This is a genomic window from Chryseobacterium lathyri (genome assembly GCF_019970085.1).
GTDB lineage: Bacteria > Bacteroidota > Bacteroidia > Flavobacteriales > Weeksellaceae > Chryseobacterium > Chryseobacterium lathyri.
In genome coordinates, this window is sequence record NZ_JAHXYG010000007.1 from 1 (window position 1) to 57,671 (window position 57,671).

The window sequence follows — 57,671 nt, forward strand, 5'->3', positions numbered from 1 at the left end:
CTACTGATGCAGAAGTTAAGGTAAAAGAAAGGTTTGTCTATGATAACCAGAACAGACTGCTGAAGCAATATCATCAGGTAGACACAAATACGGAGGAATTACTGGCTGAAAATACCTACAATGAAATCGGGCAGCTCATTAATAAGAAGACCGGAAATACCTCAGGGGTTCCATTGCAGTCCATAGACTATACCTACAACATCCGGGGCTGGGCTACGAAAGTTAATAATCCTGCGGATCTTAATGGAAAGCTTTTCGGATATGAGCTTAAATATGAAAGTCCTGTTGATGTTTCTGCTGCTCCCGCAAAATATAATGGCAATATCTCGGAATTTGACTGGAGAACAGCCAACGGAAACTTTCTGAGAAGATATGCCTATACATACGATAAGCTAGAAAGGCTGAAAGATGCCTCTTACCGTGAGCCTAATGCTACAGCTCCGGTGAATGACGGATATACCGAAAAGCTTACCTATGACCTGAATGGAAATATCCAAACCTTAAAAAGATACCAGGCTCTCAACAACACCCCTATATTGATAGATGATCTGAAATATGAGGTGTATGAAGGGAACAGGCTGAAAAAGGTGGTTGACAACAATAGCAATCCATCAGGCTATCCATCGGGCGGAAATAGCATTGGTTATGATGTAAATGGTAATATGACCGATCATTTGGATAAAGGTATAAACAGTATCTCATATAATTTTTTAAATTTGCCTAAGGAGGTAAACTTTGCCCAGGATAATAACAAGCTACAGTTTTTATACAGAGCGGATGGAATTAAGCTAAAGAAAGCATATACGTATTTTGCTTCCAAAAGCGGGCTAACGCTCACAAAGAACACCGAATATCTTGACGGGTTCCAGTATGAGCAGGAAGGCGGAAATATAACTCCATATCTTCAGTTTTTCCCGACAGCCGAAGGATATTATGATTTTCAGAAAAAAAGATATGTTTATAACTACGAAGATCATTTAGGAAACATCAGGCTTGCCTATTACAGAGGAAGCAACAATGTAGCGGTAATAGACCGGGAAACCAATTATTATCAGTTGGGAATGGAGTATGAAGGTTTTCAGGGGGCCAATACTCAGCTACCAAGTTATACATATGGTTTCCAGGGGCAGGAAAAGCAAACGGAAACAGGATGGAGTTCTTATAAATGGAGAAATGGGATACCGGAACTCGGAAGGTTTTTTAATGTAGATCCTTTAGCGGAAGATTATAATACATGGTCTACCTATGCATTTAGTGGGAACAGAGTTGTTGATGCGAGAGAGCTTGAAGGTTTAGAGCCTTTAGAAATAAAAAAGACAACCCAAAATTTAATTATTGTCAATCAAGGTTATGTTGGAACGCCACTTTCAGGCAATACACAAGCTCAAAACTATGCTAAATATAATAAAGACGGAGGTATAGATTATGAAGGTATAGGTATGATAAATAATTTAAACAGCTCAAAAAATCAAGTTGGAGTATTTGCCTCAGGAAAGGGAGATGTAACGAAAAATGATATATTAGCATCTGTTCAAAGCTTTAGAAAACAGAGCCCAAATGGCAAATTAATTATGGTAGGACATAGTATGGGAGCAGATAATTTAATCGAGTTGGTTAATGAGCATTCCGAAGTTAAAGTTGATTTATTATTTACATTAGATATTGCTGATGATCCCTTGTCTGGAACTGATGACGATATTATTCCTTCAAATGTTAAGACTGCTGTAAATTATTATAATAAAAATGATGGATTTATGCACAGTGGTATAGGTGGAGAGGATATAGAAGCTAAAGATCCTTCTAAAACTAAAGTATTGAATGTGCCAGTCAGCTCTGCTCACACTCAAATTGATAATAAATATCGATATAATGCATATAATGCAGTAGTAAATGAATTAAATAAAGAAGATAAAAAGAAATAAGATGAAAGATAAAAAGAAAGTAATAATTATTGTATCAATAAATTATATCTATTTTTTATTGATACTAATTTGCTCCAATTATGATTTTGGAATTTTTAGGAGTCTAAGTAGTATGATTGTACTCTTAGTAATTGGTGTTTTATTATCATTATTTAGTTCGATATTCATTAAAAAAATAAGAAAACCTTTTAATTGGATATTTTTTATAATTAATATGCTTATCATTTTGATATACCTATATGAAATATATTTTTATAGAGCTATAGATAATTCATGAATAAATTTCACCATAATTAATCAAATAAACCACTGTAAAAAAACAGTGGTTTATAGTTTAAAAATACACCTTCTATACCCTCGAAAAATAATGGGCTGCCTTCTTTGCAAAAGCAACAATGAACTTGTACTAGACAGAGAAAATTATTATCAATTGGGAGTATGAAGACTATAACAGCATCAACAGCAGCTTCCAAGTTATACTTATGGTTTTCAGGCAGGAAAAGTAAACGGAAACAGGATGGAGTTCTTATAAATGGAGAAATGGTATACCGGAACTGGGAAGAAAGATTCTTTAATGTAGATCCGTTAGCGGAAGATTATAATACATGGTCTACCTATGCATTTAGTGGGAACAGAGTTGTTGATGCGAGAGAGCTTGAAGGTTTAGAGCCCCATGTTTTATTTAATACTAGAGAGAATGCTGCTATAAACTTTGGACAACAATATAATGGTAAATCAATTAAGCAATATAGAGAATATGCCGCAATTATTTATTCTGTGAAAGAATCTGATGGAAAAACTTATTATGCATATAACAAACCGGTAAAAGGGGGTAATGCTGGAGCTACACCTAATCACAAATTACCAAAAGGTACTAGAGCCGGAGGAATTATACACTCCCATGGAGGATATGAAGCTAATTATGATAATAATAATTTTTCTGGTTTACAGGGCGATAAAGGATATGCAGAATATTATGATTTGGATATTTTTGTTTCTACACCAAATGGCTCACTAAAATATTATGATGTAAGCTCAAATACTGAAAAAACAGTTAATGCTAAATTACCAAGCGACCCTAATGACCCAACTAGAAAAAATAAAAAACCGCCAGTAGAAAACCCAAACCCTTCAACTGGTGATTATAAACCTAAACCTATTAAAATATTTCCGGACTCAGATACTTCAACTGACAAATCCAAATCCAAATTAGATGGAGGATTAAAATCAATAGAGGATAAAAAAAGAGAGCAAACACCATTAATAAATAGATCAGGAACCCCAAAAATTAATTAATTATGAGACAATTTTTTTTTATAATACTTACAACTTTACTTATTTGTTGTCAGAACGGAAAATTAAGCAAGAATGAAGATATTAACTCAGACTCGAGTGTAGCAATTTCTCTAGCAGAAGAAAAATGGATTGAGATTTATGGCAAATCGGTAAATGAGCAAAAGCCATTCATTGCAGAAAAGAAAAATGATAGTGTTTGGATTGTTCAAGGAACTTTGCCCAAAAACAGATTAGGGGGTGTTGCCTACGCAGAAGTAAATGTAAAGGCAAAGAAAGTAGTTAAATACACTCACGGAAAGTAATTATAATATTTTTAATTAATAATATTTATAAAATTAGCGTATTAAGTAAATGCGCTAATTTTTTAAAATTTGAATATGATGAAGTTCCTTATAAGTGGAGGAACAGCATCCTGAGCTAGGAAGGTTCTTTAATGTTGATCCTTTAGCGGAAGATTATAACACATGGTCTACCTATGCATTTAGTGGAAATAGGGTTGTTGATGCGAGAGAGCTTGAAGGTTTAGAACCACATGTTTTATTTAATAATAGAGATGATGCTGGAGCAAATTTTGGACAACAATATAATGGAAAGTCAATTCTCAATAAGCGAGAGTATATGGCATTTATTTATTCTAAATTTGTAGATGGAAAAAAATATTATGCTTATAATACTCCGATAAAGGGAAATGAACACGGTATTTCAAAGGATAAAATTAATACCCGGCTACCAGAAGGAGCTACTGCCAGTGCTTATATTCATTCCCACGGAAATGATGATAAAGAATATGATGATGAAAATTTCTCTGGGGAAGTAGGTGAACCAGGAGGAGATATTGGTTATGCAAATAAAATAAAGTTAGATGCATTCCTTGTTACACCTGGAGGATTATTAAAATATTTTGATCAAAGTTCAGGTACAGAAAAAAATTTAAGAAAAAATATGCCGAGTGATCCTAGCTCTTCAGAAAGACAAAATAAAATTGATCCAGTAAAAAATCCTAGTCCTTCTGAAGGTGATCATTTAATAAAACCTAAGAGTTCTCCTAACCGCTCAAAACCTAAGCTAGATGGTGCTTTAAAAGCATTAGATGACGCTAAAAAAAAGAAAACCCATTAAAAAATAAAATTAAACCAAAAAACGAATAGTTATGAAAAATTATATTTTATTATTTATTTTATTTTCTTGCTGTAAAAATGGAGTAATAAATAAAAGTGAAATTGTTGGATCTGATAAAGAAATTGCATTGATTCTTGCTGAAAGAAAATGGAATGAAATTTATGGTAAATCTACAATTAGTAAACAAAAACCATTTATTGTAAAACAGAAAAATGATAGTATTTATACTGTACGTGGGAGTTATCCAGAAGATGTAATAGGTGGTGTTGCTTATGCTGAAATAAATGTAAAAACTAAAAAAGTTATTAAATATACGCATGGAGAATAAATTGGTATATTAAACGTAATATAATTATAATATGAAAACCAAAGGAGATACATTGGCCTATAGTAAACTTTTTTACTTTTTAAAAGACTCTAATAAAGGGGATAGAACAGACACATTAATGTATTATTCAAAAATAATGACTGAGAAATTTAATAGTGAAAATGCATATTTAGATTATTTTGAAGCCCTTTGTGAAAAATATGATATTAAAGTTGATTTTAGCAAGTATTCTTCAATAGATATTTCATCACTGGATAAATCCTCAAAGATAAAAGCTGAAAGCTGGCTAAATAAATGCTAGAAAAGAGAATTATATCTAAAGAACAATTTGATTCAATTAAAAAATAACATTATGAAATTAGCGTATTAATTAATACGCTAATTTTTTTAATTCTATAATTTTTCTGTCTGAAATAGATAATGTAATCTTCAGTAAGCTTATGAATTCATGCGAAAATACTAATCATGATTATAGACAAAGTAAAGGAAGAAGCTTAACTCCTAGACAATTTAAAAAAATAAATGAAGTAATAGAATCCCAACAGCCTAAAAAATAATTTTATGAAAAATCTTATATATTATTTAATAGTATTAATGTTTTTTACTGGATGTAAAAGCAAATCAATAGAAATCAAAAGTGATTGTGGGAATATTTTAGAAGTTCAATATGACAAGAATGGGAAACATACACTTTCAGAAAAGGAAAAATCAAAAAACTATTTAACTATTTATTTTTTAGATGAATTTAATGATCACATAAAAATAAATATTAATCAGAAAGAGGTATTTAATAAAGGGGTCGTTACTGATACTACAAAGTTTGACACCTATTCTTCTGTTTTTACTTATAAATTATCCTCGGAGCAAAATAATTATGTAATAAAAGGTTATTCAGAACGCACTAAAACATGCTTTGAGGTACCAATTAATACAAAATATAGAATTATTTACCTATATTATTACAATAAAAAATGGATAGTTAGATTTTCCAATGAATTAATTGATTTTCAAAACTGATTAATAAAATAAATTAATCCATATTTTAACAAGATAAGACTAAATATGAAAAAAGTTATTTTATTTTTAATCGTATCATTTTTTTGCCAATGTCAACAAAGGCATAATTATACTTTAAGCAAAGAAAATGCAAAACCTAATTTGACAGAATTACAAAAAAAGATAGATATAAAGGGAAATTTTATCAATGTCTTTTTTGAAAATAATTTTGATAATGAAAAAGTTTCTCTGCAATGCGATTCTAAAGAAGTGTTTAATAAAAGTATAACAACAGATAATACAATTAATTTAGCAGATTATTACTTACAAAAATCAAACTGTGAAAAATTAACTGCCAATATAGGAGATCAGAAAATTCTTTTTAAAAGGAAAGATATTGCAAATTATAAATATCTCTATATTAGTAAAAAGAATGATAGTATTAGTCTAGTATTATCAAATACCCCACATATATATTATTAAGTGAAATAGAATATAGATTATTAATATTCTAGTGGAGTTATATTTTCTAATTATTAATGATTTTCAGTCGTTTCATAATTTATTGAAACGGCTGAAAATATAAAACTCTTTAATATTGATACTAGAAATAGAAGTAGAAAATATGAAAACAAACAACATAGATGATGTTTTTCACTTAGTGAGATCTAATCAATTGGAAGAGCTTAAATTAAATGTTAATGCTAGTAACGTAAATCAATTTGTGAATGAATATCAACAGAATCTTCTTCATGAAACTATATCCAGAGGTTCTTTGCAAATAACAGAATATTTAATAGAATGCAATATAGACGTAAATAAATCTGATAAAGATGGTAAGGTTCCTTTGCATTATAGCACAGCATTCAATAATTATGAAATTACGAAATTGTTACTTGAAAAGGATAATATTGAAAAAGATGTAAAGGATATTCATGGTAATAATCCATTATGGGTTGCTGTTTTCAATGCTAAAAGATTTTATGATGTTGTAAAGATTTTAAAACAACATGGGGCAGATCCAAATTCAAAAAATAACAGTAATAGATCGCCTTTGGATTTTGCGAAGCAAATTGAAGATGAAGATTTAGTAGAAATTTTGACTTCTTAAATATAATCTAGAGAATTACTTCAAATTATGAAAGCCATTATAATACTTTTTCACTTTTTCTTTTTTCTAAACTTGACAACGAGTGACATTCTATCTTGTAAGGATTTTAAAAAAGGAAAGTTTGAAATTCTCAATAAAAAAACAAAAAAAAATATATTATTGAGAGAACAGGAGCTTTTCAAATAGAGCAAATTTTTGATATTGCAACTAATGAGAAAATAACAAGAGATAAATTTTATAAAATGGTATGGATAAATGATTGTGAGTATAATTTAATTCCTGTGATTTCTAAAAGTAGCGATGAATTTGATTTATATGTAAATGCAAGAGGTGGTTACAGATGTAGTATTATAGCTTTAAAAGGAGATTGTGCAGTTATTGAGACAAACTTTGAAAATGAAAAATTCACCTCAGAAATATGTAAGGCTCGAAAATAGAGAATATGAATAGTAAAGAAATTGAAAATGTCTTGAAATTAGAACCTTTTAAAAGGTATGAATACTTTATTAAGAAAGTCGCTGATTTTGAACAGCTTTGGACAATTGTTGACGAGGATGGTGATTATGCCATCTCAGAAGTTGATGAGTTTAGTCTCATAACCTTTTGGCCCGCCGAAGAATTTGTTTCTTTAGATCTGCAAGAAGATTGGGAGGATTGTACTCCCCTTAAATTGACTTTAGATGATTTGAGAGATAATATATTTGATGTTATTAATTCTGAAAATTATTTAATAAATGTATTTCCAGTAAATGGAACATCTGGATTTGTAGTGAATCTCGAAGAATTTAGCAGAGACCTAAATGAAGAATTAAATAAGATTGAATAAATTAGTAAGGTCACAGTGGCCTTTATTATCAAATAATAAACAATGAACCATTATTAGAATGAGCATTAGAGTTAATAAAGAAAAAATAAATCAATGGCTTAGAAATACTTCAGTAATGCTAAATAAGCCTTATAAACCTGTTAATAATCCCCCATTCGCAATACTTATTACAACAGGAGTAATCTATACATTAGGATTATTTTATCTATGGGCTTTTTTTGATTTTTACAATATCCGATACTTTTTATATTTTGATTTAAAGGATTCACTTGCTGTTCTATATGAAAAACTGATGCTCATAGTTTTTATTAGTATTGTTATATCTCCATTTTTAATCATCTTACATCCCAAATTAACAGGGACTAAGAAGAGGAACTCGAAGGCTAAGAGCAAGTTTTCAAACTTGTCCATTGCTTTAGTAATGCTTATCTTTTTAGGAGTGATACTGGTTTTTTTACAAGTCTATGAATTTGCATACATATTTATAATTCTTTTTTTGGTTATGGCAGCGGGCTCTGGATATGTTTATTTATATGAATATCCCAGCTTGGGAATTTGTATGTTATTATCTGTACTATTTTTATTCGTTTTTAGTGTTGCAAAAATTGAAGCAAAACATGCAACCAAAGCAAAATTAAAAACAAACATTGTCCTAAAAAGCCATTCTGAAGTTCCTATCCTGAGAGAAAATGACAGTTGTAAATATTTAATATTCAAAACATCAAATTATTATTTCATTAAGGATGATTGTAGACATTTGATCATTACTTACAATGCCTCATCAGGTGAAATGACAAGCTTTACACCTAAATAAATCAAAACTACATCTTATTGGAAGTTTTTTTAGTTCTCCACTCTAGTGAAAGTAAAAATTTATTTTGTTCAGAAATGTTTGTTATAAGGATTGAAATAATCTTAATTAAATCTAAGTTAATCTTTGTTGTTGGGAAAATGTTGGGAAGAATTTAAAATTAAAAGCCGTAAAACTTTATTAGATAAAGCATTACGACTTTTTGTTGTGGTCCCACCTGGGCTCGAACCAGGGACCACCTGATTATGAGTCAGGTGCTCTAACCAACTGAGCTATAGGACCTCAAAACTTGGTTAAATTTTGTGATTGCAAAAATAGCAAAATTTCTTTCACTACAAAACTTTTTATTGCTTTTCTTGACAAAGTTCTACCAACACTCCGTTCGTGGATTTTGGGTGCAGGAAGACAACTAATTTGTTATCAGCACCTTCTTTAGGTTCTTCGGAGATAAACTGAAATCCTTCTTTTTTTAATCTTTCAATCTCTTCAAGGATATTTTCTACACCAAATGCCAAATGATGGATACCTTCACCTTTTTTATCAATAAACTTCGAGATCGGGCTTTCCGGATTACTGGCTTCTAACAACTCTATTTTACTTCCTCCCGCTCCGTAAAAAGAAGTGACAACCCCTTCCCTTTCTACACTTTCTTTTTTATAAGATTCTTTTCCTAACAGTTTGGTAAAAAGGTCATCAGAAATTCCTAAAGATTTTACGGCAATACCAATATGTTCTAGCTTCATAAATACTAATAAATATAATTAAATCGTAAATTTGATACCGGAGCTGAATTTCAAAGGTATCAATTCAAACAAAAGTACTAAATTTGCATAACTTATGGAAAGTAACAGACAAAGAAAAGTAGCACAGATCATCCAGGAAGACTTCGCAGAGCTTTTCCGCAAACAGGCTTCAGAAAGCAAGCAGAGCATATTGGTATCCGTTTCAGATGTAAAAGTATCGGCAGATCTGGGTATTGCCAAAATTTATTTAAGTATTTTCCCGCAGGAATTCCGTTCCGCGGTGATGAAGGAAATTGAAGAAAACAAACCTCAGTACAGAAATTTTATTGGCCAGAAAATGGCAAAACAGGTACGTATAATTCCGCAGCTTAACTTTTATCTGGACACCGCTCTTGATGATGTTGAAAAATTGGAAAGAGAATTAAGAGGCGAAGGTGACAATCCGGTTTTATAAATCTTGAAAAATATTGCATTTTACATAGCATCCAGATACCTTTTGGCTAAAAAGGGAAGCACTGCCGTGACGTTCATAACGTGGCTTTCGGTAGGGGCCATGACGGTTGCTGTGACTGCAATGTTTGTAATCATTTCAGTGTTTTCAGGCCTTGAGACCCTGAACAAAGACCTTATTTCCAATCTTCATGCTGATCTCACCCTGAAAAGTATTTCAGGAAAAACAGTGAAAGATCTGGATCAGGTCACTACAGTTTTAAAAAACAATAAGGCAATCAGTAGTTTTTCCCGCGTCATTGAGGAAAAAGTATATGTCAATTATAAAGGTAAAGGTGATATTGCCTATTTAAGAGGAGTTGATTCCGCTTATATAAAAGTCAATCCCATTGATAAAGATGTATTCTATGGCACTTATCCAAGTTTCCAGTACTCCAATGAAGTGTTAATGGAAACAAACCTGCACAACAGGCTTTCAATTCCTATAGATTCTACAAGCAATTACGCTACTATCTTTATGCCCAAGCCGGGAACCGGTATCATTAACAAAGAGGAAGACATCTATAATAAAAGAGATTTTCTGGTAACAGGAGTTTTCCCGGGAAAAGAACAGCTGGACAGTTATATCATTGCCCCAATAGAGCTTACAGAGGAATTACTCAGCCTGCCAAAAAAATCAGCGTACCAGATTGTCATCAAATTAAAAAATCCGGAAAATGCTGATGCCGTAAAACAGAGCCTTCTTACTTCATTGGGAAAAAATATTGAAATAAAAACCAAGGAAGAAGAAAATGCAGCGTTCTGGAAGATGATCAATACGGAAAAGATGTTCATCTATCTCATCTTTGCCCTGGTGATTTTCATTACGACCTTCAATCTGGCCGGAGCTATTATCATTCTTCAGCTTGATAAAAGAGAACAGTCCAGATCCCTTATTTCACTGGGCTTTCCGATCAGCCATTTAAGAATGACCTATTTCTATACCGGGCTTCTTATCGTGATTTCCGGAGTAATCTCTGGCCTGATCGCAGGAACCCTACTCTGCTATTTTCAACTTTATACGGAATTCTTCAGAGCTAATGAAATGCTCCCTTTCCCTGTAAAAATTGTTGGAAAAAATTATCTTATCGTGGCTTTCACTGCCTCCTTGTTTGGGATCATTATTTCCTGGTTTTTTTCCAAAATCAGCAAAGACTATATTACTAAAAGTTAATATATCCGATTTGAAATAAAATCAGCTTCATTTTCAATTTTTTGTACCTTTACGGCCCAATTTTTTTTAAATGAAACGAATTTTATCTTTTTTTCTGCTGAGTGCTGTATTTATTTTCGCTTCAGCTCAGGCTCCTGCCGGTTATTATGATAATGCTGCAGGCTATACAGGTGCCCCACTTAAAACGGCTCTTAAAAATATAATTAAACAAGGACATCAGGACCATGGCTACGGCGGCCTGTGGACAGCCTATGCAACTACTGACCGCGACTTTTTTTACGAAAATGACGGAACGATTTTGGATATTTATTCCGAAAACCCGAACGGACCGGATTTTTACGCATATACTTTAGGTACAAACCAATGTGGCGGCAGTGGTTATAACGGTGAAGGTGACTGCTACAACAGAGAGCACATTGTACCTCAAAGCCTATTCAGTTCAGCCAGTCCAATGGTAGCAGATATCCATTTCATCCGTGCCACCGATGGAAAAGTGAATGGTATGAGATCAAACTACCCTTTTGGTAAAGTACAGACTGCCTCTTATACATCATATAACGGATCTAAACTTGGAAATTCAATATCACCGGGATATGGGGGAACTGTATTTGAGCCTATCGATGCTTTTAAAGGTGACGTAGCCAGAATGATCTTCTATTTTGTAACGAGATATGAAGCTGAACTTCCAGGTTTCAGTACCGGAAATATGCTGGGTGGATCTACCTATCCTGGGCTTCAGACATGGGAACTGAATCAGCTTTTGGCATGGCATATAATGGATCCCGTTTCATCTGAAGAAATTGCCAGAAATAATGCATCTTATACTTATCAGGGAAACAGAAATCCATTTATAGACAATCCTTCTTATGCTGAGCAGATCTGGGGAACACCGGTTATAGACACACAGGCTCCAACTGCTGCGACCAATCTTATTACCCAGAACCCAACTTCGAATACGATTTCTTTAAGCTGGACTGCTGCTACAGATAATGTTGGTGTTACAGCTTATGATGTTTATGCTAACGGAATACTGAAAACTACAGTTGCAGGAACTACAGCTACTGTTCAGGGACTATCTCCGTCTACTACCTATACTTTCTATGTGATTGCTAAGGACGCTTCAGGAAACTCTTCTCCACAAAGTAATTCTGCAGACGGAACAACTCTCGCAGGGCAGCCTGGCGGAAATACAAGCTGTGGAACTGAAAACTTTGAGAATATTCCGGCATCAGATTCCCAATATTCAACAAGAACATGGACAAACAATAATATTTCATGGACAGCTAACTTCGCAAGAACAGACCAGACCATTAACGGAAGAGCAATTACTATTCAAGGTGGAGATTTGACAAGTTCTACAATTTCAGGAGGAGTACAGTCTATAACAATAACCACTCAACGAAAATTCACGACGGGTTCAAATGGTAATTTAAATATTGAAGTTAATGGGACTGTGATAGGAACTGTTCCATACAGCACAACAGTAACTACAACAACAGTTAACGCAAATATCAGTGGAAATGCAATTATTAAGATCACTAACCCTGGTTCAAACAGAGTTGCCATAGATGACCTTACATGGACATGTTTCGGTTCACTGGGAACTTCTGACATTAAAAAAGACAATTCTGAATTCATCATCTACCCTAACCCGGTAAAAAACAATGAATTATTTGTAAAAGGTGAAAACTTAAGCAAAATTTCAAAAGCTGAGATCTATGATCTTTCTGGAAAACTGATAGAAGTTATTGCAAATCCTTTCAAAAACTCCAATAAGATCAATATTAAAGGACTTACTAAAGGAAACTATATATTGAAAACAGACCGGTTCTCCACAAAATTCATGGTAGACTAAACCGTAAAAATATTTGATAATAAAGACCGATTTATTCGGTCTTTTTTTTATTTTTGATACATGGATTCCAATAAAAAATTAGGGCTGATAGGAAAGAATATTTCCTATTCCTTTTCCAAAAAATTCTTTGAAGACAAGTTCCAGAAGCTGATGCTGAAAGACTTTACCTACGATATTTTTGACCTCAATGAAATTGATGAAGTAGAAACCCTTCTGAATGATCCTGAACTTTTAGGATTCAATGTTACTATTCCTTACAAAGAAAGGGTCGTTGACTATCTTGACGAACTTAGCGACGAAGCAGAAAAGATTGGTGCCGTCAATTGTGTTCTGATCAGAGATGGTAAAAAAACAGGTTACAATACTGATGCTTTTGGTTTTGAAAAAACACTTCTGCTCCACAAAAAATCCCATCAGGACAAAGCATTGATTCTGGGAAACGGAGGTGCTGCAAAAGCTGTGAAATATATTATGGATAAGCATGGAATTCCATCCGTTACTATTTCCAGAAATTCCGAAATCAATTTCATGAATCTGGACAGGGAGACGGTCCGCGACCATAAGATCATCATCCAGTGTACTCCTGTAGGGACATTCCCAAATGTAGAAGACTGCCTGGAATTCCCTTTTGAAGGAATCACCCCGGAACACCTGATTATTGACTTGATCTACAACCCGAATTACACCCAGTTCATCATTAAAGCCTCCGAAAAAGGAGCCAAAACAGTGAATGGTTATTATATGCTTGAGCAGCAAGCAGAAAAAGCTTGGGAAATTTGGAATTTTCAAAAAAAATAAACTAAATTAGTACCTTAATTGGCTTTACTGCTATATACAAAAGGATATTAACGCCACTCACATAAAAGATTTGCTATGATTACAGAAAACAATCTTTCTGAAAACGAAGAAAACAAAAATTCTAACGAAGTATCTCAAGAAGAAACATCCGAAACACCTGTACCTCATGGTGAAAGCGCTCATGAAGATGACGCAGAACACCTGGAAGAGGATCATGCTGATGATATTTCCCTGGCCGATGCTTTAAAAGAAATGGAAACCATCATCAACTCGGCTAATGCAGGCGAGAATTTCAAAAGATTCAATCAGTTAAAAGAAAAAGCAGGTCATTACATTCATGATGAAGTGGAAGACAAAAAGCATGAGTATGTAGAAGGTGGGAATCCTCCTGAAAACTTCAGCTACGAGCATCCTTTACAGTCCAAATTCTCCGCTCTGGTTAATATTTTCAGAGAAAAACATGACAGCTACCAGAAATCTCAGGATGAAGAGCAGAAAAAAAACCTTGAGCACCGCCAGAATATCATAGAAAGACTTAAAAACCTTTATACCAATTCTGAACCGGGAACCAATCTCTTCAAATCCATCCGTGAAATCAAAGAAGAATGGTCAAAAGCCGGCCAGGTTGCAAAATCTGAATTCAAGATCCTTAATAATAATTACTTCCACCATCTGAACCAGTTTTATCAGATGCTGGACCTGAATAAAGAATTTCTGGAGCAGGAATTCAGCCATAATTTAGAGAAAAGACAGCATATCATTGCGCGTGCTAAAGAACTGGAAAGTGAGCCTGTAATTCAGAAAGCCCTGAACGAGCTTCAGTATCTTCACAAGCTTTGGAAAGAAGAAGCTGAGCCTGTAGCAGAAGAATTCCGTGAAAAAACATGGGAAGAGTTCAAAGAAATCTCCAACAAGATCCACGAAAGAAAATCTGAGCTCTCTGCAGCTATTGAAGGCGAACAGAATGATAATCTTGAAAAGAAAAACCAGATCATCGAAGAGATCAAAAAGTTATCTGAACCTTCCGAAACTCCTAACCACAGCTACTGGCAGAATTCTATCAAAAGAGTTGAAGACCTTCGTACTGAATTCTTAAAAACAGGAAGTGTTCCAAGAAAATTATCCAACCAGAACTGGAATGATTTCAAAACAACACTCAGAGCTTTCAATACAACAAAAAATAATTATTATAAATCTCTCAAAGGTTCCCAGCAAACCAATCTGGAAGAGAAATTAAAACTGATCCAGACTGCACAGGACAATATGAACAATGAAGAATGGGATATTGCCGTTCCTCTGTTCAAAAAGCTTCAGGAAGACTGGAAAAAAATCGGACACGTTCCAAAGAGCATGACCAATAAAATCTGGGACGAATTCCGTGATGCCTGTAATACGTTCTTCAATAATTACAGAGAGAAAAACAATGCTTCTAATGATAATTGGAAAGAGAACTATAAACAGAAAAAAGAAATTCTCGAGGACCTGAAAACCGTTTCCAATGACGAAGGCAGTATTGAAAGAATAGAAGCAATAAAAACCGCCTGGAACAACATCGGGAAAGTACCGAGAGACAAAATCTCAATCAATACCGAGTTCAACAGAACGTTAAGAGAAAAGCTGAAGCTAAATAAGATCAACGAACTTGAGCTGAAAGAAGAAGGTTTAACAGAAAACCAGCTTACAGACAAGGCAAGAAAGATCAAGAGCCAAATTTCTGACCTTGAGGGTGAGATTGTAAAACTGGAAAATAATCTAGCATTCTTTAACAAGCCGTCAAGAGAAAATCCTCTTCTTAGAGATACATTCAATACAATCGACGAGAAGAAGGCTCATCTGGAAACCTTAAAACAGAATCTTCACAATATCATTGCCGGAGATTAATCTATTAAACAATATAAAAAAGGCGAAGCAAAGAAATTTGTCTTCGCTTTTTCTTTTTACTTTATGAACAACGACGAATTATACATAAAAAGATGCATTGAACTTGCTCAAAAAGCACTGGGCAAAACCTACCCCAACCCTCTTGTAGGCAGCGTGATTGTCCATAACGGGAAAATCATCGGGGAAGGATACCATCATAAAGCCGGAGAAAACCACGCTGAGATTAACGCGATCAATTCTGTAGAAAATAAAGATCTTATACCCGAATCTACGATCTATGTTTCACTGGAGCCCTGCGCCCATTACGGTAAAACGCCACCATGTGCTTTAAAAATTAAAGAACTTGGTTTCAGGAAAGTTGTCATTGGCGCCATGGATTCTCATGACAAAGTGAACGGGAAAGGGAAAAAAATCATTCAGGATGCAGGTATTGAAGCGGTTTCAGGAATACTGGAAAAAGAATGTATCGAGCTGAATAAAAGATTTTTTACCTATCATGAAAAGAAAAGACCTTACATTATCCTGAAATGGGCCGAATCAGGAGACGGGTTTTTAGATAAGGATTTTAAACCAACAGCCATTTCAAATTCTCTGGCCAATCAATTTGTACATCAACTAAGAGCCGACGAACATGCTATTTTAGTGGGAACACAAACTGCTTTAAATGACAACCCAAGCCTGACCGTAAGAAATGCTGAAGGAATAAATCCTATAAGAATACTCATTGATTTTGATATGAAAGTACCGGAAAATTTCAAAATCTATAATGATGAAGCAACAACTTTGGTAATCAACAGCAAAAAAGAAGGAACTGAAAACAACATTAAATTTATCAAAGTAGGAAAAGAGAATTTTCTGCAGGATCTGATGGCTGCACTTTATAAGGAACAGATACAATCCATCATTATAGAAGGAGGCAGCTATACCCTATTACAATTCATCAATGAAGAACTTTGGGATGAAGCTATTGTAATTCAAAACGAAAACCTGAAACTGGAGAATGGGACTAAAGCACCTAAACTAGATTTGAGGCCTTACGAGAGTAAAACCATTAGAGATAATATCATTTTATTTTATCAGCCCAATAACTTAGATTAGCATCATATAATTTAAAATATTTTTAAGTCATTTATGTACATGATACCAACAATATCTTCAAAAGACTGATTTAACATAATAAAACTCCCGCAAAATTATATTTTCAGTTGAAATTAATTAAGTAACTTAACGGTGAATTAAATAATTAAACTCTAAATTATCATGAAAAACTTAAAGAAAATTTCAAGAACCGGTTTAAAAAATATTAGCGGTGGTGCATTTGTATTTGTAGACTGTACTTTACCTACCGGGGAATCTACCAGATGCAGAGACAAGTGTCCTCAGGATTATTGCGGGCCGACAAGCTATATGTGTCTACTTCCTTTAGATTATTGCGGATCATAGGGAGGATTCAATATCACATTAAAAGATTTAGGAAGCTGTCAAATATTGATGGCTTCTTTATTTATGATTGCGTAACTTATGTTGTATTTATACTTTTGCATTGATAAAGCCGGCTATAATGACGTTCGAATATAAAACCATAGAAAAACCCATAGAAAATACTTTATTAAAAGAAAAAGGAAGCAAATTCATTGGATTTGCCTTTCCGGTCAATAATGAAAGGGAGCTGAAAGAAGCATTGGAAAAAATCCGGACAGAACACCCTAAGGCTACCCATCACTGTTACGCTTTCAGAATGGGCCTGGAAGGTGAAAACTATCGGGCAAATGATGACGGTGAGCCATCAGGAAGTGCAGGTCTTCCTATCTACAATCAGCTTTTAGCACACGAAATCACCAACGTTCTGGTTATATCAGTCCGTTATTATGGCGGAACAAAACTCGGGGTTTCAGGGCTTGTAAAAGCCTATAAAGAATGTGCAAAGATCACATTGGAAGAGGCCAATATCATCACAAGAGAGCTTGAAACAGAAATTGAAATCCAGTTCAACTTCAATCAGCAGAATACTATTTTTACCCTGCTTTCCAAATTTGATGCTAGGGTTCTGAATTTTGATGCTAATGAAAACTGCATCCTCACTGCATCTTTAAAATTAGCCCAAAAAGAAAGCATTTCAGATAAATTATCCGAAATGCAGTATGTTTCATTTGAATTTAAAGATTAATTCCTTCTTCCACCAAGGAGTAATGAACCCCAATAAAGAAGCTGAGCCAGTGATCCAAGGGCTGCCACAACATACGTTCTTGCTGCCCATTTTAAACTGTCCTGTACTCCTACAAATTCTTCCTGGGTAACCGTTCCCGTGTCTTTAATCCACTTCATTGCTCGGTTACTGGCATCATATTCCACCGGAAGGGTTACAAAAGCAAAAAGTGTAGTCAATGCAAACATTGCCACTCCTATCGCCAGAACCGTCGTATTTCCGTTGGGATCATCAATAGATCTTGTTGCTGCCATAATCCCAATACCTGCGATAAGGACAAACTGCATCAGATTAGAACTTATATTCACAACAGGAACCAGCTTTGAACGCAGGTTCAGCATCGAATATCCTACAGCATGCTGCACTGCATGCCCACATTCATGCGCAGCCACAGCCGCAGCAGCTGCATTTCTCTGCATATAGACTCCTTCTGAAAGGTTAACTGTTTTATCTGCCGGGTTATAGTGATCCGTCAGCTGGCCGGGAACAGAAATTACCTGTACATCAGTGATTCCATTATCTCTCAGCATTTTTTCTGCTATCTCTTTCCCTGAAAGCCCATTTCTAAGATGTACATTGGAATAGTATTCAAATTTCGATTTTAATCTGGACGAAACCCACCAGCTTATCAGCATTGAAACACCGATAATAATATAATAACCCATCATTTTATATAGATTTTTTGTGTTTAATTTTAAACATAATGATGTAAAAACTGTGCCAAAGTATTACATTTTATTATCTATATTTGCTCTCTAATTATCCCTTTATCTATGTCTAAAGTTTCAGTTATTGAAGTGAAAAATCAAGACGAATTAAAAAAATTCGTAAGATTTCCAATGGATCTTTATAAAAACAATCCCTATTATGTTCCTTCCTTTATTAAAGACGAATTTAAAATTTGGGACGCAAAAGAAAATCCGGCTTTAAATTATTCAAAATCCAGGCAGTTTCTTGCCCTGAAAGACAATAAAGTAGTTGGAAGAATAGCCGTGATCATCAATCACAAGGAAGAAAAGGAATTAGGCATCAGAAAAGTACGTTTCGGATGGATTGATTTTATTGATGATAAAGAAGTTTCTCAGGCGCTGATCCAAAAAGCAATAGATTACGCCAAGGAAAATAATATTGATAAAATTGAGGGCCCAATGGGCTTTACCAATCTTGATAAAGCAGGCATGCTTACCATGGGTTTTGATAAGCTGGCCACCATGATTGGAATCTATAATTATGAATACTACCCAAAACACATGGAAGATCTTGGATTGACCAAAGAAAAAGAATGGGTGGAGTATGAAATGAATTTCCCAAAGGTTTTACCTGAAAAAGTAGAAAAATTCAGTGGTCTGATTGCTCAGAAATACAAACTTAAAGTTCTCAATTTCAAATCAAAACAGGAGATTCTTCCGTTTGTAGAACCTATGTTTAAATTGCTTGACGAAACTTATAAGCACCTTTCAACCTATACCCCTATTTCGGACGAACAGATACAGACTTACAGGGAAAAATACTTCCCTTTTATAGACAAAAACTATGTGATCTGTGTAGTGGATGAAAATAACGAACTCGTGTCATTTGCCATTACAATGCCTTCTTATTCTAAAGCTCTACAAAAATCTAAAGGAAAGCTGTTTCCTTTCGGATGGTGGCATTTTTTACAGGCAGGAAAGAAAAACGACCGTGCAAACTTTTATCTGATCGGAATTCATCCCGAATACCAGAGAAGAGGCGTTACAGCCATTATATTCAAAGAAATTTTTGTACGTTTTACCAGTATGGGAATTGATTTTGCAGAAACCAATCCTGAACTGGAAGAAAATAAAAGTGTTCAGGTGCTTTGGCAGGATTACAATCCTGTCAATCACAAAAGAAGAAGAACCTATTCACTAGCAATTAATCATCAGTGATAAATGATGAGTTATTAGTGACTTATTTTAAACCGAAAGCTGATAACTCATACTTTACACTTCAGAAAACTTCCCTTAAAAACCTGAATTCTTTCCGTAAATTTATCCTATGAAACCACATCTCATTGTTTTCGCTGTTCTGATTGCAGCATTTATCGCTTACAACTTGTTTTTTCGGATCGAAGATGACCGAATGAATACCGTAGTCAATATAACACTGGCCAGCATTCTTTTTGGATACATATCGTTCATGGCCTACTCTCTCCTCAAAAAAATGAAGAAATAAGCACTATTTTTATTGATTCTAAATTACCACTTTTCCCTATTTTAATCCCACTTTTAAGCTTATTAATTTCATGCTTTCTTGTTTATTCGCTAAATTTGCAAATTGAGATAATAATGCAAAAATGAATTTACCTGAAAGTTATATTCCAATCCTTATTCAAGCAGGTGTAGCTATCGCATTCGTAGCCGTTTCTTTGCTTGGAGCCCATTTTCTGGGACCAAAACAGAAAAAAGGAAATTCTGTAAAAAACCAAAGCTGGGAATGTGGAGTTCCTGTAGAAGGAAATGCGAGAACACCGTTTTCCATCAAATATTTCCTGACAGCAGTATTATTCGTGCTATTCGATATTGAAATCGTATTTTTTTATCCATATGCTGTAAACTTCAGAGAATTCGGAATGGAAGGATTCCTTGCTGTCCTAACCTTCGTCGCAATTTTCTTCATGGCGTTTTTCTATGTATGGAAGCGTGGCGCATTAGATTGGGATAAATAAAGAATAGAAATTTTAAATGACAATTTTAGATCAGAAAATTAGAGTTAAGTTAACATTAACACCAATTTAGAATCTAAATTTAAATCTTAAATCAATCAAATGTCAGATAACAAACCAGTAATAAGAACAGATGCACCTGCTCCCGAAGGATTTGAAGGAGAAGGGTTTTTCGCAACGAAACTGAGCAGTGTAATCGGGATGGCCAGAAAATTCTCTCTTTGGCCTTTACCATTTGCAACCTCTTGTTGTGGTATCGAGTTTATGGCTACCCTGAACCCTACGTATGACGCTTCAAGATTTGGTATGGAAAGAAACTCTTTCTCACCAAGACAGGCGGATATGCTAATGGTTTGCGGGACTATATCTAAAAAATTAGGACCTGTCCTAAAAGAAGTGTACACTCAGATGGCCGAGCCAAAATGGGTGGTTGCTGTTGGAGCTTGTGCTTCCAGCGGTGGTATTTTTGACACCTACTCTGTTTTACAGGGAATTGATAAAATTATTCCGGTTGACGTTTATGTTCCGGGATGCCCTCCAAGACCGGAGCAGATTATTGAAGGCGTAATGCAGGTTCAGGCTTTGGCAGAAAGCGAAAGCATCAGAAGAAGAGATATGCCTGAATACCAAAAATTGTTAGATTCTTACAACATTAGCAACTAAAACGGAAATGACGAACGAATTTGTATTAGAAGCAATCACAAGAGAATTTCCGGAGTCTGTAATCTCTAGTTCAGAGCCTTATGGAATGTTAACTATTGAAGTAAAAAAAGATGATATCAAAAAGATTATTCATTATCTGAAAGATTCATCGTTGGAATTTAACTTTCTTACCGATATCTGCGGTATCCATTACCCTGAATTTCCGGACAAGGAAATCGGTGTCGTGTATCACCTGCACAATATGATGGCTAATGTCAGATTACGCCTGAAGATCTTTATGTCCAGAGAAAATATCGAAGTGGATTCTCTTGTAGATTTATTTGCCGGAGCCAACTGGATGGAAAGAGAAACGTTTGATTTCTACGGAATTAAATTTAAAGGACATCCTGACCTGAGACCTATCCTGAATATGGAAGATCTCGGATACCACCCTATGCTGAAGGAATACCGTCTTGAAGATGGAACCAGAACAGATAAGGACGATAACATGTTCGGAAGATAAAAAAATATAAATGATTAATGATGGTTGGTTCATGATCAATTATCGCTTATCGATTATCAATTATATATTATGAAAGATAACTCATTATCTAATATACTTAACCAATACGAAAGTAAGGAGCAGATTGACGGGCAGCTTTATACCCTCAATTTGGGACCTACCCACCCTGCAACCCACGGGATCTTCCAGAACATCTTAACGATGGACGGAGAAAGAATCCTTCACGCGGAGCAAACAGTAGGCTATATCCACAGAGCATTTGAAAAAATTTCTGAAAGAAGAAACTATGCTCAGATCACTACCCTTACCGACCGTATGAATTACTGTTCAGCACCAATCAATAACCTTGGCTGGCACATGACAGTAGAAAAGCTGATCGGTGTACAAGTTCCAAAACGTGTAGATTATATGCGTGTGATTTTAATGGAATTGGCCAGAATCGGTGATCACCTGATCTGTAACGGGGTAACCGGAATGGATGCAGGAGCCATCACAGGTCTTACTTATATGTTCATCGAAAGAGAGCGTATTTACGATATGTACGAGCAGATTTGTGGTGCAAGAATGACGACCAATATGGGAAGAATCGGAGGTTTTGAAAGAGATTTCACTCCAAAATTCCATGAGTTATTAAAAGACTTCCTGAAAACATTCCCGGGAAGATTTAAAGAATTCTGTACTTTATTGGAAAGAAACAGGATTTTCATGGACAGAACCATTGGAGCGGGAGCAATTTCTGCTGAAAGAGCATTAAGCTACGGTTTTACAGGTCCAAACTTACGTGCAGCAGGCGTAGATTATGATGTAAGAGTTGCACAGCCCTATTCTTCTTACGAAGATTTCGATTTCATCATTCCGGTAGGAACTGCAGGTGACACTTACGACCGTTTCATGGTTCGTCAGCAGGAAATCTGGGAATCACTTAAAATTATCAACCAGGCATACGACAATCTTCCTGAAGGACCATTCCATGCGGATGTTCCGGATTTCTATCTTCCTGAAAAGGCGGATGTTTATCAGAAAATGGAAGCTTTGATTTACCATTTCAAAATTGTTATGGGAGAAACCGATGTGCCAAAAGGAGAAGTTTATCATGCTGTAGAAGGTGGAAACGGAGAATTAGGTTTCTATTTAGTGAGCGACGGAGGAAGAAGCCCGTACAGACTTCACTTCAGGAGACCATGCTTCATCTACTATCAGGCATATCCCGAAATGATTACTGGTTCTGTAATTTCAGATGCGATCGTTACGATGTGTAGTATGAATATTATTGCGGGAGAATTAGACGCATAATACATTAGACAAAAAGATAAAAGAAGAAAGATAAAAAACTTTCTTCAACCCAATATAAATACGAATTTAGAATAACGGACTTCAGAATCTTTTTTCTTTGTTCTTTACTCTTTAATCTTAGATAAAAAATGAGCGAAACAATAGCTTTTAAACCGGAAAGTTTAGAACAGGTACACAAAATTATCGCAAGATATCCTGAAGGAAGACAAAAGTCTGCTCTTCTTCCTGTACTTCACTTAGCACAGAAAGAATTCGGAGGATGGTTAGACGTTCCTGTGATGGATTATGTTGCTGAATTATTAAGTATTAAGCCAATTGAAGTATATGAAGTAGCTACTTTTTATACCATGTTCAATATGAAGCCGGTTGGTAAATATGTTTTGGAAGTGTGCAGGACAGGGCCTTGTATGGTTTGCGGAAGCGAAAAGATCCTTGATCATATCAGAACCAAGCTGAACATTAAAGACGGAGAAACTACTGAAGACGGTATGTTTACCCTAAAACCTGCTGAATGCCTCGGAGCTTGCGGATATGCACCAATGATGCAGTTAGGAAAATTCTTTCATGAAAATTTAACGATAGAAAAAGTAGACGAAATCCTTGATCTTTGCAGACAGGGACAGGTTGCTTTAGATTAATTAAAATATACGATGAGTAAAAAACTTTTACTTAAAGATGCACATATAGAAGGTATTCGCTACTTTGAAACTTACCGCAAACAGGGAGGTTACACCGCAGCAGAAAAAGCCTTGAAAATGACCCCCGACGAAATTCTTGAAGAAGTAAAAGCTTCAGGACTTCGTGGACGTGGTGGAGCCGGATTCCCAACAGGAATGAAATGGAGCTTTCTGGCAAAACCGGAAGGCGTGCCAAGACACCTTGTTGTCAATGCTGATGAATCTGAGCCGGGAACTTTCAAAGACAGATATCTGATGGAGTTTCTTCCTCATTTGCTGATCGAAGGAATGCTTATATCCTCTTACTGTTTAGGTTCCAATGTTTCTTATATCTACATCCGTGGAGAATACTCATGGATTCCTGATATTTTAGAAGAAGCGATTGAAGAAGCCAAAGCAGCAGGATTTTTAGGTAAAAACATCTTAGGAACCGGTTTCGACTGTGAAATTTATGTTCAGAGAGGAGGAGGAGCTTACATCTGTGGTGAAGAAACTGCATTGCTTGAATCCCTTGAAGGTAAAAGAGGAAATCCAAGGTTAAAACCACCATTCCCGGCTGTAAAAGGACTTTGGGAAAGACCAACGGTGGTAAACAACGTGGAATCTATTGCAGCTATCGTTCCGATTATTGATATTACAGGAGCTGAATACGCAAAAATAGGAGTTGGAAGATCTACAGGTACAAAATTAATTTCTGCTTGCGGAAATATCAACAAACCTGGAGTTTATGAAATTGATATGACGATCACTGTTGAAGAATTCATCTATTCTGATGAATACTGCGGTGGTATCAAAGACGGGAAAAGACTGAAAGCCTGTATTCCTGGAGGAAGTTCCGTTCCTATCGTTCCTGCCAATTTATTGTTGAGAACCGTAAACGGAGAGCCTAGATACATGAACTACGAATCACTGGCAGATGGTGGTTTTGCTACCGGAACCATGATGGGTTCAGGAGGTTTCATCGTTTTGGATGAAGATCAGTGTATCGTAGAACATACCATGACTTTGGCAAGATTCTACAATCACGAAAGTTGCGGACAATGTACCCCTTGCCGTGAAGGAACGGGATGGATGTACAAAATTTTAAAGAAAATTGAAAAAGGAGAAGGAAAAATGGAAGACATTGACCTTCTTTGGGATATACAGAGAAAGATCGAAGGAAACACGATCTGTCCTTTGGGTGATGCAGCAGCTTGGCCGGTTGCAGCAGCGATCCGCCATTTCAGAGATGAATTTGAATGGCACATTAAAAACCCTGAGCTGTCTCAGACACAAAATTATGGATTGGCTAATTATGCTGATCCGATTCCGGCTGTTGAAAAAAATGCATAGCTAAAAAATGAAGAAGTTATTGGTTGTCGGCTTAATGATGTCGGGGTTTGCTTTCGGGCAGGTAAAACAAGATACATTAGACAAAGAATATAAACTGGAGGTAGCTCCAAAGAAAGAGAAAAAGCAGAAACCCAATCCTTTGAGCAAGAAAGGTCAGGTGTTTGTTTTTTACGGATGGAACAGAGGAGCTTTTAGCAATTCCGATATCCATTTTACAGGAAACGGTTATGATTTCCAGCTGAATAACGTACAGGCAAGAGATAAACCTACCAAGTTCGGAATCGTTTATATCGATCCAAGCTGGTTTACCGTAACGCAGTACAATTTCAGACTGGGATATTTTATCAAAGATAATTTAGCCCTTGTTTTAGGGATAGATCATATGAAATATGTAATGAAACAGGACCAGACGGTTGATTTTTCAGGTACAATTTCAGATCCTAAATATGCAGGAATGGTACAGAACGGACAGGTTAATTTAGCTGATACACAGTTTCTTACTTTCGAGCATACAGACGGGCTTAATTATGAAAATTTGGGTCTTGAGAAATACAGGAACCTTATTCATAAGAAAAATATAGATCTGGTATGGTCTTATGGAGCAGGAATCGGGGTGATGTTTCCTAAAAGTAACATCAAGCTTTTTGGAAATGAAAGAAGCGACCGTTTTCACGTTGCAGGTATGGGAACCGATCTTAGAACCAGCCTTAACATGGTTTTCTGGAAAAACTGGATGATCAGGGCAGAGGCAAAAGCAGGATATATCAATATGTGGGATATTAAAACTACATTAAATAACAAGCCGGATAAAGCCCGTCAGGATTTTGTTTTCGGACAGGTCCTTGCAGGAGTCGGATATACATTTAACACGAAGAAGTATAATTAAAATATAGCTTAACGCCTTAAAAGCATAAGCGAAAGCATAGAATATGAGCGAAGAGGTTAAAAAATTCAAAATAACTATAGACGGACAGACTACTGAAGTTTTGCCTGGAACTTCTATTTTGGAAGCAGCCAGACAAATCGGTGGAAAATCTGTACCTCCTGCAATGTGCTATTACAGCAAATTGGAAACCAGTGGAGGGAGATGTAGAACTTGCTTGGTTGAAGTTTCAAAAGGTTCCGAAGCAGATCCGCGCCCTATGCCAAAACTAGTCGCGAGTTGCAGAACTAACGTGATGGATGGTATGGAAGTGAAGAATCTTTCTTCCGAAAAAGCTCAGGAAGGTAGAAAAGCCGTTACCGAATTTCTATTGGTGAACCACCCTCTGGACTGCCCTATCTGCGACCAGGCCGGTGAATGTCACCTTCAAGATCTTGGATATGAGCATGGAAACCTTGAAACCAGAACCGAATTTGAAAGAAATACGTACGAAGCAGATGATCTTGGTCCTAATATCAAGCTGAATATGAACCGTTGTATTCTTTGTGCAAGATGTGTATTGGCTGCCAACCAGTTAACAGGTGAAAGAGAACACGGAATTCTATTCAGAGGAGATCACGCTGAAATTTCTACTTATTTAAATAAAGCTTTGGATAACGACTTCATCGGAAACATTATTGATGTTTGTCCGGTTGGAGCCTTAACAGACAGGACTTCCCGTTTTGCAAGCAGAGTCTGGTTCACAAAACCAATGAATGCTACCTGCAAATGTGATAAATGTTCAGGAAAAGCCGTAGTTTGGATGAAAGGTGATGAAATCATAAGAGTTACTGCCAGAAAAGACCAATGGGGAGAGGTGGAAGAATTCATCTGCGACACTTGTCGTTTCGAAAGAAAAGAACTTTCTGACTGGAATATCGAAGGTCCTAGACATATCGACAGACACTCAGTAATTTCATTGAACCACTATGAAAAACCAAAGGATGAGCTAAGAGTATTAGACAATCCTATGGCGAAAGAAATCAGTGAAAAAGACGAAAAATAATTAATAAGACATCAGATTTCAGACACCAGACTTCAGACAATAGATTTTAAATCTGATATCCAGCATCTGACATCTTAATATCTAAATAAAAAATGGATTTACTAACATTTAAACTTATACTTGTACTGGCACTTTTCCTGCTGTCTCTTACGATAGCCGCCTACTCTACCTGGGCAGAAAGAAAAGTAGCGTCTATCATGCAGGATAGAATTGGTCCCAACAGAGCCGGACCTTTCGGATTGCTGCAGCCTCTTGCTGACGGTGGAAAGTTTTTCTTTAAAGAAGACTTTACCCCTGCCAATGCAGAAAAATTTCTTTTCGTGTTGGGACCGGCATTGGTTATGTTTATTTCACTAATCACAGGAGCAGTTATTCCTTGGGGTAAAAGTTTAAATATTGCAGGTACTTCTTTTGATTTACAGGTTGCCAACATCGACGTTGGGGTACTTTTCATCATCGGAATGGCCTCAATCGGTGTATACGGAATCATGATCGGAGGTTGGGCTTCGAATAACAAATATTCATTATTAGGAGCTATCCGTGCTTCTTCACAGATGATTTCTTACGAATTGGCGATGGGATTAGCTTTACTTTCTATCATTATGATGACGGGAAGTTTAGACTTAAAAGAAATTACTGAAAGCCAAACGACAGGAAAACTTTGGGGAGTTATTCCCTGGGTTTCCGGACTGAACTGGAATATTTTCTATCAGCCAATCGCTTTCCTTGTATTCTTTGTGGCAGCTTTGGCAGAAACCAACAGACACCCTTTCGATTTACCTGAATGTGAATCTGAGCTTGTAACAGGATATTCTACAGAATACTCATCAATGAAGTTAGGTTTATACATGTTCGGTGAATACGTAAACATGTTTATCTCCAATGCTTTCATGGTCGTTCTTTTCTTCGGTGGATACAACTATCCGGGAATTGAATGGGTAACTCAGAACTGGGGTGAAAACGCTGCAGGAATTTTGAGTATCGTAGCATTCTTAACAAAAACGGTAATCGGAATTCTGATCTTCATGTGGATCAGATGGACGCTTCCAAGATTTAGATATGACCAATTGATGCACTTAGGATGGAAAACGCTTATCCCAATGGCATTGGTAAACCTGCTGATTACAGGAGCTGTAATTTTAGCATTTGCAAACTAGAATAATTTGAAAATGAGATGATGTGATGATGTGATAATTTGGTGATCCGGGTAAGAACTTCCCGCTTCCATCTTTTAACATCTAACGTCTAACATCTAACATCTATAATTAAATGAAACTTACAAACAGATCAAAAGTTGTTTCCAATAAAGAAATGACCCTTGCTGAAAAAATCTACCTTCCTGCTATCTTTACAGGGATGGGGATTACATTCAAGCATGCTGTAAGAACCGTGATAAAAGGAGCTCCCGCAGTATATTCGTATCCTGAGGTACAAAAGCCAAGAACTACCATCTGGAGAGGTCAGCACGTTCTGAAAAGAGACGAGGAAGGCAGAGAAAGATGTACAGCTTGTGGACTTTGTGCTGTAGCCTGTCCTGCAGAAGCTATTACGATGACTTCTGCTGAAAGAACGAAGGAAGAAAAACACCTTTACAGAGAAGAAAAATATGCATCAGTATATGAAATCAATATGCTGAGATGTATTTTCTGCGGAATGTGTGAAGAAGCCTGTCCGAAATCTGCTATCTATCTTACAGACAGATTGGTAGATGTGGAAACTAACAGAGGTTCTTTCATCTACGGAAAAGATAAGTTGGTTGAAAAAATAAATGAAAGGATTGACATTACGACAAGACAGTCCGAGAAACAAAAAAATGCGGTAAAATAATGGATCAGATTTTATTTTTCTTGGTGGCGTTTTTAGCAGTGGCAAGTGCGGTTTACTTTGTGTTTGCAAGAAATCCTCTTTATGCTGTTTTGTCATTAATTGTTACGATGTTTTCCATTGCAGGGATGTATATCCTTCTGAATGCACAATTCCTTGCCATCATCCAGATTATAGTGTATGCCGGAGCCATCATGGTATTATTCCTTTATATCCTGATGATGCTTAATCTTAATAAAGAAGACGAAAGTAAGAAGGGCAATACTTTAAAATTTGTCGGAGTTTTTACAGCCGGTCTTTTATTAATTGGGGTTTTAGGCGTATTCAGAGGTGTTCAGGACAACCACATTGTTGTTGAAAATGTAGACAAAGGTGTGGGTCTTACGAAAAATCTGGGAAGGCTTTTGTTTAACGAATATGTTTTGCCGTTTGAGCTTGCATCCATCCTTATTTTGGCAGGTATTGTAGGTGCGGTATTAATCGGTAAAAAAGATTTATAAAATTATGGGAGAAGTAAATACATTTATACAAAGCGTCCCTCTGAATTATTTCATCATTCTTTCTTCAGTATTGTTCTGTCTGGGAGTATTGGGAGTATTGCTGAGAAAAAACGCTATTGTTATTTTGGGCTGTGTAGAGCTTATGCTGAATTCTGTAAACCTTTTATTGGCTGCTTTTTCAGCATATAAAGGAAACGGAGACGGACAGCTTTTAGTTTTCTTCATTATGGTGGTAGCCGCCGCTGAAGTAGCGGTAGGTCTGGCAATTATTGCTATGCTGTATAGAAATACCCGTTCTGTGGATGTAAGTATATTTAATAAATTAAGAGGATAAGGAATGGAAAATTTAGTGTATGCAATAGTACTTTTACCACTTTTAGGGTTTCTTATTAACGGTTTATTCGGGAAAAATCTTCCAAAAATATTCGTAGGCTCTCTGGCTACAGCAATGGTTTTCGGATCTTTCTGTATCGCGGTAAGTCTTTTCATGAATATGAATTCTGAAAGCCAGCCGGTTATCGTAAAAGCATTTGAATGGTTTACAGTAAACGGAGTTCAGATCAATTTCGGATTCCAGATTGATCAGCTTTCTTTGATGATGGTAATGATCATTACAGGGATTGGATCTTTAATTCACCTGTATTCTATCGGATATATGAGCCACGACAAAGGTTTCTATAAGTTCTTTACTTATCTGAATCTTTTCATCTTCTCTATGTTACTTTTGGTAATGGGAAGCAACTACCTGATCCTGTTCATCGGATGGGAAGGTGTAGGTCTTTGTTCTTACCTGTTGATCGGATTCTGGTATACCAACGAAGAATACGGTAAAGCGGCAAGAAAAGCTTTCATCATGAACAGAATTGGTGACCTTGCTTTATTGATCGGTATTTTCATGATCGCTTCTCAGACCAATGCTGTAGATTACCTTACAGTAGCACAGAACGCTTCAAAATTTGAATTAGACGGAACAGTAATTATCTTTATTACAGCCAGTTTATTTATCGGGGCTACCGGTAAATCAGCTCAGGTTCCTTTATATACATGGTTACCGGATGCGATGGCCGGACCAACTCCTGTTTCAGCGTTAATCCACGCAGCAACGATGGTAACTGCGGGTATCTACTTAGTAGTAAGATCAAACTTCTTATTTACTTTGGCACCTACGGTTCAGGGAGGAATTTTATTCATCGGATTCTTAACAGCTGCTTTGGCTGGATTCTATGCACTTCGTCAGAACGACATCAAAAAAGTATTGGCCTACTCTACCGTTTCACAGCTTGGATTTATGTTCATTGCTTTAGGATTGGGAGCTTATACTACAGCGATGTTCCACGTAATGACACACGCATTCTTCAAGGCTTTATTATTCCTTGGAGCAGGTTCTGTGATCCACGCGATGAGCAACGAGCAGGATATGCGTTTCATGGGAGGTCTGAAAAAATACATTCCTATTACACACGCTACTTTCCTTATCGGAACATTAGCCATCTCAGGTTTCCCTTTACTTTCAGGGATGATCTCAAAAGACGAAATTTTAGTAGCAGCATTCGCTAAAAACCCTGTCTACTGGGTAATTTTATTTGCTTTAGCGGCAATGACTGCAACCTATATGTTCAGACTGTACTACCTGACATTCCACGGAGAGTTCAGAGGTACGGAAGATCAAAAGCATCACTTACACGAAAGCCCTTCCAATATGACCCTTCCGTTGATCGTTCTGGCTATCCTTTCAGTACTTGGAGGTTTCATTAACCTTCCTCACTTCATAGGACACGGTCATTATGCAAAATTAATGGAATGGCTGAAGCCTGTTCTTACTGAGCAAAGTTATAACCAGATGGAAGCGACTCTTTCGGGAGTTCCGTTTGGTACCGAAATGATATTATTGGGAGCTACAGTGCTGATGTTCTTCTCCGTATGGTTTATCGTAAAAAATACCTACGTAAAAAAGAAAAAGATGGCGCTGGCAGAAGAAAGCTATACCGGATGGGAAAAGCTTTCTGCTAAGAAATTATATGTAGACGAACTTTACAATGCATTGATTGTAAAAACTGTTGAAGGATTAGGACGCGGAGGAAAGATGTTTGATAAAGGGATCTTAGACCGTTTTGTAGACTTCGTAGGCGAAGGCGCTGAAGACAGCGGAAAAGCGATGAAGCGTATCCAAAACGGAAATGTAGAGACTTATATTCTTATCATGTCTTTAGCAGTGGGAATTATACTGATTGTTAACTTTATATTACAATAATGTCTGGTTTATTATTAACATTATTACTATTACCTCTAGTAGGTTCGGGATTAGTTTTTGCATGGAAAAATAAATCCAGCAAATATTTGGCGTTGGGAATTGCATTAGTCCAGATGCTTATTACTTTCTACATCACAGCGGATTTTAATTTTAATCCAACGGTAGACAGTGTATTGCAGCACGAGATCAATTATCCTTGGTCGCAGTTTATTAAAAGCTCACTTCATTTCGGAATTGACGGAATGAGTCTGCTTCTTTTATTGTTGACCAATATTTTGACGCCCATCATTATTTTATCTTCTTTCAACGAAAATGTAAGCTACAGAAATACATTCTACGGTCTGATCCTACTCATGCAGTTCGGTCTTGTTGGAGTGTTCACTTCTTTAGACGGACTATTATTCTATATTTTCTGGGAAGTAACTTTGATCCCGATCTGGTTCATTGCCGGACTTTGGGGCCAGGAAAACAAAAGATTTGAATTCACTACGAAATTCTTCGTCTATACATTCGTTGGGTCATTATTTATGTTAGCCGGATTGATCTATGTGTACAACCATTCTGCATCATTCGCTTTAACAGATCTATATAATGCTCAGCTTAATGAAGCACAGCAAACGGTGGTATTCTGGTTTATCTTCTTTGCATTTGCAGTGAAATTACCGGTATTCCCTTTCCATACATGGCAGCCGGACACGTATACCTACTCTCCTACTCAGGGATCCATGCTTTTATCAGGGATCATGCTGAAGATGGCGGTGTACGGGGTTATCCGTTACCTTCTTCCAATCACCCCGCTTCCTATTGCCGGCATTTCAGGGCAGATTGTAATTATCCTGGCTATTGTAGGAATTGTTCATGGTGCACTGATTGCCATCATCCAGACCGATATGAAGAGAATCATTGCATATTCTTCTTTCTCTCACGTAGGATTAATGGTAGCAGGGATCTTCTCTTCTGCAGTGATCACTTTAAGAGGAACATTCAATATCGAAGGAGCTGAAGGAGCATTGGTACAGACTTTTGCCCACGGTATCAACGTAGTTGGATTATTCTACTGCTGTGATATTTTATACAAACGATTTAAATCAAGAGATATCAGACAAATGGGAGGTTTAGCGAAAGTAGCCCCTAAATTTGCCGTTTTGTTCCTGATTATTATATTAGGTTCAATGGGAGTTCCATTGACTAACGGATTCATCGGAGAATTTATCCTGTTGAAATCGGTATATGATTTTAACGGTTTGGCTGCAGTGATCGCAGGTCTTACGGTAATTCTTGCTGCTGTATATTTATTGAGATTCTACGGAAAAGCAATGTTTGGTGAAGGAAATGAGGCTGTTCTAAGTACTGTAAAAGATTTATCTGCAGTAGAGTTTTCCGTATTGGCTAGCATAGCGGTTTTTGTAATTGTATTTGGTATCTTCCCTCAACCGATAATCGATATGGTGAATAGTTCGCTGACGTTTATCTACACAGCGATGGCCAGCTAAAAAATTAAAAGATTTAAAAATTAAAAAATTAAGAGATTAGAGAAGAGTAAAAAGAAAGGAAACAAGGAGATTAGGGACGTGAGATGATTCTACTGAACTTAAAACTCTGAATCTTAAACTTTAAACTCTCAACTTAAAATCTCACATCTCAAATCTATATTATGAGTGTTTTAATTATTGTTTTCCTAACGGCAGTTATTGCGTTATTTTCAGGAGTTTTTGAACAGGGAAAATTCGCAAGATACATTGGGATTTTAGGATTGATCGTCGCTTTATATGTAAGCTTCTTACCTGAATGTGCTTTCTTCGAAAAGTACAGACACATGTATGAGTATACTGCAAATACAGCGTTATTCACCAAAATATCTATTGTAACAACCTTATTGTTATTCTTCCTGGGAGGTTTTGCATTCAGCAACCACAGAAGCCACCAGTCAGAATTATATGCACTGATGCTTTTTGCATTATGCGGAGGAATTATCCTATTTGGATTCCAGAATATGGTTACTCTTTTCTTAGGAGTAGAAATTCTTTCCATTCCGTTGTATGTAATGGCCGGTGCCAACAAAACTGATTTAAGATCTAATGAAGCTTCGATCAAGTATTTCCTGATGGGTGCATTTGCAACAGGTTTCTTACTGTTTGGTATTGCATTTATTTACGGAAGTACCGGAAGTTTTGATTTATATAAGATCCAGGATTTCGGAGTTAAAAACCCTAAAGACGTTATGTTCATTTTAGGAGTTCTTCTTATTCTTTGCGCACTGGCATTCAAAGTAGCATTGGCACCCTTCCACATGTGGAGTCCTGATGTATATTATGGAGCCCCTTCACTCATCACTGCATTTATGGCGAGTGTGGTAAAGATCTCAGGATTCTTTGCTTTATTCAGATTAATGACGATCGGATTTGGAGGTGTTACTGAAGAATGGATCAATGTGTTTGGCGTATTCCTGATCATCACATTACTTTTAGCCAACGTTATGGGTCTTGCCCAGACCAATGCCAAAAGAATGCTCGCTTACTCCTCTGTTTCCCACGCAGGATACATTGGATTGGTTTTCTTTGGAATGACGAGCCTTTCTACTTATAATTTAGCGTTCTATTTATTTGCTTATGCTTTATCAACGGTAGGAGTTTTCATGTGTTTGATTTATGTTGAAAAATTAAAAAGAGAAACCTCTTTTGGAGCTTTCAAAGGATTGGCAAAGTCTGAACCTCTATTGGCCACAGCTGCGGCGATCTCTATGCTTTCAATGGCAGGAGTTCCGCTAACAGCCGGTTTCATGGGGAAATTTGCTTTATTCTCCCAGGCAATGAATTCAACGCACGGAGTTTTCTTAGTATTGGTAGCTGTATTAGGTTCTGCAGTATCTATTGCCTATTATTTAAGACTGATTATTTCAATGTTCTTCTTCAAAGAAACAACATTCAAATCTTCAGAAAAAGTAACCCTTACTTACAATATTGTAGCGGTATTTGTAATTGCATCAATTATCATATTAGGAGTTTTCCCTGATTTGTTTGCTAGACAGTTCGGATTATAAAATCTCAACATAAAATATACAGAAGCACAACTTTTTCGGTTGTGCTTTTTTATGTTGGTGCCAAATACTATTGCTCCCCTTATTATAAAAATTGAGTTTTTATTTTAAATATCCCGGAAAACAGTTAAATTTGAATACCATAATCCATTATGAAAAAAATCCTGATCACCTTATTTATCGGTTTACTTATGTCTGCAATTGTTTTTTTCGTCACCAAGGATAAAACAGACATGGCAAATGATCGAATGCTTATCGCAGCTATCGCCCTCATATTTACAGTTCCGCTTATGAAATTTCTGTTTCCAATAACCAGGGAATTAAAAATTGGAACTTTAGAGTTTTATCCTAATCTTTTTCGCAAAACTGCAGAATTTTTCAAAAAAGAAAAGAAGTAACAGATAATGCTTTATCTATATCTGAATTTTGTTTAAGAAAAATAAGCAAAGCTCTTATAAAGATGGTTTTCATCCATTTAGTGTGCACTTGAAAGTGGTGTTTTTTTCATAACTTTACTTTAAATTCAAGCTCTTGGCTAATCTTTACAAAAAAGACGCTCCATTTCAGGTTCTCATATCATTCAAAAAATATTTGGATGTACTGGAACATATCCGTTATAACGACCGTTTGGAGTACAGGGTTAATTATGCTGAATCTTTAATTGAAAGAACAAAAAAATTTCCTGAGCTAAGAGATGGATTCCTGGATGAAGCCCTTCTTGAAAAACATGAAGACCTCATCAGGCAAATTCTTGCAGACCTCTTCCCCACTGGTCTTACACACAATGAAATCAAAGCGGCCAGTATTCCGCTTTCCAAAACTACTTTCAACTATACCGAAAGATTTAAGGGTATACTTAAAGATGCCGGAAAGGACTTTGAAATAGAGCTGAGGAATATCGGGGACGATGAATTTTATGTATTCTGCTGCTGTCTTATCCTTCAGAGTTATTTCAAAAAAGACATCAAAAGTACCATGCCTCTTTATTATGATATCCCCAACAGGCCGGGAATCATGAAACATTATAAAATTACGGTCAATTCAGATTTTACAGAGATTTATCCTACTGAAGAGGCAAAAATTCCAACGGATGATGTCCTGGATATGCTGCTTGAAAATCTGGACGATTTTAAACTGTGGAAAAAATATTTTCCTTCAAAATCATGGATTTTAAAAGGCTTTACTATTGTTTCCCTGGTAGACTGTACTTCTGAGGTGGCCCTGTCCGACCTTAAATCGAGCATGATAGAAATTGATCCGGAGGATTTGAGCCCGGATGAAAATCTTGTGGAAATTTTCAAATCTTACTTCGATGTCCCGGAACTTAATTTCGGACTTATGCTTTTCGATAAGAAAGATCAGAAACTCGGCAGACTTCCAATCTACGAAAATGTTTTCACCCATCATGTCCTGGATTTCTGGATCAATGCATTTGACGAGGAAACCCGGAAAAACACTTTTACCAATTTAAATCACAATTCCAAACCGATCGTCATCTCGAATGTTGATAACCTGGATGACAGCATCAAACAACTTCCTTCTTTCAGTATTTTAAGAGATAACAATATCAACAGCTTCATGGTAATTCCCATCATGAAGGATAACGAGCTTCTGGCCATTATGGAATTTACATCTCCGCAAGCCAACAGTTTCAACGGTTTAAAGCTGAAAAAAATGGAATTTTTCACGGATATGATCCTATTTTCCCTGAACAGATTCAGCTTTGAAAAAAACTACCAGATAGAAGCTATCATCCAGCGTGAATATACTTCCATCCACGACAGTGTAGTGTGGAAATTCAGAAATGAAGCCGAAAAATATTTCAATGCTTCACTGGGGAAAAAAATGTACACACTGAAACAGATCTCCTTCAAAAACCTGACACCACTATTCGGGTTCTCGGATATCCGTTCCTCTTCAGAGAAGCGCTTTAATCTGATGCTTGAAGACCTCAACCAGCAGCTTGAAAGCCTTCATGATATTTTCACACTGATCAATTCCGATTCAGAAAAATACCTTTTGGCTCTTGATGTTTTTGAAAATGAATTGAACAACGAAATCAAAGCTGATACGGAACAACGCCTTCAGAGACTTTTGAGAGAGGAAGTCCATCCTTATCTGCAGGGAAAGCTGGAACTGAAAACCGACAGGGAAATAAAAAATAAAATCAAAGATTATTTTGTGCAGGTTTTTGCTCAAACTGATCTGTTTTATGCCAACAGAAAAAATTTAGATGATTCCATAACGCTGGTCAACAGAAAACTTGCCGACATGCTGGATGAAAGCCAGGTCAAAGCCCAGCAAATTTTTCCGCATTATTATGAGAGGTTTAAATCTGATGGTGTAGAACACAATCTGTATATCGGACATAATATTGCTCCGGATCTCAGCTATACATCCAAAGTGGTTCACAAATTAAGATACTGGCAGCTGAAGACGATCTGCAGTATGGAACGTGAATTCCAGACCTTTAAAAAAGATCTGCCGATACAGCTTGATATTGCCTCACTGCTTTTTGTTTATAACGAAAAGATAGATATCCGCTTCAGAATGGATGAAAAGCGCTTTGATGTAGATGGTGCCTACAATTCGTATTATGAGATTGTAAAAAAACGTCTGGATAAAGCCCATGTCAAAGATTCTTCGGAAAGAATTACCTGTCCCGGAAAAATTACCATCGTTTATTTCGGTATGGAAAACCAGAAAGAATACCTGGAATACATCAATAAGCTTCAGAAAAAAGGAATTCTGCAGAATGATATAGAGTTTTTAAAAGTAGAGGATTTGCAGGGAATTACGGGATTGCTGGCGTTGAGAGTTTCTCTCACCCACGATTAATCTATAAAATAAGAATCCGGCTTTTTCAACTATTTCATCATCGAAAATTTCTCTTTAAAAAGTTCACTGTCTTACAATCCCATATTTATTTTATTAAAGCGAAAGAAAAGCATAGGCAAAAGAAAGTACGGAAATAATAATTCCTGCCATAAAGATCTTATACGTTATAGATAAAAGCTTGTATTTTCTGTCAAGGACCTTCCCCAGGAAATAAAGGTCTTTCACCATAGAATCGTAGATATAATCTCTATCCTTGATGAGATCTTTCATGGCATCTTGAAAATCTCCAAATATCATTTGATGAAAGTTTCCAAAAAACAGCAGGTTTACTTTTCTGTCTGTAATATCCTGCGCCGTAAAATTGGTTTTCGTTACATTCGGTTTTGTGGACAGGATCGCAAATATGATAGTCAGAACACTTGAAGTAAGCAATACAAAGCTAGGAATGATCAGGTGTGCATTCTTTGGGGTATCCAATTTAGGAACCAGTACGGAAAGACAGACTGAAATAATGATAGCATTAACCGAAAGAAGAATATTCGCCTTACTGTCAGCAATATCACTCAGCCTAGTATGATTGTTCAATGTTACCCTGAACAAAGTATCTACACTTCGGTCAGGCTTTGTCTCTTTCGGTTCTTTCTTATTGTCTGAATTTTCTTTTTTATCCTCTTCCTTTTCAAGCTTTTTTTCTATTTTCTTTATGTTTTTCTTTTTCAGAGGTTCCCAGTTTTCCTTTGCATATTCTGTGTAATAATGATGCTTGTTTTTAAGCATTTCAAGATTTCCGGCGTTCCATTCGTCATTGGAAAAACATCTTACGTTGGTAAGCTCCCATTCCTTTCTGAGCGCATCGGAAATATCATTATAATCGTGGCTGGCAAAATGACTGCAGTCCGCATCTTTTACAATCTTTTCCAGAAGGTTCTGCGGTTCATAGGTTATTTTAGTGGCCAGGATCAATTGAGAAACATCCTGAATAAAGCTTTCAGGATAATTTTCCTTCTTCAGAAAATCGGTCAGGATGGCTACTCCTTTTTCTTCATGATTCTGTGCACATTCTACGTAACCCGTATCGTGGAACCAGAGTGCCAGAAGCACCTTCTCCTGATCCTCTTTGGAAACAGGCGTATTTCGCATGATCTCTTCGGCCTTGTTTACCGTATAGGTCGTGTGAATAAAATTATGATAAAAGTATACAGAAGATAACTTATCTTTGAATAAGATTTCTACATAATCTTTAGCTTTGTGTAAAATATTCATCCCTGAATTTTTGTTAATGTAAATTTATGAATTTATCCTTTAAAACTCATTTAAAAAAAACCTCTATTGCCTTTCGGACAGTATTATCTGCAGGAGTTCTCTATTCGTGCGCAACATATAACGTAAAAAAGGGTAAAAACTTATTTGAAATAAACAATTCTGATGTAAAATCTGAAAATGATTATAAAATTTTTCTGATCGGGGATGCCGGAAATGCAGATGAGCCTCAGGCGCAGAACACCTTAAATTTACTCAAAAACAAACTGGATTCAGCAGACAGCAACTCCATGCTGATCTTCCTGGGGGACAATATCTATCCCAATGGATTGCCCAAAGAATCTGATAAAGAGTATGCGCTGGCTAAGCAAAAACTGGAAAACCAGCTTGCCATTGCCAAAAATTTCAAGGGAAAAACACTGGTTATTCCGGGAAATCATGACTGGAACAGCGGCCTGGACGGATTAAAAGGACAGGAAGATCTGGTGAAAGCCTATTTCAATGATAAGAAAGCTTTTCTTCCTAAAAATTCCTGCGGAATTGATGACATCAATTTATCAAAAGATATTAAACTTATTGTCTTAGATACCGAATGGGCGCTTGCAAACTGGGATCAATATCCCGGGATCAATAAAAACTGTACAATTAAAACACGTGAAGATTTCTTCACAGAGTTTAAAGATCTTGTTACCAAAAACCAGGATAAAAAGATTATTGTTGCCCTGCATCATCCTGTGATCAGCAGCGGAACGCATGCAGGATTCAATTCTGCAAAAGCATATCTTTACCCGTTGAAAAGTAAGATTCCTTTTCCCATTGGAGCAAGTTTCATCAATATATTAAGAAGTTCTTCAGGAGCAAATCCGGAGGATATTAATAATCAGCACTATGCAGATCTGGCCAACCGTTTAAAAAGCATTGTTCAGGATAAGGAAAATATTATTTTTGTTTCCGGACATGATCATAATCTGCAATATCATGAAGAAAGGAATATCAGGCAAATTATTAGCGGTGCAGGTTCTAAAACGGATCCTGCCACTATTGCTGAAAAAACCGATTTTTCTTACGGAGGAAGTGGATTTGCCATTCTGAATATCAGAAAAGACCAGAGCACAGATGTAGAATATTTTTCAACAAAAGATAGCAACATTAAAAGGCTTGCCCATATTTCTGTGATCTCCAAACCGGATGCTTTTGTGAATAATTATCCGAAAGATTTTCCGGCCACTGCCACTTCAAGTATTTATCCGGTAAAGCTTACCCAAAAAGGACCTGTTTACCGTTGGCTGTGGGGCGAGCATTACCGGAAATATTATGGCATTCCAATTGAGGCACCTACGGCAGATCTGGCTTCCCTAAATGGTGGTTTTACTCCTTTCAGAGAAGGCGGAGGCAATCAGTCGAACAGCTTAAGGCTGAAAACGGCAGACGGACAGGAATTTGTAATGCGAGGCGTGAAAAAAAGCGCCGTCCGTTTTCTGAATAATATGGCTTTCAAAAAGAGCACTTTCGGGAACGAGCTGAACAATACATTTCCTGAAAAATTTCTGCTCGATTTTTATACGACCAATCATCCGTTTACCCCTTTTTCAGTAGGAAATATGGCTGATAAGCTCGGTATCTTCCATAGTAATCCGAAATTATATTACATTCCGAAGCAATATGCTTTAGGAGAATATAATAAAAATTATGGCGATGAAATGTACATGATTGAAGAGCGCTTTTCTTCTGACCCTAAAACACTGGCTTCGCTGGACAATGCTAAAGATATTGTTTCTACGGATGATGTTCTGAAAAATTTCACCAAAAATTATAAGTATTCCGTAGACCGTGAATCGTACATAAGAGCAAGGATATTTGATATGCTGATCGGTGATTGGGACAGGCATTCAGATCAATGGAAATGGGCGGAATATCAGGATGGCGACAATGTAGTTTATAAACCGATCCCGAAGGACAGGGATCAGGCTTTCAGCCGGTATGACGGTGCCGCCTTCAAGCTTATTATGAATGTTCCGGCTATCCGTCATATGAAGACTTTTAAAGAGGAGATCAAAAATGTAAAGTGGATCAATATGGAACCGTATCCGCTGGACCTTATCTTTTTAAAGGGCGCTTCACAGGAAGAATGGACTGCGCAGGCAAAGTATATCCAGGAACATCTTACTGATTCGGATATTGATGATGCATTCAGCAATCTTCCTAAAGAAGTAAAAGATGAGACTATTGCCGATATCCAACGTAAATTAAAAATCAGAAAAACCAAGCTGCAGGATTACGCCGCCCAATATTATGATGTCCTGCAGGAAAAAGTTCCTCTTGCCGGAACGGTGAATCCGGATAAGTTCGTCATTACAAAAACGGCACATTCCATCAATGTAAAGCAGTATAAATTAGATAAAAACAAAGAGAACCCTGAATTGGTTTTTGAAAAAACGTACGAGGATTCCCAAACAAAGGAGCTCTGGATTTATGGTCTTGAAGATGATGATATTTATGAAGTATCAGGAGAAGGAAGACCTAAAACGAGTATCAGGCTGATTGGCGGTTACAACCATGATGTCTACAATATTACAGACGGAAAAAGTGTGAAGATTTATGATTTTAAAAGTCAGAAAAATACTTACAACGGTTCCGGAAAGAAAAATATTTCTGATGATTACGATATCAACACCTACAATTATAAGCATCCGAAATATAATTTCTTTGCCGGCTATCCAAATGCAGATTACAACCCGGATGACGGTGTGATCTTAGGAGTTCTGGCTAATTATACGGTGAATAACTTCATCCGTGATCCTTATACCCAAAAGCATAGTCTTAAAGTTAATTTTTATACTGCAACCGGAGGATTTAATGCAGCTTATAAAGGAATTTTCAAAAAAGCAATATCCGGATGGGATTTCAATCTTGATGCGGCTTATACAACACCCCGGTTTTCCGAAAATTTCTTCGGACTGTCCAATGAAAGTAAATACGACAAGGAAAATACGGAGAGGGAATACAACCGGGCAAGGATTTCTAAGTTCAATTTTGCTCCTTCTATCTCTAAGAAGAGCTGGATGAACCTTCAGCATCAGTTTCAGTTGACCTTTGAAGATAATAAGGTACAGAGAAACGGTGACCGTTTTATAGATCAGTCACCGGACGTGAGACCTGAAGTTTTCAAAAGCCAGCAGTTTGCAGGGGCCAATTATACCTTCAGCTTCAAAAACCTTGATAATAATGCCTTCCCGACTTTGGGACTGGAATTACTGATGAATGCAGACTGGAAAACCAATCTGTCCGATACCAAGAAAAACTTCTTCACCCTGAACGGAACACTGACGATAGACCACAGACTTGACAAAAGAGGAAATTTTGTGTTTGCGAATTCCAGCAATGCCATGTGGATCAGCAATAATAATTTCGAATTCTACCAGGCAGCAAGCATAGGCGGCAATAATGGGATGAGGGCTTTCCGGAATGACAGGTTTTCAGGTAAATCTTATTTCACCAACAATTCTGAGATCCGCTGGGATTTTGGAAGAGTAAGAAACAATATTATTCCTGCCAATATGGGTGTACTGGTTGGATATGATCTTGGACGTGTCTGGAACGATGGTGAGGATTCTAAAAAGTGGCATCAGTCTGTAGGAGCAGGATTCTGGCTGAGCGTTGTAGAAATGTTTTCTGCAAGACTGAATTACTTCTATGGTTCTGACGGAGGAAGAATTTCTGCCGGAGTAGGAATGACTTTTTAAATTTTATCGCTTTCTTATATTTAATTCTATATTAAGAAAAAACAAGAGGGACAATTTTTTGTCCCTCTTGTTTTTTCTTAATGCCGGATTTAAGCTTTTGCAGCTGTCATTATTTAGTTTTGGAGTCAAATTCAAACCTATATACATTTCCGCCTGTTTCCTTATCTTTTTCGTCCGCGATCAGCAGAGTTTTATCATCCAGGAAAACAACAGCTTCTTTCTGCGAATTATGATTTAAAGATACTTTCTCAATCTTCGCAGTATTAAAATTATCAGTTGTGAACCCGGAAAGTACATGAATGTTTTTATGGGTAAGCAGAACGATTTTATCATTGGTACTGTTGATGGCGGCAGAAGTGATGGCAGCATCACTGTACTTCCCTGCAAGCTTAAGTTTCCCTATCAATTTGGCTTCAAAATCCCCTTCTTTATTAGGAATCTGGAATACAAGGAAAGTTCCGTCAAAACCTTTGCTTCTGTTTTTGGTGAAAAGATAGAAGTTTCCGTTCATTTCTACGAAAGCTTCACAGTCATACAGCCAGTTTGATTTCTTTGGAGGAAATTCAGTCTGCCCTTCGTAATGAAATTTTGTTGTCTGAACAACTTTTGTTGTTTTCTGGGAAGCATCCTTCAAATCCAGCTTTAAAATAGCCAGATTCTGTCTGTTGTTATCATTATTTCCAAAATCACCGAGGTAAATATTTCCCTGGGCATCTTTGGTAATATCTTCCCAATCGTTGTTTTCAGCATTTTCTACCAAAACATCTGTTACCAGCTTGCCCTGCTTATCCAAACCGTAAACTACATTTTTATTTCCCTGATCTTCTATCGTCCAAATGGTATTTTTATCCTGAGACAGAACGATTCCTGAAACTTCTTTCAATTTTTTCGGAAGGGAAAATTCAACTTTGATTTCGTCGGTTTTAGGAGAATCCTGTGCTTTTGGATTACAACTCCATAATAAGAATGCAGATAGGGTAAGAATACGCAGCATAGCTATTTTTTTAATTTTTAAAACTGAAAATACGGATACCGTATATTTTTCTCTAAGGTATTAAATAATCTTGTTGATAACGAGACTTGTTTTTGGGTTCCATCAATCGTAATAAGAATTAATCGGTTTGCAGGATCAAAGAACATGATGAGCCATGCAAAACCTATTCCAATAAGGATTCTCGGAATACTTCTATGTCAGGGCTTTATTTTATGACAGCAGTTTTGCTTTTTCCCACAATACATCCATTTCTTCCAAAGACAGGTCGGCCAGCTTCAGATTTGATTCCTCTGCCAGCACTTCCATTTTCTGGAATCTTGAGATAAATTTTAAATTAGTTCTTTCCAATGCAGAATCCGGATTCAGTCCTGAAATTCTTGCATAGTTGATGAGTGAGAAAAATACATCGCCCAACTCCAGCTCTTTTTTATCTAAATCGGTTTCTGCATGAAATTCCTGAATTTCTTCATCTACTTTTTTCCATGCATCTTCTGCATCGTGAAATTCAAACCCAATTCCTTTTACTTTATCCTGAATCCTGTAGGCCTTTACCAAACTTGGAAGACTTTTCGGAACACCGCCTAAAATCGATTTATTCCCTTCTTTCAGCTTCAGCTTCTCCCAATTCTGCTTTACTTCTTCTTCATCTTTCACTTCTGTATCACCATAAATATGGGGATGACGGAAAATCAGTTTCTCGTTTAAAGAATTGATGACATCTGCAATATCGAAACTTTCTTTTTCAGAACCAATTTTGGCATAAAAAACAAGATGAAGCAGAACATCACCCAGCTCTTTTTTGATTTCCTGCAAATCTTCCTGCAGAATAGCATCTGAAAGCTCGTAGGTTTCTTCAAGGGTTAAATGACGAAGGGATTGCAGGGTTTGCTTCTGATCCCATGGGCATTTTTCGCGTAGATCATCCATGATGTCCAATAATCTTCCGAAGGCTTCTAATTTTTCTTGTCTGGTATTCATAATTGAGGATTCAAAGTGATGCAAATTTAGGGTAAATCTTTATTTAATTAAGTTCTGTCTTGAAACAAAAGAACGGAAAATAAAGCTTAGGAGTTTGTGTTTAAAATAAAAACCCTGTCAAGATTTTTGACAGGGTTCTGTATTTACAATCGGGATAAATTATCCCTTCTTAGTATGTGTACTTTTTGGAGCGGCTTTAGCTGCAGAAGTAGCTTTTACTTTTGGAGCTGCAGGCTTTTCTGCTTTTAACGCTGCTTTTTTAGGAGCTTCTTTTTCAATGCTCACTTCTTCCTTTGCACCATCCAGTGTTTCAGGCTCTGCTTTTACAAAGCTCTCAGGAGTAATGTATCCTGCTTTCTGAAGAAGGTTATACCACTGAGCCAATTTTTTGATATCTGAAGCATATACTCTTTCTGTATCATAGTTAGGAAGAGAAGCCGTCATGAATTCTTTCAGAACATCATCGGAAGATTTGTGAGAAATCGTTTCTTTATAATCGTAGTTTTTAGCAATATTTTCAAAAACCTCGAACAAAGGAACTTCTTTATCAAATGTAAACATAGCGATATTATCCAATAAACTCACCTGACTTGAGTTTCCAATGCTTACTTTTTTCTTAGTCGTAACATCTTCAATGATAAAACCGTTTCTTAGTTGAGAAACTAATTTGAAAAGTCCTGGCTTTCCAGAAATTGAAATTATTTTTTCTAACAGCATAATTTTATTTTTTGTAAATTCTGCAATAGGCACGGGGCTTTTTGCTGTTTATTATTTTGTTTTTTAATCCTTGTTTAAATTACTTTGGAAATCTCATTTTATAGCTGATGCTTACATCACCCTGTGAGATTTTTGCCAGCTTACCTTTTACGAGTTTCTTCTTCAATATACTCAGATGATCGGTAAACAGCACGCCTTCAATATGATCATATTCATGCTGAATTACGCGGGCTCTAATATCGGAAAAAGTTTCTGTATGTTTCACAAAATTTTCGTCATAATATTCAATAACGATTGTTCCTTTTCTCTTCACATCTTCTCTTACGTCCGGAATAGAAAGGCATCCTTCATTGAATTTCCATTCTTCACCAGATTCTTCAAGGATTCTTGCGTTAATGAAAACTTTTTTAAACTCAGCCAGCTCGTCTTTGATGTCTTCATAATCTTCGTCATCTGCAAGTGGCGTTACATCAATCACAAACAATCGCAGGTCCAAACCGATTTGTGGTGCTGCAAGCCCTATGCCATTCGCACTATACATCGTTTCAAACATATTATCTATAAGTTCCTGTAAACCGGGATAATCTTTGTCTATATCTTTCCCTACTTTTCTTAAAACAGGATCCCCAAAAGCTCTTATCGGTAAAATCATCTTATTCTTTGTTCTAAAAAATTCTGCAATATAATTGTTGCACTTACTTTATCTATTAATCCCTTTTCCTGTCTCTTTTTTTTACTTTTCCCGCTTTGGGAGATAAAAAAAGAAGCCATTTTAGAGGTAAATCTTTCATCTAAACGGTGGACCGTGATACCGGAAAATTCCTTCTGAAATTCTTCAATGAATTTTAAAATATCTGTCTCCACTTCGGAAATATTTCCTTTCAAATCTGTAGGAAGGCCTACTACCACATCATCCACTTTGTTTTCTGTGAAATATTTTCTCAGAAACTCCATCAAAAACCGGGTTTCGATAGTATCCAGACTGCTTGCAATAATCTGCATATCATCTGTTGCAGCGATACCGCAGCGTGCCTTTCCATAGTCTATTGCAAGGATCTGTCCCATAAGTGTGCAAATTTAGTAAAATTTAATGATTTTATTCATAACGCAGTTTTTTTATAAAAATCATGTTTTATTCCATTATTTTTTTTATAATTTTAATCTTCCAAAAAACGAAAATATGAAGAAACTCATCCTCGTAAGACATGCGAAAAGCGACTGGCCGGAAGAAACGGAGGACTTCGACAGACCTTTGGCAGACAAAGGATTGAAAGATGCTATGAACATGTCCAGATTCATGAAAAACAATAATATTTCTATTGACCAGTTTGTTTCCAGCCCGGCTGTGCGTGCCCTGAATACGTGTAAAATCTTTAACCAAGCCTATCAGCTTAATGTCTCTACGGAGGATAAGCTTTATAATCCCTCGGAAAGAAATTTTGAATCTGTAATCTACGACCTGGATGACAATGTGAATTCTGTGGCTTTTTTCTCTCATAACAATGGAATTTCCAATTTTGCGAATTCCATTTCAGAAGATATTTTCCATTTCCCCACTTGTGGAGTTGCCGGTTTTGAAATAGACTGTAATTCATGGTCTGAATTTGATGGCGCCAAGAAAAGACTCCTGTTCTTTTATGAGCCAGGGAAAATTTAATTGTATCTTTTTTGACTATCCTACTCCTTTTTTCATGTGCTAAAAAGGATAGGACCTATATTGAAACTATTGTAGTAAATGATATCAGCATTTGAATTCTGAATATTCACTTGCCAAAGAAAATCTCAATCTACTCAGATAATCTGAAGTTTTGGCTAAAGCCAAATGTATTATTCATAAAAAAGCGGGCTAAAGCCCGCTCCTATTGAATTTTATATTTTTTGTGATTTATAATTTTGCTCAGCAATTGTATTTTATCCCAATTTACTTTCTTTTGAGATCCAGATCATCAAAGTCAAAACTGAAATCTGTAACATCCGAAATAGGCTTTAGCTTTGCAGACTCTGCCTTTCCATTTTCATCATAGCTGAAAATAATATAAGCATCAGCGTCATAACTTCTGTCGTCCCATTTTACAATAAAAGAATTACTGGAATAGGGAAGCAGTTCTCCTTTCAGTCTTGGAGAGTTTTGGCAGGAAATTCTGTGTGTATTTCCCTGTTGAGAAATTTCTACATCTCCAAACCATTGGTCATTATACTTTCCAACAAACTGTTCGGCTTTCGGCTGAAGATTTTTTTCTTTTTTAAAGGCTTCTGATTTGGCGAAAGCTTCTTTTTTCTGCTTATCATACTCGGCATTTACTTTTGCCATTCTTTCACCATAGGTTTTCAGCCAGTTTCTGTCTGCTACTCCCAGGTAAGAATCTTTTACCGTGTTGGTAATTGTATTAAAAGCGGCTCCGGACTGTTGGTTCGTTAATACTACGATTCCCAATTTCAGATCCGGAATCAGTGTAAATTGGGTAACAGTACCTATTAATCCTCCCGTATGCTGAATCTGCTTGTGTCCTTTCACATCGCTTAAAAACCATCCTAACCCATATCCGTAAAAGCTCGTATCGTAAGGATTTTTTAAAGCAACTTTATCCGGGATCTGCAGACTCCATAGCTGCTGTACATTTTTATCTGAAACTAATTTTTTACCGTCTTTGGTTGTGAAATTATTTAAAAGAAAATCTGCCCAGGTGGTCATATCCTTAATATTACTCATGATTCCTCCTGCTGCATTTCCTGTTTCATTCCAATCGTGGGGCACGGCAACAGCTTTCCCGTCTACAGGAGCATGGGCATCAATTTTGTTTGATACGGCTTTAGCTCTGCTGTAGCTTCCAAAACTGGAAGTCATTCCAACGGGTTTCATAATTCTCTGCTCAATAAATTCGGCCCAGCTCAGCCCGGAAATCCTGTGGATCACTTCTCCCGCTACAATAAACATAATATTGTTATAATCCAGTGTCGTTCTGAAAGGGTTTTCAGGTTTCAGATATCTTACATTGTGAACAATATCATTTACCGTCAGGTTCCCACCTTCAGGGAAGAACATCAGGTCACCCTGTCCCAAGCCTAATCCAGCTCTGTGAGTTACAAGATCTTTAATGGTTACGTTTTGGGAAACATAGGGATCATACATCTGAAATTCAGGGATGTATTTTGAAACTTTATCGTCCCAGCTCAATTTTCCCTCATCGGCTAAAATAGCCAGTGCAGTGCAGGTAAACCCTTTTGAATTAGATGCAATTCCTACCAATGTATTATCATCCATCGGCTGTTTGGTGGTTAAAGAACGTTGTCCGAAACCTTTGGAATAAATCACTTTTCCGTCTTTTATGATTCCTACTGACATTCCAGGAACATCAAAAGTTTTTAAAGTACTCTGGATCAGTTCATCCAATTTTTTTTCTTCAACCTGGGCATTGAAAAGCCCTACGGCTAAAAGAAAAAGTAAAAGAGAAAATTTCTGCTTCATTTTTTTAATTTTCTCAAATTTAGTAAATATTAGGCGATGCAGGCTTCTCCTGTAAAACTTTGTGTATTTAAAAATAATCTGACCCTTAATAGAAAATAAATCTTTCCTAAATTTGTAAAAATTTCAAATCTTCATGACGAAAATTCTTCTTCTCTCTGATTCCCATTCCTATATAGACGACAGGATTTTAGAATATGCCCGTCAGGCTGATGAAATCTGGCATTGCGGGGATTTCGGAAGTATGGAAGTGATTGAAGAACTGGAAAAAATAAAACCTTTAAAGGGTGTTTACGGAAATATAGACAATGCGAAGATCAGAGCTGAATTTCCTGAAGTGAACCGTTTTTTCTGCGAAGATCTTGAAGTTTTAATGATCCATATCGGTGGATATCCCGGAAAATATACACCGCTGACAAACAGAGAAATTTCTGCAAAGGCTCCAAAGCTGTTTATTTCAGGACATTCCCATATTTTAAAAGCCATGTTTGACCAAAAGAATAATCTCCTTCACCTGAATCCCGGAGCCTGTGGAAAACAGGGATGGCATAAAACGAGGACCATGATGCGTTTCGTAGTGGAAGGTGAAGAGATCAAAGATTTGGAAATCATTGAACTGGGACCTAAGATTTAATTTTGAAAACAATAAAAGAAGGAGTACAATACATGAAAATCGGGGACAAAGTTTCTGTAGTAGATGAGGATTTAAGCGGGATCATTACTTCCGTGAACGGCAATATTGTTGTTTTCAAAGATGAGTATGGTTTTACCTACCAATATCCGAAAGAGAAACTGGTTCCGAAAAACGCAGAACTTTATGAAAATATCCGGGTAGTGAGAAAAGCAGAACCGAAGAAAGTGACTTCCAAAAAACATCAGAAAAATCATATGGTTCTGGATCTGCATTTTCACAATCTCGTCAGAAATCCCAGTGATTATGACAGTTTCGAAAGACTCTTTATCCAAAAAGCGAAATTAACGGAAGTTCTTGATTTCTGCAGAAAGCATCATCTGAAGAGGCTGGAGATTGTTCACGGTATTGGTGACGGAACGCTGCAGAGAATGGTTATGGATGTTTTGGAAAGCCAGAGAGATATCGATTTTTATAATAAGGAAATACTTCACCATCAATCCGATGCCGTTATGATAGAATTTCACTAAATTTGCAGCAATTGAAATATGAACGTACTTAATTTACTTTTTACCAAAGACGGATTAATCTACCAGATTGCAAAAAACAAAGGCATTCAGGAAGAAAAGTCTTATTTCGTTACTGAAGAAACTCCAGAGAATCTTATTGAAGATAAGCTTGATGAAATTCTTCTTAAGCAGAGGTTTGACGAAATCCATGTGATCTCGGCACTAAATCACTTTACCCTGATGCCTGAAGGATTTTCTGAGCATGAGGCAGGATTTGAGCTGATTGCTTTCAATGCTCCGGCTGACAGGGAAAAAGAGGAGCTCATGCTTTCTGTCAATAAAAAGTTCGGGGTACAGTTTTATTATACATTCCCTAAAAACTTTTACAAAAAAATAAAGGAGCTGGCCATTCCGGTTCATTTTAATTTTTCAGGGGAAAAGTTTTTGAATTCACTCAACAATAAAAACAGTAAGGAGATTCACATCAACCTGTACCATAACCAGTGTGAGTTTTTTGCTATTGATAACAAAAAAGTTATTTTATACAACAACCTGGATGTGAATTCTGAGGTTGATTTTCTGTATTTCGTGATGTTTACGCTCAGTAAAATAGGCTTTGGAATCAATGAAACCAATTTTTACGCCTATGGCGAAACTACTGAAAATGAAACCTTTATTTCCGAACTTCAGAAATTCGTCAAAAATATGAGAATTGTTTTTGACAATATTCCCAATAAGAATTTTATACTTAATTAAAAGGGACCAAGAATTAGGGATGAGGGCTTAGGCCCGACATACTTCCCTGATCCCTAATTCCTACCACCTAAACCCTAAAAAATATGTTCAGAATAATCTCAGGCAAGTGGAAAGCCAAAAAAATAGCCGCTCCTAAAAATTTTGATGTAAGACCTACTACAGATTTTGCCAAGGAAGCGCTTTTCAGTATCCTGGAAAACAAATATGATATGCAGTCGGTTTCTGTGCTTGATCTTTTCGCAGGTATTGGCTCTATCACTTTCGAATTTGCGTCCAGAGGATGCCAGGATGTTACTTCGGTTGAGCTGAATCCAAAGCATACAAGTTTTATCAATTCTACGGCTTCAGAGCTTGATATGTCACTGCAGATCAATGTTCAGAGAGGTGATGTTTTTGACTGGCTTAAAAAATTCAGAAATAAGAAAAGCTTTGAAATTGTATTTTCCGATGCTCCTTTTGAAATGGAAGAGAAGAAATACTATGAGCTGCTGTCTCTGGTTTTAAACAATAAATTTGTTAAACCTAACGGAGTTTTAATCGTAGAACATCAGAGCAGAATGAAACTGGAACATCCTAACTTAATAGATACCCGGAAATACGGAAATGTAAGTTTCAGTTTTTTCGAAGCAAATAAAGAAGATAATCAGGAAATTTAATTCCTGATTATTTTTTTTACGGAAAGATCCGGTGCAGCTTTTCCCCAGCTTGTAATAGCTTCTATAACGGGTTGGAGAGTCTTTCCAAAATCCGTCAGCGTATATTCTACCATCAATGGAGGCTTTTCGGTGTATACCTTTCTGTTGATGATGTGATCTTCCTCAAGCTGTTTCAGCTGAAGACTCAATGTTCTTTCTGTGATGGTAGGAATTAATTTCCTAAGTTCATTATACCTTTTGGCGCCGTCTGTAAGATGGAATAAAATAACGGCTTTCCACTTTCCTCCTATAAACTTCATGGTGACACTGGTGCAGCACGGGTATTCTTTGTTATCTATTGTGTACATTTTTATACTATCCTTTTTTACCGTTATTGCAAAGGTAGCAAACTTACATTAATTTTGTAACTATAAAAATGATAGTACAATAATTTATGAACTTTTTAGAACAAATGAAAAAAAGGTATACGGTAAAAAAGTATAACCCACATGAAAAAATCAGTGCAGAACAGATTGCAGAATTGAAAGAGATCCTTAATCTAAGCCCTTCTTCAATCAACAGCCAGCCATGGAATTTTATTTTCATTAATAAGCCTGAACTCAGGGAACAGCTGGCAGAAGCATCATATTTCAATAAGGGAAAAGTATTAGACAGCAGCCATATTATTGTATTCCAGGTGATAAAGAATCCCGAAGACTTTGAAAAACAGATCGAAGAAAATCTTCCTGAAGGTTCCGTTAATTACTACAGAACTATGGTAAAACCACACGGCGAGGCTTCCATCCGGGCATGGATGGGGCATCAGGTGTATCTTTCACTGGGTGTTCTTCTTTCTGCTTGCGCTGCTATGGGAATAGATTCCACTCCGATGGAAGGTATTGAAACTGAAAAATATGACGAAATCCTTAAAAATGATTCTTATGAAACACTTTTTGCAGTAGCCATCGGGAAAAGAGATGAAAACGACAGCAACCATCCTGAAACGACTCCTAAAAGAAGGCTGAAGAGTGAAATGGTTATTTTAGAGCCATAACTTTTCAAAAGTTTTCATAAAATAAAAGCTGTTTCGGGTGAAACAGCTTTTTGTATTATAGTACTTTCAATTCCAGATCTATCGTCTTTCCAAAGAATTTCTTAGAGATTTTTTCAAAGTTCTTCGTCAGGTCCGAAAGATAAAAATGATAATTCGGTTTTGGATTATTGTCATTCAGAAGATGGTATTTATCCAGGATGATCTTAAGGTGATTGGCAACAATATTGGGTGAATCGATCACGCGGACCCTGTTTCCGTAATACTGCTTAATCTCATCGATCAGCAAAGGATAATGAGTGCACCCCAGAATAAGGGTTTCAATATTCTTGAGCTTGTTATTGCTTAAATAATTATAAATGATGGCATGCGTAATCGGATGGTTTTTGAATCCTTCTTCAATAGCAGGAACCAATAACGGAGTCGCCAGCTCATCAACTTTGATCCATTTATTCTGTTTCCTGATGCTTTTCTTATACAATCCGGAATTAACGGTTGCTTTTGTAGCAATGACTCCAACATTATTGTGGATCTCATACGCTACTTTTTCAGCAACAGGATTAATAACGTCTATGACGGGAACTTTTCCATTCACAGATTGCATCACTTCGTTTAAAGCATTGGCTGTAGCCGTATTACAGGCAATGACAATGGCTTTACAGTTCTGCTGAAGCAGAAAATTGGTGATCTTGGTAGAATATTCTATAATCGCATCCTTCGACTTTTCACCGTACGGAAGGTGTTTGGTATCTCCAAAATAGATCAGATCTTCGTGGGGAAGAAGTCTTTTGATCTCTTTAGCTACGGTAAGCCCTCCCACCCCACTATCGAAAATACCGATAGGCTGGCTTGGTGAAAGATGTGAATAATCTTGCTTTTTAGTTTTCAAGTGAACTGAAATTTTATACAAAAATAGTGAATAATCGGATATTTAATTAAGATTACTTATTGAAAAATCTTTTGGATATCTTACTTTATAGCTTACCCTGAATTTTTTGGTTTCTGATGAGGAGATTTTAACGTTCCACAGTAAGAATCCTTTTTCTTTATCGAGTTCAGCATTATCACTTTGAAGAAGCTCAATTTTTACAGCTTCATCCTTACTCAAAGGAATCTGATCCCGTATCTCGATATTAATTGCTTCTTTTTTGTTATTCCGGACAACAAGATCGTAAGTAATGGTTTTTTCCTGATAGGAAGAAAATAATTTTTCACTTGCCTTATCATTTACCACTTCTTTGCGGATGCTAATCTTTTTGTCATCACCAAGAGTAATGCTCATTTTATCATTCGTCTGGTTGGGATTGATCCTTGTTTCTCCTACATACATATTTTCAAAGATCACGCTGGCAGCCCCTGAAATCAGATTATATTTATTAAAATCTTTAATATCTGCAACCAAATAGGCAGTGGTATTGTATTTTGGAACAGTGTAATATTTGTATTCAGCCGGAAGCTTTATCTGTTTCAGATTAATAAAATGATCTTCATCATTTGACAGAATATCATAAGGAATATCTGTATCAAAACTTACATTCAATTGATTTTCATTAATTTTAATTCCATAACCTGTCATTACAACTTCTTCAATCTCCATCGTGCGCATAGTATCTCTTTTACCAGAATAGCCAATGTTTGTCCTTTCTTCATTCTTATAAGAATTCAAAAACCAAGGATTCATAACTGGAGCTTCGTTATTTCTTGAAGATCTTGAATTGATCAGCGAAAGCTTCACTCCTTTCCAGTCAAGTCCTGTATCCTGTCTTACTTTTGCTTTAAAAGTGACATCCAAAGGTTCAGTAAGCTTATTGCCCTTCACTTCATAAAATGGTTCCCAGGAAACGTTTTCTGCCAGATATCCCAGATCCATTTTTGCATTTCCTCCCCCATTGCTTGCAATTCTCAGAACAAGAACGCCATCAGAAAAAGTTTCCTCAGCTTCTGTATTAGCTTTCAAACGATTTTTTAAAGCTTCAAGTTTCTGCACAGTTTGTGTATATTTTTTATTAATATCAAGCTGTGCTATGCTTATTTCATTTCTTTTCGTCTTATAATATTCTGTCAGCTGCATCAGCTGGGCCACACTGGAAGTATTACTGCCAATTAAAAGTCCTTGATTCTTGTCTAAAAGTTCCAATGTTTTTTCATTCGTCTGACGCTCGATATTGATTTTTGTACTGAGATTTTCTAAAATAGCGATGCTGTCCTTAATTCTTTTTCCGTTAGGATTATTATTTTCAAAATAATTCGAGTTGTAGCTGTCTCTGTATTGCGCAGAAAGAATTGAGACATCTTTATTGTTGGTATTAATCTGTATAGATTTCTCCACAATTTCGTCCGAAATATTGGTCACAACAACCTCAGAAGTTCCTGCAGGAAGTGAAACACTCACAGAATTATGGAGTTCAGCAGAAGTTCTGTAAACATTTACAGCATTAACTTTTGCTTTTGTAAAGATTGGTTTTTGAGAGAAATGTAAAGCGCTTAAAAAAAGAAAAAATAGGAGTAAGTTTTTTCTCATAGTTCATGGTTTTTATTTAAAGTATAATCTCAAATATACATTAATAAACGTTACACCAAAAATAAATCTGAAGCAATTCCATCCGCCATAAACCAATGCTTTTCCGGTATTTTCAGATGATTGTTCTCCTGGATTAAAATACCTTCTTCTATTTTAGGTTTTACCTCGTGTCGGAAATGTTCAAGAATTTGATCACTGAATTTATTTTTCAGGCTTTCAAGATCTACTCCCCAGATTGTCCTCAAGCCAATCATAATCATTTCATTGAATTGATCATATTGTGAGAGAATCTCTTCTTCTTTGGCCAGAATTCCGGCATGAAGCTTTTTAATATACTGCTGATTGTTGGCCACGTTCCAGCTTCTGACATCAAATCCGTTGTACGAATGTGCGGAAGGACCGATTCCAAGATACTCTTTGTACTTCCAATATGCAGAATTATGCCTTGAATAAAAGCCAGGTTTTGCAAAATTGGAGACTTCATAATGCTCAAATCCGTTGCCTTTTAAGAAATCTGACATATAATAGAACTCCTTATTCTGTTCTTCTTCTCTAGGACTGGCAACTTTTCCTTTTGAAATCCAGTTTTCTAAAGCTGTTTTGGGCTCAACTGTCAATGCATAAGATGAAATATGCGGAACTTCAAGGGCTATGGTTTTGTTTAAATTCTCCTTCCAGATCTCCAGATTCGAGGTTGGAGAGCCATAAATAAGGTCTATACTTAAGTTTTCGAACCCAAAATCCTGTGCTCTTTTGATTGAACTCTCTGCTTCAGAAGCATTATGGGCACGGTTCATGAGTTTAAGATCTTCCTCAAAAAAACTTTGGGTACCGATGGAAAGCCTGTTGACCGGAGATTGAGCCAGTTGTTTTAAGAAGTTTTTATCCAGATCGTCGGGGTTGGCTTCCAGGGTAACTTCAATATCAGTATCAAAACTGAAGTATTTCAGGACTTCATCGATTAAAGAATTGATTTCATCCGCTGAAAGAATGGATGGTGTTCCACCTCCAAAATACAGGGATTTCAGATTTTTATTCTGCAGTTCATCTTTTCTAAGCCGGATTTCGGTCTTCATAGCACGGATCATCTCATCTTTAAAATTCAAAGAGGTAGAAAAGTGAAAGTTGCAGTAGCTGCATTTCTGCTTGCAGAATGGAATGTGAATATATATCATAAAAAAGCCCTGAAAATTTCAGAGCTCAAATTTATTTAAATTAAATCAAATTAATATCTATATCCTCTATGATTAATAAAGTTATCAAAGTTATAACCTAAGCTCAGCATAAAGCTGTTTCCACCATACGTCTGGATATCAGACATTCCGATGTTATAAGTTGCTCCGATCATTAATTTATTAATTCTCACTTTAACAACTGGTGCAACCTGTAACTGTTGGCTGTCAAATCGGTTCTGTACCGTTCTGTAACTTACACCGGCAGAGAATGAGTTGATATCATTGAAGAAAGTTGCCATTAAGTTGTAGTCGATCATTCTTGTTGAATTGGTATTCAAGTTAATCAACGCTGATGGCGTTACGAAGATATTGTCAGCAAAATGCCAGTCATATCCTAAGTTTAAGAAAAATTTAATTGGTGAAGGCTCAATTCCGTTTACTATAGCCTTGTCATTGCTTAGTGCAATATCGTTTACAGATACTCCTGCAAAGATATTTCTATAGGTAGCAGCTGCACCAAAGTTGGCGTAAGCCATAAAAATATTCCCTTCTTTTCCAATCAACAATGGATCGTAACCATCTTCAACGTTCACTGAAGTATAGTCGAAGTTCATATTATAAAATGAAACACTGGTACCGAAAGAGAACTGGTCTTTTCTGTCTCCCTCACTACTTAGTGGAATAAAGTATGAAGCTCCCGCTGTAATACCGCCTGCAGAAATAGGGCCATTGCTGTCTCTGAAAATAGAGAGCCCTGCTCCCACTCTGTCGAAAATGTTCCCGTTGATTCCTATAGACTGCGTATTTGGAGAATCGCTGAACTTGTCAAATTGTTTGTGGTAATTAGCATTAAGCTGTACGTAATCGGTCTTTCCGTACTGAGCTGGGTTGAACAGGAATTCACCATCCAAAAGATATTGCTGATAGTATGGTAGTGATTCTTGTGCTTTGTATGCATTTGACAAAAGAGCTAAACATACGATAGCATATAGTTTTCTCATAACAAATCTTGATTTCAATTCAACAAATATAAAAAAATTCTCAATATATTTTTAGTTTTCTAAATAATTTCTCCATTTTTTTACAGCATCCGCCATATCTTTGGGCATTGGGCTCTCAAAATATAATTCCTTTTTAGTAGTTGGATGTATAAACCCTAAAGTATGGGCATGGAGTGCATGTCTTGGCAGAATTTCAAAAACATTTTTTATAAACTGCTTATACTTAGGTAGATTCACTCCTCTTAAAGGTGTATGGCCTTCATATCTTTCGTCATTAAACAAAGTATGGCCGATATGTTTGAAATGAGCACGGATTTGGTGTGTTCTTCCTGTTTCAAGTTTACATTCTACCCAGGTCATATATTTAAAACGTTCTAGAACCTTATAATGCGTCACCGCGTGCTTTCCGTGGCTTCCGTCCTCGTAAACGGACATCTGCATCCGGTTCTTGGGATGCCTCCCGATATGCCCTCTTATGGTCCCTTCATCTTCCTGAGGATTCCCCCATACGAAAGCCCAGTATAATCTTTTTGTAGTTCTGTTAAAAAACTGTTTGGCTAAAAAGCTCAATGCATATTCGTTTTTTGCAATCACCAAAAGGCCTGAGGTATCTTTATCAATCCTATGAACAAGTCCTACCCTGTCCAGGTCAGATTTCTCACCGCTCTTTTCAAAATGGAAGGCCAATGCATTCACCAATGTTTTGTCCCAGTTTCCATGGCCTGGATGCACAACCATCCCCGGTTCTTTGTCTACCACTACCAGATCATCATCTTCATAAATGATATTCACAGGGATATCCTGAGGAATAATCACATTTTCCCTCGGCGGATGGGCAAGAAGCACCGAGATCTGGTCACCGGGTTTTACACGGTAATTCTGTTTTACCGGAGCACCGTTTACAACCACATTTCCGGCTCTGCAGGTCTGTGAAATTTTATTCCGTGAAGAGTTTTGTCTGTATATTAATAAGAACTTATCAATTCTTAACGGCTCCTGGTTTTTATCGACTTTGATATTAAGATGCTCATACAGTCCTTTATTTTCCTCATCAATATCGATGTTCTCCAAACTGTCGGAATCTAATAATTCTTCATCTAAAAAGTCTTCGTTATCTTCTGCCATTATTTTATTTTTTTACGCAAAAGGCCTCA

The 57,671-nt window shown here is 36.5% G+C and carries 61 protein-coding genes and 1 tRNA gene; 46 read left to right on the forward strand and 16 right to left on the reverse strand.

Features of this window, described 5'->3' with window-relative positions; translation table 11 throughout:
- The 12 genes from LC418_RS20135 to LC418_RS20190 all read left to right on the forward strand — a co-directional run.
- The coding region (locus LC418_RS20135; protein ID WP_276530520.1) for an RHS repeat domain-containing protein at positions 1 to 1,922 on the forward strand (1,922 nt) is incomplete at its 5' end.
- A 438-nt stretch (positions 1,923 to 2,360) separates the two neighbouring features.
- On the forward strand, positions 2,361 to 3,218 hold the full coding sequence (locus LC418_RS20140; RefSeq protein WP_223560437.1) for a DUF4329 domain-containing protein: 858 nt from the start codon (positions 2,361 to 2,363) through the stop codon (positions 3,216 to 3,218).
- A gap of 2 nt (positions 3,219 to 3,220) precedes the next feature.
- Positions 3,221 to 3,520 carry an NTF2 fold immunity protein gene (locus tag LC418_RS20145; RefSeq protein WP_073334663.1) on the forward strand — a complete coding sequence of 100 codons (300 nt, stop codon included), beginning with the start codon at positions 3,221 to 3,223 and terminating at the stop codon, positions 3,518 to 3,520.
- 94 nt (positions 3,521 to 3,614) lie between these two features.
- The gene (locus tag LC418_RS20150) at positions 3,615 to 4,337 is read left to right on the forward strand and encodes a DUF4329 domain-containing protein (RefSeq protein WP_223560438.1); all 723 of its coding nucleotides are present in this window, start codon (positions 3,615 to 3,617) and stop codon (positions 4,335 to 4,337) included.
- Positions 4,338 to 4,368: 31 nt separating this feature from the next.
- On the forward strand, positions 4,369 to 4,665 hold the full coding sequence (locus LC418_RS20155; RefSeq protein ID WP_223560439.1) for an NTF2 fold immunity protein: 297 nt from the start codon (positions 4,369 to 4,371) through the stop codon (positions 4,663 to 4,665).
- Positions 4,666 to 4,696: 31 nt separating this feature from the next.
- A complete protein-coding gene (locus LC418_RS20160) occupies positions 4,697 to 4,966 on the forward strand; it encodes a hypothetical protein (protein WP_223560440.1) in 270 nt (89 codons plus the stop codon).
- Positions 4,967 to 5,226: 260 nt separating this feature from the next.
- Complete coding sequence (locus LC418_RS20165; protein WP_223560441.1) at positions 5,227 to 5,682, forward strand: hypothetical protein; 456 nt, start codon at positions 5,227 to 5,229, stop codon at positions 5,680 to 5,682.
- A 45-nt stretch (positions 5,683 to 5,727) separates the two neighbouring features.
- Positions 5,728 to 6,144 (forward strand): hypothetical protein, encoded by a 417-nt coding sequence (locus tag LC418_RS20170; RefSeq protein ID WP_223560442.1) that lies wholly within the window; start codon positions 5,728 to 5,730, stop codon positions 6,142 to 6,144.
- A gap of 142 nt (positions 6,145 to 6,286) precedes the next feature.
- Complete coding sequence (locus LC418_RS20175) at positions 6,287 to 6,772, forward strand: ankyrin repeat domain-containing protein (RefSeq protein ID WP_223560443.1); 486 nt, start codon at positions 6,287 to 6,289, stop codon at positions 6,770 to 6,772.
- Positions 6,773 to 7,014: 242 nt separating this feature from the next.
- A complete protein-coding gene (locus tag LC418_RS20180; RefSeq protein ID WP_223560444.1) occupies positions 7,015 to 7,209 on the forward strand; it encodes a hypothetical protein in 195 nt (64 codons plus the stop codon).
- Between the two features lie 5 nt (positions 7,210 to 7,214).
- Positions 7,215 to 7,598 carry a DUF2750 domain-containing protein gene (locus LC418_RS20185; RefSeq protein ID WP_223560445.1) on the forward strand — a complete coding sequence of 128 codons (384 nt, stop codon included), beginning with the start codon at positions 7,215 to 7,217 and terminating at the stop codon, positions 7,596 to 7,598.
- Between the two features lie 58 nt (positions 7,599 to 7,656).
- The gene (locus LC418_RS20190) at positions 7,657 to 8,412 is read left to right on the forward strand and encodes an MFS transporter (protein WP_223560446.1); all 756 of its coding nucleotides are present in this window, start codon (positions 7,657 to 7,659) and stop codon (positions 8,410 to 8,412) included.
- Between the two features lie 205 nt (positions 8,413 to 8,617).
- On the opposite strand, the gene LC418_RS20195 is transcribed toward LC418_RS20190, so the two are convergent.
- Together LC418_RS20195 and mce are read right to left on the reverse strand one after the other, a co-directional pair.
- Positions 8,618 to 8,691, reverse strand: a tRNA-Ile gene (locus LC418_RS20195).
- A 62-nt stretch (positions 8,692 to 8,753) separates the two neighbouring features.
- A complete protein-coding gene (mce, locus tag LC418_RS20200) occupies positions 8,754 to 9,152 on the reverse strand; it encodes a methylmalonyl-CoA epimerase (protein ID WP_111960083.1) in 399 nt (132 codons plus the stop codon).
- A 94-nt stretch (positions 9,153 to 9,246) separates the two neighbouring features.
- On the opposite strand from mce, the gene rbfA reads away from it, so the two are divergent.
- The 8 genes from rbfA to LC418_RS20240 all read left to right on the forward strand — a co-directional run bounded on the left by rbfA (position 9,247) and on the right by LC418_RS20240 (position 17,516).
- On the forward strand, positions 9,247 to 9,606 hold the full coding sequence (gene rbfA, locus LC418_RS20205; RefSeq protein ID WP_111960081.1) for a 30S ribosome-binding factor RbfA: 360 nt from the start codon (positions 9,247 to 9,249) through the stop codon (positions 9,604 to 9,606).
- A 3-nt stretch (positions 9,607 to 9,609) separates the two neighbouring features.
- Positions 9,610 to 10,815 (forward strand): ABC transporter permease, encoded by a 1,206-nt coding sequence (locus LC418_RS20210; RefSeq protein WP_223560447.1) that lies wholly within the window; start codon positions 9,610 to 9,612, stop codon positions 10,813 to 10,815.
- A gap of 70 nt (positions 10,816 to 10,885) precedes the next feature.
- A complete protein-coding gene (locus LC418_RS20215) occupies positions 10,886 to 12,670 on the forward strand; it encodes an endonuclease (RefSeq protein ID WP_223560448.1) in 1,785 nt (594 codons plus the stop codon).
- Between the two features lie 60 nt (positions 12,671 to 12,730).
- Positions 12,731 to 13,468, forward strand: coding sequence for a shikimate dehydrogenase family protein (locus tag LC418_RS20220; RefSeq protein ID WP_223560449.1), 738 nt, complete (start codon positions 12,731 to 12,733; stop codon positions 13,466 to 13,468).
- A gap of 75 nt (positions 13,469 to 13,543) precedes the next feature.
- Entirely contained in the window at positions 13,544 to 15,349 is a 1,806-nt protein-coding gene (locus LC418_RS20225) for a DUF349 domain-containing protein (RefSeq protein ID WP_223560450.1), read from the forward strand.
- Positions 15,350 to 15,412: 63 nt separating this feature from the next.
- Positions 15,413 to 16,447 (forward strand): bifunctional diaminohydroxyphosphoribosylaminopyrimidine deaminase/5-amino-6-(5-phosphoribosylamino)uracil reductase RibD, encoded by a 1,035-nt coding sequence (gene ribD, locus LC418_RS20230; RefSeq protein WP_223560451.1) that lies wholly within the window; start codon positions 15,413 to 15,415, stop codon positions 16,445 to 16,447.
- Between the two features lie 162 nt (positions 16,448 to 16,609).
- A complete protein-coding gene (locus tag LC418_RS20235; protein WP_223560452.1) occupies positions 16,610 to 16,792 on the forward strand; it encodes a bacteriocin-like protein in 183 nt (60 codons plus the stop codon).
- 118 nt (positions 16,793 to 16,910) lie between these two features.
- Positions 16,911 to 17,516, forward strand: coding sequence for an IMPACT family protein (locus tag LC418_RS20240; protein WP_223560453.1), 606 nt, complete (start codon positions 16,911 to 16,913; stop codon positions 17,514 to 17,516).
- Here LC418_RS20240 and LC418_RS20245 read toward each other — a convergent pair.
- Entirely contained in the window at positions 17,513 to 18,220 is a 708-nt protein-coding gene (locus LC418_RS20245; protein WP_111960219.1) for a zinc metallopeptidase, read from the reverse strand. The genes LC418_RS20240 and LC418_RS20245 overlap by 4 nt on opposite strands.
- A gap of 108 nt (positions 18,221 to 18,328) precedes the next feature.
- Between LC418_RS20245 and LC418_RS20250 the strand changes: the two genes are divergently transcribed.
- The 19 genes from LC418_RS20250 to LC418_RS20340 all read left to right on the forward strand — a co-directional run bounded on the left by LC418_RS20250 (position 18,329) and on the right by LC418_RS20340 (position 37,083).
- Complete coding sequence (locus LC418_RS20250; protein WP_111960067.1) at positions 18,329 to 19,462, forward strand: GNAT family N-acetyltransferase; 1,134 nt, start codon at positions 18,329 to 18,331, stop codon at positions 19,460 to 19,462.
- Between the two features lie 109 nt (positions 19,463 to 19,571).
- Positions 19,572 to 19,748: a hypothetical protein gene (locus tag LC418_RS20255; RefSeq protein ID WP_167409447.1), complete on the forward strand. Its 177-nt coding sequence runs from the start codon at positions 19,572 to 19,574 to the stop codon at positions 19,746 to 19,748.
- A gap of 121 nt (positions 19,749 to 19,869) precedes the next feature.
- Positions 19,870 to 20,241, forward strand: a complete 372-nt coding sequence (locus tag LC418_RS20260) for an NADH-quinone oxidoreductase subunit A (protein ID WP_048502955.1) — start codon at positions 19,870 to 19,872, stop codon at positions 20,239 to 20,241.
- Between the two features lie 99 nt (positions 20,242 to 20,340).
- Entirely contained in the window at positions 20,341 to 20,901 is a 561-nt protein-coding gene (locus LC418_RS20265; RefSeq protein WP_047397471.1) for an NADH-quinone oxidoreductase subunit B, read from the forward strand.
- Positions 20,902 to 20,908: 7 nt separating this feature from the next.
- The gene (locus tag LC418_RS20270) at positions 20,909 to 21,403 is read left to right on the forward strand and encodes an NADH-quinone oxidoreductase subunit C (RefSeq protein WP_116012818.1); all 495 of its coding nucleotides are present in this window, start codon (positions 20,909 to 20,911) and stop codon (positions 21,401 to 21,403) included.
- A 69-nt stretch (positions 21,404 to 21,472) separates the two neighbouring features.
- Positions 21,473 to 22,696 (forward strand): NADH-quinone oxidoreductase subunit D, encoded by a 1,224-nt coding sequence (locus tag LC418_RS20275; RefSeq protein WP_111960063.1) that lies wholly within the window; start codon positions 21,473 to 21,475, stop codon positions 22,694 to 22,696.
- A gap of 128 nt (positions 22,697 to 22,824) precedes the next feature.
- Positions 22,825 to 23,334 carry an NADH-quinone oxidoreductase subunit NuoE family protein gene (locus tag LC418_RS20280; protein ID WP_040996940.1) on the forward strand — a complete coding sequence of 170 codons (510 nt, stop codon included), beginning with the start codon at positions 22,825 to 22,827 and terminating at the stop codon, positions 23,332 to 23,334.
- A 12-nt stretch (positions 23,335 to 23,346) separates the two neighbouring features.
- On the forward strand, positions 23,347 to 24,705 hold the full coding sequence (gene nuoF / locus LC418_RS20285; protein ID WP_111960061.1) for an NADH-quinone oxidoreductase subunit NuoF: 1,359 nt from the start codon (positions 23,347 to 23,349) through the stop codon (positions 24,703 to 24,705).
- A gap of 7 nt (positions 24,706 to 24,712) precedes the next feature.
- On the forward strand, positions 24,713 to 25,591 hold the full coding sequence (locus tag LC418_RS20290; RefSeq protein ID WP_111960059.1) for a hypothetical protein: 879 nt from the start codon (positions 24,713 to 24,715) through the stop codon (positions 25,589 to 25,591).
- A 43-nt stretch (positions 25,592 to 25,634) separates the two neighbouring features.
- Entirely contained in the window at positions 25,635 to 26,633 is a 999-nt protein-coding gene (locus LC418_RS20295; RefSeq protein ID WP_111960057.1) for an NADH-quinone oxidoreductase subunit G, read from the forward strand.
- A 92-nt stretch (positions 26,634 to 26,725) separates the two neighbouring features.
- Positions 26,726 to 27,790, forward strand: coding sequence for an NADH-quinone oxidoreductase subunit NuoH (gene nuoH, locus LC418_RS20300; protein ID WP_111960055.1), 1,065 nt, complete (start codon positions 26,726 to 26,728; stop codon positions 27,788 to 27,790).
- 112 nt (positions 27,791 to 27,902) lie between these two features.
- A complete protein-coding gene (locus LC418_RS20305) occupies positions 27,903 to 28,460 on the forward strand; it encodes a NuoI/complex I 23 kDa subunit family protein (RefSeq protein ID WP_111960053.1) in 558 nt (185 codons plus the stop codon).
- On the forward strand, positions 28,460 to 28,957 hold the full coding sequence (locus LC418_RS20310; RefSeq protein WP_111960051.1) for an NADH-quinone oxidoreductase subunit J family protein: 498 nt from the start codon (positions 28,460 to 28,462) through the stop codon (positions 28,955 to 28,957). The genes LC418_RS20305 and LC418_RS20310 overlap by 1 nt, the downstream gene beginning before the upstream one ends.
- Before the next feature lie 4 nt (positions 28,958 to 28,961).
- Entirely contained in the window at positions 28,962 to 29,291 is a 330-nt protein-coding gene (gene nuoK, locus LC418_RS20315) for an NADH-quinone oxidoreductase subunit NuoK (protein ID WP_034703571.1), read from the forward strand.
- 3 nt (positions 29,292 to 29,294) lie between these two features.
- The gene (nuoL, locus tag LC418_RS20320; protein ID WP_223560454.1) at positions 29,295 to 31,208 is read left to right on the forward strand and encodes an NADH-quinone oxidoreductase subunit L; all 1,914 of its coding nucleotides are present in this window, start codon (positions 29,295 to 29,297) and stop codon (positions 31,206 to 31,208) included.
- Positions 31,208 to 32,701, forward strand: coding sequence for a complex I subunit 4 family protein (locus LC418_RS20325; protein WP_111960049.1), 1,494 nt, complete (start codon positions 31,208 to 31,210; stop codon positions 32,699 to 32,701). Before nuoL ends, LC418_RS20325 begins: the two co-directional genes overlap by 1 nt.
- A 161-nt stretch (positions 32,702 to 32,862) precedes the next feature.
- Positions 32,863 to 34,248, forward strand: coding sequence for an NADH-quinone oxidoreductase subunit N (locus LC418_RS20330; protein ID WP_111960047.1), 1,386 nt, complete (start codon positions 32,863 to 32,865; stop codon positions 34,246 to 34,248).
- Between the two features lie 149 nt (positions 34,249 to 34,397).
- Complete coding sequence (locus LC418_RS20335; RefSeq protein WP_223560455.1) at positions 34,398 to 34,643, forward strand: hypothetical protein; 246 nt, start codon at positions 34,398 to 34,400, stop codon at positions 34,641 to 34,643.
- A gap of 133 nt (positions 34,644 to 34,776) precedes the next feature.
- Positions 34,777 to 37,083: a GAF domain-containing protein gene (locus tag LC418_RS20340; RefSeq protein WP_223560456.1), complete on the forward strand. Its 2,307-nt coding sequence runs from the start codon at positions 34,777 to 34,779 to the stop codon at positions 37,081 to 37,083.
- 93 nt (positions 37,084 to 37,176) lie between these two features.
- Here the strand turns inward: LC418_RS20340 and LC418_RS20345 are convergent, their stop codons facing one another.
- The gene (locus tag LC418_RS20345) at positions 37,177 to 38,346 is read right to left on the reverse strand and encodes a Pycsar system effector family protein (protein WP_223560457.1); all 1,170 of its coding nucleotides are present in this window, start codon (positions 38,344 to 38,346) and stop codon (positions 37,177 to 37,179) included.
- Positions 38,347 to 38,372: 26 nt separating this feature from the next.
- On the opposite strand from LC418_RS20345, the gene LC418_RS20350 reads away from it, so the two are divergent.
- Complete coding sequence (locus tag LC418_RS20350) at positions 38,373 to 42,086, forward strand: metallophosphoesterase (RefSeq protein WP_223560458.1); 3,714 nt, start codon at positions 38,373 to 38,375, stop codon at positions 42,084 to 42,086.
- Positions 42,087 to 42,195: 109 nt separating this feature from the next.
- On the opposite strand, the gene LC418_RS20355 is transcribed toward LC418_RS20350, so the two are convergent.
- The 5 genes from LC418_RS20355 to ruvX all read right to left on the reverse strand — a co-directional run bounded on the left by LC418_RS20355 (position 42,196) and on the right by ruvX (position 45,840).
- The gene (locus tag LC418_RS20355) at positions 42,196 to 43,080 is read right to left on the reverse strand and encodes a hypothetical protein (protein ID WP_223560459.1); all 885 of its coding nucleotides are present in this window, start codon (positions 43,078 to 43,080) and stop codon (positions 42,196 to 42,198) included.
- Between the two features lie 210 nt (positions 43,081 to 43,290).
- Positions 43,291 to 44,058 carry a nucleoside triphosphate pyrophosphohydrolase gene (mazG, locus tag LC418_RS20360; protein ID WP_111960033.1) on the reverse strand — a complete coding sequence of 256 codons (768 nt, stop codon included), beginning with the start codon at positions 44,056 to 44,058 and terminating at the stop codon, positions 43,291 to 43,293.
- A 159-nt stretch (positions 44,059 to 44,217) separates the two neighbouring features.
- Positions 44,218 to 44,775, reverse strand: a complete 558-nt coding sequence (locus tag LC418_RS20365; RefSeq protein WP_111960031.1) for a DUF5606 family protein — start codon at positions 44,773 to 44,775, stop codon at positions 44,218 to 44,220.
- Positions 44,776 to 44,854: 79 nt separating this feature from the next.
- On the reverse strand, positions 44,855 to 45,427 hold the full coding sequence (gene def / locus LC418_RS20370) for a peptide deformylase (RefSeq protein ID WP_111960029.1): 573 nt from the start codon (positions 45,425 to 45,427) through the stop codon (positions 44,855 to 44,857).
- Entirely contained in the window at positions 45,424 to 45,840 is a 417-nt protein-coding gene (gene ruvX / locus LC418_RS20375; RefSeq protein WP_111960026.1) for a Holliday junction resolvase RuvX, read from the reverse strand. Before ruvX ends, def begins: the two co-directional genes overlap by 4 nt.
- Positions 45,841 to 45,955: 115 nt before the next feature.
- Here ruvX and LC418_RS20380 point away from each other — a divergent pair, with 115 nt between their 5' ends.
- Positions 45,956 to 46,432, forward strand: coding sequence for a SixA phosphatase family protein (locus LC418_RS20380; protein ID WP_111960217.1), 477 nt, complete (start codon positions 45,956 to 45,958; stop codon positions 46,430 to 46,432).
- A 264-nt stretch (positions 46,433 to 46,696) separates the two neighbouring features.
- Here LC418_RS20380 and LC418_RS20385 read toward each other — a convergent pair whose 3' ends face one another.
- The gene (locus LC418_RS20385) at positions 46,697 to 48,241 is read right to left on the reverse strand and encodes a serine hydrolase (protein ID WP_223560460.1); all 1,545 of its coding nucleotides are present in this window, start codon (positions 48,239 to 48,241) and stop codon (positions 46,697 to 46,699) included.
- A 133-nt stretch (positions 48,242 to 48,374) separates the two neighbouring features.
- On the opposite strand from LC418_RS20385, the gene LC418_RS20390 reads away from it, so the two are divergent.
- From LC418_RS20390 to LC418_RS20405, 4 genes are all read left to right on the forward strand, one after another.
- On the forward strand, positions 48,375 to 48,872 hold the full coding sequence (locus LC418_RS20390; RefSeq protein WP_223560461.1) for a metallophosphoesterase family protein: 498 nt from the start codon (positions 48,375 to 48,377) through the stop codon (positions 48,870 to 48,872).
- Positions 48,873 to 48,874: 2 nt separating this feature from the next.
- Positions 48,875 to 49,399: a Smr/MutS family protein gene (locus LC418_RS20395; RefSeq protein WP_223560462.1), complete on the forward strand. Its 525-nt coding sequence runs from the start codon at positions 48,875 to 48,877 to the stop codon at positions 49,397 to 49,399.
- Between the two features lie 18 nt (positions 49,400 to 49,417).
- Positions 49,418 to 50,134, forward strand: a complete 717-nt coding sequence (locus LC418_RS20400) for a DUF3822 family protein (RefSeq protein WP_111960016.1) — start codon at positions 49,418 to 49,420, stop codon at positions 50,132 to 50,134.
- 83 nt (positions 50,135 to 50,217) lie between these two features.
- Entirely contained in the window at positions 50,218 to 50,790 is a 573-nt protein-coding gene (locus tag LC418_RS20405; protein ID WP_111960014.1) for an RsmD family RNA methyltransferase, read from the forward strand.
- Here LC418_RS20405 and LC418_RS20410 read toward each other — a convergent pair.
- Positions 50,787 to 51,137, reverse strand: a complete 351-nt coding sequence (locus LC418_RS20410) for a winged helix-turn-helix transcriptional regulator (RefSeq protein WP_223560463.1) — start codon at positions 51,135 to 51,137, stop codon at positions 50,787 to 50,789. The genes LC418_RS20405 and LC418_RS20410 overlap by 4 nt on opposite strands.
- 86 nt (positions 51,138 to 51,223) lie before the next feature.
- On the opposite strand from LC418_RS20410, the gene LC418_RS20415 reads away from it, so the two are divergent.
- The gene (locus tag LC418_RS20415; protein WP_223560464.1) at positions 51,224 to 51,823 is read left to right on the forward strand and encodes a nitroreductase family protein; all 600 of its coding nucleotides are present in this window, start codon (positions 51,224 to 51,226) and stop codon (positions 51,821 to 51,823) included.
- Positions 51,824 to 51,878: 55 nt separating this feature from the next.
- Here LC418_RS20415 and murI read toward each other — a convergent pair whose 3' ends face one another.
- The 5 genes from murI to LC418_RS20440 are packed head-to-tail and all read right to left on the reverse strand — an operon-like array spanning position 51,879 to position 57,642.
- Complete coding sequence (gene murI / locus LC418_RS20420; protein ID WP_048502928.1) at positions 51,879 to 52,709, reverse strand: glutamate racemase; 831 nt, start codon at positions 52,707 to 52,709, stop codon at positions 51,879 to 51,881.
- Between the two features lie 42 nt (positions 52,710 to 52,751).
- A complete protein-coding gene (locus LC418_RS20425; protein WP_223560465.1) occupies positions 52,752 to 54,341 on the reverse strand; it encodes a DUF4139 domain-containing protein in 1,590 nt (529 codons plus the stop codon).
- A gap of 50 nt (positions 54,342 to 54,391) precedes the next feature.
- Positions 54,392 to 55,516 (reverse strand): radical SAM family heme chaperone HemW, encoded by a 1,125-nt coding sequence (gene hemW, locus LC418_RS20430; protein WP_223560466.1) that lies wholly within the window; start codon positions 55,514 to 55,516, stop codon positions 54,392 to 54,394.
- A 50-nt stretch (positions 55,517 to 55,566) separates the two neighbouring features.
- The gene (locus LC418_RS20435; protein ID WP_111960004.1) at positions 55,567 to 56,517 is read right to left on the reverse strand and encodes a PorP/SprF family type IX secretion system membrane protein; all 951 of its coding nucleotides are present in this window, start codon (positions 56,515 to 56,517) and stop codon (positions 55,567 to 55,569) included.
- A gap of 51 nt (positions 56,518 to 56,568) precedes the next feature.
- Positions 56,569 to 57,642: an RluA family pseudouridine synthase gene (locus LC418_RS20440; protein ID WP_223560467.1), complete on the reverse strand. Its 1,074-nt coding sequence runs from the start codon at positions 57,640 to 57,642 to the stop codon at positions 56,569 to 56,571.
- Between the last annotated feature and the right edge of the window lie 29 nt (positions 57,643 to 57,671).

What these genes read in the sequence shown, in the direction of transcription:
- LC418_RS20280 (WP_040996940.1), top strand. Translation starts at nt 22,825, where the DNA reads ATGAGCGAAACAATAGCTTTTAAACCGGAAAGTTTAGAACAGGTACAC.
- LC418_RS20405 (WP_111960014.1), top strand. Translation starts at nt 50,218, where the DNA reads ATGTTCAGAATAATCTCAGGCAAGTGGAAAGCCAAAAAAATAGCCGCT.
- LC418_RS20390 (WP_223560461.1), top strand. Translation starts at nt 48,375, where the DNA reads ATGACGAAAATTCTTCTTCTCTCTGATTCCCATTCCTATATAGACGAC.
- LC418_RS20220 (WP_223560449.1), top strand. Translation starts at nt 12,731, where the DNA reads ATGGATTCCAATAAAAAATTAGGGCTGATAGGAAAGAATATTTCCTAT.
- LC418_RS20160 (WP_223560440.1), top strand. Translation starts at nt 4,697, where the DNA reads ATGAAAACCAAAGGAGATACATTGGCCTATAGTAAACTTTTTTACTTT.
- LC418_RS20415 (WP_223560464.1), top strand. Translation starts at nt 51,224, where the DNA reads ATGAACTTTTTAGAACAAATGAAAAAAAGGTATACGGTAAAAAAGTAT.
- nuoH (WP_111960055.1), top strand. Translation starts at nt 26,726, where the DNA reads ATGGATTTACTAACATTTAAACTTATACTTGTACTGGCACTTTTCCTG.
- LC418_RS20165 (WP_223560441.1), top strand. Translation starts at nt 5,227, where the DNA reads ATGAAAAATCTTATATATTATTTAATAGTATTAATGTTTTTTACTGGA.
- LC418_RS20350 (WP_223560458.1), top strand. Translation starts at nt 38,373, where the DNA reads ATGAATTTATCCTTTAAAACTCATTTAAAAAAAACCTCTATTGCCTTT.
- def (WP_111960029.1), bottom strand. Translation starts at nt 45,427, where the DNA reads ATGATTTTACCGATAAGAGCTTTTGGGGATCCTGTTTTAAGAAAAGTA.
- ribD (WP_223560451.1), top strand. Translation starts at nt 15,413, where the DNA reads ATGAACAACGACGAATTATACATAAAAAGATGCATTGAACTTGCTCAA.
- LC418_RS20440 (WP_223560467.1), bottom strand. Translation starts at nt 57,642, where the DNA reads ATGGCAGAAGATAACGAAGACTTTTTAGATGAAGAATTATTAGATTCC.
- LC418_RS20185 (WP_223560445.1), top strand. Translation starts at nt 7,215, where the DNA reads ATGAATAGTAAAGAAATTGAAAATGTCTTGAAATTAGAACCTTTTAAA.
- LC418_RS20410 (WP_223560463.1), bottom strand. Translation starts at nt 51,137, where the DNA reads ATGTACACAATAGATAACAAAGAATACCCGTGCTGCACCAGTGTCACC.
- LC418_RS20330 (WP_111960047.1), top strand. Translation starts at nt 32,863, where the DNA reads ATGAGTGTTTTAATTATTGTTTTCCTAACGGCAGTTATTGCGTTATTT.
- LC418_RS20275 (WP_111960063.1), top strand. Translation starts at nt 21,473, where the DNA reads ATGAAAGATAACTCATTATCTAATATACTTAACCAATACGAAAGTAAG.
- nuoF (WP_111960061.1), top strand. Translation starts at nt 23,347, where the DNA reads ATGAGTAAAAAACTTTTACTTAAAGATGCACATATAGAAGGTATTCGC.
- LC418_RS20400 (WP_111960016.1), top strand. Translation starts at nt 49,418, where the DNA reads ATGAACGTACTTAATTTACTTTTTACCAAAGACGGATTAATCTACCAG.
- LC418_RS20145 (WP_073334663.1), top strand. Translation starts at nt 3,221, where the DNA reads ATGAGACAATTTTTTTTTATAATACTTACAACTTTACTTATTTGTTGT.
- LC418_RS20265 (WP_047397471.1), top strand. Translation starts at nt 20,341, where the DNA reads ATGTCAGATAACAAACCAGTAATAAGAACAGATGCACCTGCTCCCGAA.
- LC418_RS20155 (WP_223560439.1), top strand. Translation starts at nt 4,369, where the DNA reads ATGAAAAATTATATTTTATTATTTATTTTATTTTCTTGCTGTAAAAAT.
- LC418_RS20435 (WP_111960004.1), bottom strand. Translation starts at nt 56,517, where the DNA reads ATGAGAAAACTATATGCTATCGTATGTTTAGCTCTTTTGTCAAATGCA.
- LC418_RS20215 (WP_223560448.1), top strand. Translation starts at nt 10,886, where the DNA reads ATGAAACGAATTTTATCTTTTTTTCTGCTGAGTGCTGTATTTATTTTC.
- LC418_RS20425 (WP_223560465.1), bottom strand. Translation starts at nt 54,341, where the DNA reads ATGAGAAAAAACTTACTCCTATTTTTTCTTTTTTTAAGCGCTTTACAT.
- LC418_RS20345 (WP_223560457.1), bottom strand. Translation starts at nt 38,346, where the DNA reads ATGAATATTTTACACAAAGCTAAAGATTATGTAGAAATCTTATTCAAA.
- LC418_RS20240 (WP_223560453.1), top strand. Translation starts at nt 16,911, where the DNA reads ATGACGTTCGAATATAAAACCATAGAAAAACCCATAGAAAATACTTTA.
- LC418_RS20385 (WP_223560460.1), bottom strand. Translation starts at nt 48,241, where the DNA reads ATGAAGCAGAAATTTTCTCTTTTACTTTTTCTTTTAGCCGTAGGGCTT.
- mazG (WP_111960033.1), bottom strand. Translation starts at nt 44,058, where the DNA reads ATGAATACCAGACAAGAAAAATTAGAAGCCTTCGGAAGATTATTGGAC.
- LC418_RS20365 (WP_111960031.1), bottom strand. Translation starts at nt 44,775, where the DNA reads ATGCTGTTAGAAAAAATAATTTCAATTTCTGGAAAGCCAGGACTTTTC.
- ruvX (WP_111960026.1), bottom strand. Translation starts at nt 45,840, where the DNA reads ATGGGACAGATCCTTGCAATAGACTATGGAAAGGCACGCTGCGGTATC.
- LC418_RS20170 (WP_223560442.1), top strand. Translation starts at nt 5,728, where the DNA reads ATGAAAAAAGTTATTTTATTTTTAATCGTATCATTTTTTTGCCAATGT.
- LC418_RS20305 (WP_111960053.1), top strand. Translation starts at nt 27,903, where the DNA reads ATGAAACTTACAAACAGATCAAAAGTTGTTTCCAATAAAGAAATGACC.
- LC418_RS20245 (WP_111960219.1), bottom strand. Translation starts at nt 18,220, where the DNA reads ATGGGTTATTATATTATTATCGGTGTTTCAATGCTGATAAGCTGGTGG.
- LC418_RS20225 (WP_223560450.1), top strand. Translation starts at nt 13,544, where the DNA reads ATGATTACAGAAAACAATCTTTCTGAAAACGAAGAAAACAAAAATTCT.
- LC418_RS20175 (WP_223560443.1), top strand. Translation starts at nt 6,287, where the DNA reads ATGAAAACAAACAACATAGATGATGTTTTTCACTTAGTGAGATCTAAT.
- LC418_RS20235 (WP_223560452.1), top strand. Translation starts at nt 16,610, where the DNA reads ATGAAAAACTTAAAGAAAATTTCAAGAACCGGTTTAAAAAATATTAGC.
- mce (WP_111960083.1), bottom strand. Translation starts at nt 9,152, where the DNA reads ATGAAGCTAGAACATATTGGTATTGCCGTAAAATCTTTAGGAATTTCT.
- LC418_RS20335 (WP_223560455.1), top strand. Translation starts at nt 34,398, where the DNA reads ATGAAAAAAATCCTGATCACCTTATTTATCGGTTTACTTATGTCTGCA.
- LC418_RS20310 (WP_111960051.1), top strand. Translation starts at nt 28,460, where the DNA reads ATGGATCAGATTTTATTTTTCTTGGTGGCGTTTTTAGCAGTGGCAAGT.
- LC418_RS20260 (WP_048502955.1), top strand. Translation starts at nt 19,870, where the DNA reads ATGAATTTACCTGAAAGTTATATTCCAATCCTTATTCAAGCAGGTGTA.
- nuoK (WP_034703571.1), top strand. Translation starts at nt 28,962, where the DNA reads ATGGGAGAAGTAAATACATTTATACAAAGCGTCCCTCTGAATTATTTC.
- LC418_RS20295 (WP_111960057.1), top strand. Translation starts at nt 25,635, where the DNA reads ATGAGCGAAGAGGTTAAAAAATTCAAAATAACTATAGACGGACAGACT.
- rbfA (WP_111960081.1), top strand. Translation starts at nt 9,247, where the DNA reads ATGGAAAGTAACAGACAAAGAAAAGTAGCACAGATCATCCAGGAAGAC.
- LC418_RS20325 (WP_111960049.1), top strand. Translation starts at nt 31,208, where the DNA reads ATGTCTGGTTTATTATTAACATTATTACTATTACCTCTAGTAGGTTCG.
- LC418_RS20290 (WP_111960059.1), top strand. Translation starts at nt 24,713, where the DNA reads ATGAAGAAGTTATTGGTTGTCGGCTTAATGATGTCGGGGTTTGCTTTC.
- LC418_RS20140 (WP_223560437.1), top strand. Translation starts at nt 2,361, where the DNA reads ATGAAGACTATAACAGCATCAACAGCAGCTTCCAAGTTATACTTATGG.
- LC418_RS20250 (WP_111960067.1), top strand. Translation starts at nt 18,329, where the DNA reads ATGTCTAAAGTTTCAGTTATTGAAGTGAAAAATCAAGACGAATTAAAA.
- LC418_RS20355 (WP_223560459.1), bottom strand. Translation starts at nt 43,080, where the DNA reads ATGCTGCGTATTCTTACCCTATCTGCATTCTTATTATGGAGTTGTAAT.
- LC418_RS20180 (WP_223560444.1), top strand. Translation starts at nt 7,015, where the DNA reads ATGGTATGGATAAATGATTGTGAGTATAATTTAATTCCTGTGATTTCT.
- nuoL (WP_223560454.1), top strand. Translation starts at nt 29,295, where the DNA reads ATGGAAAATTTAGTGTATGCAATAGTACTTTTACCACTTTTAGGGTTT.
- LC418_RS20190 (WP_223560446.1), top strand. Translation starts at nt 7,657, where the DNA reads ATGAGCATTAGAGTTAATAAAGAAAAAATAAATCAATGGCTTAGAAAT.
- LC418_RS20255 (WP_167409447.1), top strand. Translation starts at nt 19,572, where the DNA reads ATGAAACCACATCTCATTGTTTTCGCTGTTCTGATTGCAGCATTTATC.
- LC418_RS20380 (WP_111960217.1), top strand. Translation starts at nt 45,956, where the DNA reads ATGAAGAAACTCATCCTCGTAAGACATGCGAAAAGCGACTGGCCGGAA.
- hemW (WP_223560466.1), bottom strand. Translation starts at nt 55,516, where the DNA reads ATGATATATATTCACATTCCATTCTGCAAGCAGAAATGCAGCTACTGC.
- LC418_RS20270 (WP_116012818.1), top strand. Translation starts at nt 20,909, where the DNA reads ATGACGAACGAATTTGTATTAGAAGCAATCACAAGAGAATTTCCGGAG.